Here is a 46,836-nt window from a genome sequence, read left to right on the forward strand (position 1 = left end):
GTTCTCGCACAATGGCATTGCTATCACCCGATGCGCCAGAACTGGTCGCGTCGGCTGCATCCATCATGACGACGGTTCCAGAATCGACTTCTGCAGCGAGCCGGACGCTTTCTTCGAGACCCGTCAGAGGCACCTGCATCTTTTCGTGATGCTTCCAGAACCGGTTTGCCAGATCCACCGCGTATTGCATGGCGGCGGCTTCATCGCCATCCATGACAACGATGCTATTTGTTCGAAGCTCCGGAACATCGGTGAACGGGTTTCCCCACATCACGCCCGCAGAAAGACCCGCTTCGCTGGCTTCGATCTGCTTCGCCAGTTGAATACATTCTCGAATCGCCCCGGTCTCAGTGATCATTTCATCGCCACGCACCAGCGCCGGGATCTTGACCCTTGCAGTCACGGGACGGATGTTTCCATCCAGCATCCTAGTCAACAGGAAGGCCGCGCGCTTTCCTGTTTCGACGAAGTCTATATGCGGATAGGTGTGGTACGTGACGACAGCATCACAGTGCTCGAGCATCCTATCGGTGAGGATACCATGCAGGTCCAGGGATACCACAATCGGAATCTGGTCACCGAGGATGCGGCGGGCTTCCTGTAGCAGGTAGCCTTCGGGATCATTTTCGCCCTCTGCCTGCATGGCACCGTGAAGCGAGAAATAAGCCCCATCCACTTCACCAGCATCCCGGATACTTTCGAGAAACTCATCGCTCAAGCGGTCAAATCCGTCTTTTGAAAGCACACCTCCAGATGTATTCGCACACGCTCCGTATGTGGGCACGAGGAGAAGCGCCTCTTCTCGGTCCAAAACGCTCAGGGCACCGCCGACTTCGTGACCAACGCCGCGATGGAAATCGAGCATATCAGGCCCACGCACGATTCGAAAATCGCCGTACTGGCTGGGCACGGGATTAAACGTCGAGACTTCCTGCTTGCACTCTGCAATGATCACTCTATCCATGATTTTCTCCATAGGCGGCGCAGAGCGAATCAGGGCTCGACCCACACCGGGCTGGACCAGGCCATTTGACCGTCTTTTCGCATAAGGCGGCCATAATAGTAGTCCATGCCGCCCGAGCCCGCGTCTTGCGTATCCCAGAGAATTTCGCATTCGCCGGGTTCAATCTTCTGGATGGTTTCGCCGTTCCGCACAATCTCAATAAGCGTAAAGGGGGACTCGCTGGCAGCTTCCAGGCGGATCTGACGGGGGCCGTCGTGCCTGACGGTGGATCCCATAAAAGCACCACAGACTTCGAAACGGAGGTACACGCGGACATTCATGGTACCAAAAACGCGGCGATTCCACATGGCTTCGAATGCGGCTTCACGGGTGAGTTCCTTCGCCCAGAAACCCATGATGCCCTGCCGTGCGGTGAGGTGGGATTGCGCCATGTTTTGCAGGCTGGAAAGGTCGTCTCCTGGCCTTCCATCGTGGATGTCTCCGCTACCAATGATGCCGAATCGGTAGCCCAAGTTCAGAGCATCGATGACGTGCTGGCCGTCTGTCTCACCATCCTGAACTCTGATGGGATAGGGGTTGCCCTGGTGTTCGGCCCTTTCGCTGCATGCCCACACAGAGTGAATTTCTACAAGGCGTTCCATTTCGGGATCGTGCCCCGCGTGCCATTTGACGCCCATCTGGGTATTGGCCGAATGGTGCGGGACGAGGAGGGCACCGTGCTCTCTGGCGGCTCGATAGAGACCTTCCAGATCCTGATAGGGCGAGTCCGTAGCGCGAAGAATAGGACCGTAGTCTCCCGGGTAGTAAACGTTTCTGTGGCCAACTTCGAAATTGGTCCATTCAAGCGCCACGAGTGTGGCAAACCGGCCCGGTTCATAGTGGTCGTTTGCCACACTGACGAAGTAGTCCCACTGTCGATCTGTCAGGGCTTCGGCGTGATCGGTCATTGAAAACAGGTCCAGAAATCCTTCGTCGCGGGCAAAACCATAGACTTCCTCGGGAGAACGAATAGCGTCGCTAAAAATGGTGTGGGCGTGGGTGTCTCCCCAGAAGAGGCGTTCTACCGGGGGATCCTGACAAACGCGAATGGGATTGCTGCGGGCCTGCTTTCCATTGGCCGTAACGGTAATATAGTGGAAGCCTTCCCGAGTATAGCGAATTCCCGGTATGGCGGCAATAGGCCGACGGCCCCCTTCGAATGTATATGTGGCCGGCCCCTCATAGCCGTCACCGCCAGAAAGCTCAATTGAACCCTCGAATTCGGGCAGGACATTGTCTTTGAAAGCCAGTCCCCTTGGAGACAGATTGTACCGGCTGCTCAGTTGTGGTTCGGTCTGGTTGAGAGGGAAGCATTCGGGAAGAATCTCCCGAACCTCTCCGAGCAGCTTGAGCTTCAGCTCAAACGGCTCGCCGATTCCGACCACAGATGGGGCTACGATAAAAAAACCTGATAAGTCCATTGAAACATCTCCTCTCTCAATACCAGTGAATCATGTGGCCTTGACCGGGAAACCAGATGATATCTACCGCAAAAGATATTCCCACACCGACGGCCCAACCGACAACCAGGCCCAGTGCAAAGGGCTGAAATCGCCTGTAGAGGACAACGCCTCCGATCTTCATAACCAGCGCCTTTACCAACCAGGCCAGAAAAATTGTGAAACCGATCCTCCTCATTGGCCATGAGGTGGAAAGCGGAAAGCCGATCGGAGAAAGGGGCCACCCTGGAAACCTGTAACGTAGAAAGGTCAACAGGGCAGAGACAGCCACTCCGATTCCAAAGAAAGACAGGCGATTCCAGTCCGTGGAAAAGGGCGTTCGGATTTTTGTGAGTGTGTCGATAAAGGGAACCTGACTTCCCAGGCCAAATACCCAGATATTGAAGTTGTAGGCGCCCTGGCTGTATCCCAGATAGAAGGTAACCACAATGGAAATCACGACTCCAGCAATGATCGCACCACCCAGTGCCGACATCAGTCCTCGTCGAACCTGGGGAATTCGATCCGCGAGTTTGCCCATTTGCGTGAACGAGGGCATGAACATAGCTGCGCCCCGGGTAACGAGCATATAGGTGAATACCATGGCCGTCATGCTTTCTGGAGGCATACCATATGACCCCAGAAGATATATGGTAGCCGACTGACCCGTCACCGGTACGACGACATAAAGAAGGCCCGTCTCCGCTACGATACGGGCAACACCAAGGTATCCGACGAGAGTACAGGAAATCAGGACGATGGCCATCTTATAACTCATCCCCGCATGGTGCAGAAAGCCGATCACATAGACGAGCCCGAAGACCAACCCGAAAATAGCTATGCGGTAGGACATCATTTCTTCTGAACGACCAGCCTGGGCGGAACGGAAGGCCTGGTAGAAGACTTGCTTGATGTGATTTCGCCCAACCCAGAGTCCCCAGAAGACGATAAAACACATCGCCCCCCAGCTTTGCCAACCCACTGCGGGATTTAGAGAGGACCAGGGATCACCACGGGTGCCTATGGTGTACCCAAACCGGTTGAAAACGCCGCTTTGTAAAATGAAAAGTAAAAAAAAGAACCAGGCGCTGAACAGGGCCTCGAGATTGACGAAGAAGGCGAAGGCAAAGGCGAAAAAGCTGATGTGGAAATCAATCGTCGGAAAACCGGTTGCAAAGGTAAACCACTGAGGCAAGAGTGGGAAAGCGGGAATACCGGGCATGAAGTAGCCTGGGATATTCCAGCAAACGATGCCACAAGAAACCGCGAATCCACCCCAGAAAATGCGGCCGTGCATATATTCCGGCAACCACCCCACAGCCCGCGACCTCATTGCCATATCGATCCCTACCCCGATGATGGGATAATCGAGGCGTTCGTAATCAGTCCATTGTTTTCTCAAGCATACGACAATACATGCCGAGACCAGGGCAATACCCCCGGCAAAACTCAGCCACCAGAGAAGAGGACCAATCCAGACCTGCCAGGGAATCCGCATACCACCGGGCAATCCCTCAAAGAGATACCGCATGGAATCGCCGGAGTTCGATGGTGCCATCCAATCGGGAATGTAGGGATGAAAATAGATACCCCATCCGTTTTCCGGCGTCGCCAGATAATACGGCGTCGCCAGAATGCCGAGAACATATCCGATGAATCCATTGGTGGGCACGACACTGCCGACCAGTCCCATACTCATTACTGTTGCCAATTCCGAAGGTGCAAGCGAAAACCGGGGGCCAAACACTCGTCCGGCCACAGCGGAAAAGACAGTCAACAATAGAAAAAGAATAAAGTTGACCATCGGAAAATGGCTCAGGTTCCATGTCGAGGAATGTATGATGTAGTCGGACCAGGTCACCCAGAAATTTGCCAGACCAGCAAAGCAAAGCCCAATGAGTACCGAGCGAAGGGTCAACCCCCTAACACGAGAAGAGTCGGGCACTTGATCTCGACGGTCGCGTGGAGTTTCTAATGTTTGGGACACGTGATCACACTTAATTTGAATTCACCATCTATCGAAATTCGATGTCTTCCACATCCGGCACGGCTACAGTGTCTTCGTGTATGGGCTGGACGGCCTGGCCCCATGCTGAAATGGTGCGATAATCCCGATCCAGAATAGCTGTTTCACTGATGATATCTGCGGGATCCCAATCTTCGTAGAGGCGTTTCAAGAGCTTCTCTCGCACATCCTGGTACCGCGTGTCCAGGCCTAAATCATTGAGTTCTCCGGGATCTTCTTCCAGATTAAAGAGCGCTGGAGGGGTGGGTTCGTTGTACTTGTAGAGCTTCCATGCTCCCTTGCGGATCATGCGAGAAGGCACTTCGTTGGCTTCCCAGAGATGTTCGCTGAAGGTTTCATCGACCCAGTTCGGATCGTTCTCTCCGCACATCTGGGGCCACAGCGAACGTCCATCGGTAGCAGGCATCGGAGGAGCGCCAGCCACCTCGGTCAGGGTTGGTCCAATATCCATGAGGTTGCAGATGCTATCGCTGATTCCACCCGCGGGGATAACCCCGGGCAAACGGGCAATGAGGGGTACGGAAACAGATGCTTCGTAGTAGTTGCTCTTGGACCACAGTCCGTGTTCTCCGGCCATTTCGCCGTGGTCAGAGCAGTAGATGACCAGCGTGTTTTCAGCCAGCCCCGTCTCGTCCAGCTTCTGGAGCATCTGGCCGACGATGCTGTCAAAATACTCGCACATAGCAAAATAGGCTGCCCGGGCCACGCGGATGCGTTCCTCGGGCAGCGGATGATCGAGGTCTCGCAGGCGTTTCAGCTTGCGGATAGCCGCAGGTGCTCTCTGTGCCTCTTCCGGCGTTGGCTGAGGAACATCTACCCGGTCGTAATAATATTCAAAGAGTTCCTTTGTAGCGGCGATATAGGGGCAGTGCGGAAGAACAAAGCCAGCCACAGCGGCAAAGGGACGATCCCTCTCATCATGGGCCTTCTCGTCCAAATAATCAAGGGCAGACGCAACGACCATGTCATCATACGCCTGATAGGTACACATCCCATAACCGGCATATTCTACGCTCACGCGGCTCTGCCCAGATACACCCAGAGGCATTTTGCGAAACAGGGGAGCGCCCTGCAAAGAAACACCAGGGTGATGTGCGCCCCATTCGCCAATGGGCCGTCGCTCAAATCCGTGCCGCTGATCCGATCCAACAAAGTGCATGCGTCCAATCAGGGCAGTTTCATAGCCGGCTGCACCCATGCCATGTGCCCAGGTGGGGATGGCAGAAGAGAGGATATGGCTATTTGTCCAGACGCGGTTCGCGGTGGGCGTTCTGGATGTCATAAAAGCCATCCGGCTGGGAACGCAAAGCGGTGCTGCGCAATAGGCGTTGTTGAACCGTATGCCTTCGGCAGCAAGCCGGTCCATATGCGGGGTTCGAACCACTTCATCGCCATAACATCCGATGTGAAATTTGCTGTGTTGATCGGACATGATCACCAGAATATTGGGTCTATCTGCCATATGAATCCCCTCCGTTATGCCACGACCTGCCGGAGCAGTGCCAGGCAATTCTCATTGATCAGACCGCCCGCCTCGGGATCGACCTGGCAGGCGTGGGTAACTTCGTATCCTCCCTCGGGGTAGGCATCCACGGTAGGGACATACCCAATGGAGCCATTGGTATAGCCCACGAAGAAAGTGTGATCGAAAGGCGATTGATTTTTCACAAGCGTGCCATTTTCGGTAAAAATCTCCGCCGGTGCAGTCACAAAAGCGAGATCGCCTATTCGCCATGCCTGTAATTCCGTCTCAACAGGATCGAGTGGAACACCCGTCTCGTAGCTTCTAATCGCTTCCCGCACCCGACTTTGCCTGAGTGCGGCCCAATGTCGCCGCCCATCGGAGAGATTTCTCGATTCCAACTCATGAGCGAATTCTCCATCGAGCTGTTTCGCGCTTTTTAACTCGCCGTACATGTAGCGAGGCAGGCTTATGGTTTTTGACGCGATATTCAAACCTTGCGCCTCGCCAACGCTGATGGTTTCCCACACGCGCACCACTTCGCAGCCCAGTCGAATGCCCAGACTGTCCGATGGTTTGTGGAGATCTTCTGGTCGCTGATCCGGAATCCGGAATCCGGCCGCTGGATTGATATCGCCCGCCGCCCCTTGTAGAAAGAGACAATACGCGCCGGTAAGACCTTCTACCACCTGGGTCATCTTTCCGGAAAACCCGGCGGAAATGGCGCGTTGCTGAGAAGTCTGTGCAACCGGATGCGTCGCAAAATTGACCAGACAGGCGATAGGGTTTCCCTCTGTATCTTCAATCCGCGCCACACCGACCTCGCGGTCAACGGGTCCATCGTAGTTGTTGCCGAGTATAATCCGCCCATCAGGGGTCTTCTCCCTGCGGTTGATACCAATATCGGAACTGCCCCAGCCGATACCCATTCGCGCTGGCCTCAAATTTTGCTGTGCTTCCTGTACCAGGCCCGATAGTTTGAATCCGAGATGAATTCGATAGGCATCGACCAACTCGGAGGCTTCAGCCGGTCCCGGACCCGGCGATGGGGATTGCTTACCTGCTCGATCGACATCAGGTCCGTAATGGGTGTGGCTGCATGCCAGGGTAATCCGATTGGCGGAGATTCCCGATGCAGCCTGGATGAGTTCGCGAAACTCGGCGACTGTTTCCGCCCTAAACTGGAGGAGATCCAAAGCGATTAATACGGCCTGTTCTTCCGCGCAGGAAACTGCCATAGCCGTGGCATATAACGGGTCATTTACGCGCGTCGATGATCCCCGCCCCGCAAATCCGACCATGGGTATGCCCACCGCAGGGGTGATGTCGGTGCGGGCAATGCCGATTTCTATTGCATTTGCCATAGTGCCTCTCTTTCAATACGAGTGGATCCCGTGTCCGTTGCCGGGGAAGTAGAAGATATCAACCAGGAAAGAGATGCCAACTCCGGCTGCCCAACCGACCAGGAGCCCGACTGCAAAGGGCTGGCACCGACGGTAGAGCACGGCACCCCCCAGTTTCATGATGACGGCCTTGATGAACCAGGCCAGAAAGATAGTAAACCCTACTCTGCGCATGGGCCAGGAAGTGGCCAGGGGAAATCCAATGGGTGAAAGGGGCCACCAGGGAAAGCGATAGCGCAAAGCCACCAGCGCGGCCGAGACCAGCACCCCGAATGAAAAAAAGGAGATGCGATACCAGTCTGTTGTGAATGGCGACTGCATCTTGACCAGCGTATCGATGAAAGGACGCTGGCTGCCGCCCCCGCCCAACACCCATACGTTGAAGTTGTATGCCCCATGCGTGTAGCCCAGATACAGGGTTACAATGGCGGCAACCAGAACTCCGACCACAATTGAGGCACCAAGCGCGTAGATCAGACGCCTTCGTATCTGGGGAATCTGATCTGCAAGCTTGCCCAGATGGGTCAGCGAAGGCATGAACATACCGGCACCCCTCGTGACGAGGATATAGGTGAATGGCATGGCTGTCATCGAGGATTCCGGCAGGCCACGCGATCCCAGAAAATATACGGTGGAGGACTGCCCCGTTACCGGTACGACCACGTAGAGCAACCCGGTTTCCACCAGGATGCGGGATACCCCCAGGTAGCCGATAAGCGTGGAAAGCAAGAGCGCGATGGCCATGGTATAGCTCATACCCGCACAGTACAGAAATCCAATGGCATAAACCAGTCCACTGATCAGGCCGGTAAGAGCCATCCGGTAAGACATCATTTCTTCAGCTCTGCCTTCACCCGGTACCCCCCAGATGGCCTTTGAAAAAACGTCGCGTAGATGGTGGCGAGCAACCCAGATCCCCCAGGCCACGATGAAGCAGAGAGACCCCCAGCTTTGCCAGCCAACTGCGGGGTTGTGGGAAGACCAAGGATCTCCCGAAGTGCCGATGGTGAACCCAAATCGGTTGAATACCGCGCTCTGGATTAGAAAAATCAGGAAGAAGAACCAGACGCTGAACAGGGCTTCAAGCCTGGCAAAAAATGCAAAAGCCAGTGCAAAAAAGCTGATGTGGAAGTCAATTGTGGGAAAACCAGCGGCCAGCGTAAACCACCTGGGAAGTAGAGGGAATTCGGGCAGGCCGGGTATGAAGTAACTGGGAATATTCCAACAAACGATTCCGCAGGCGACCGAAAAACCACCCCAGAACAGCTTGCCTTTCATGTATTCCGGCAGCCAGTTCCGGGGATTCGAGCGCAGCGCCATGTCGATGCCTACGCTGATGATGGGATAATCGAGCCGTTCGTTCTCCGTCCATTGCTTGCGCAAAATGACAACCGTGCAGGCCGAGATCAGCGTAATCGACGCTGCAAATGTAAGCCACCAGAAAAGCGGGCTTGCCCAGGTTTCCCAGGGGATGTGCACACCTTTGGGTAGGCCTTCGAAAAAGTAGCGCACAGCGTCGTTTTCATCTCGCGGCGCCATCCAGTCGGCAAGGTGGGGGTGAAAGTAGAGCGCCCAACCATTCTCGGGGGTGGCCAGGTAATACGGCATGGCCAAAATGCCGAGCACATATCCCATAAATCCGTTGGTCGGCACGACGCTGCCCACCAGCCCCATGGCCAGAACGGTGGCGAGTTCGGCAGATGAAAAAGACCAGCGCGGTCCAAATAATCTGTCTGAAACCGATGATAAGACTGTGAGGATGACAAACGGAATGAAATTCACCATGGGAAAGTGGCTCAGATTCCAGGCCGAGGAATGAATTATGAAATCCGACCACGTGACCCACAGGTTGACCAGACAGACCACACCCAACCCAATCAGAAACGAACGCAACGTGATCCCCCGCTCCTCTGCGGCGGAAGGCACTGGATGGCTAACGATGGGATCTTGCAGAGAGGACAAATCTCTCCTCGCAATCCTTTGAGCGACAGGCTTGTATCAGGCCTATCATTGGCCTGACCCAGGGGGCCTGCCGCCCAGTGATCTCGCAAACTGATCGGGTCTAAAAACTCCCACTCAGAGACACGCGCAGCGGAGCATCGAAGCCACCCTCAATCGCCGAATAGGCAAAATCGACAGAGACCTGCCTACCTCCCACATAGTTCACGCGAACACCGGCACCAAGTGAATAACTCTCGATGTCGTAATTGGTCTTGTATCCAGCTCGAAGCGCGAGCACCCTTGCGACCCAGAGTTCACCGCCAAAATGTAACCGCTCACCGAAATCAGTGGCATAGCTGAAATCGACTGCGGCTGTGAGGTAGGTGGGATCTTCTATCGTTCCGTAAACTTCCATAGCAGCGGCGATATTGAAGACCATTGGCATGGCGAAAGTGACCGCTTCCGGCGTTACGTCTTTGCCGAAATTCTGCAATGTCATCGCCAACCTGCTGGAGCCAAATCCCGTGTAGAACAGCGTGCCGAGTGAGACATCGTAACTGGAAATTTTCTTGTCGTGCAGCGTTTCCTGAATCCAGCGACCGTGAACGCCGAAGGAGAGCCTATCGGTCATTTTCTTCGCGTAAAGAAATCCGATGGCGACATCCCCAGCATTCACCATCTCTCCCGTTCCGAGCGGCTGGAGTATGGTGGTTTCCTTGCTCTTCTCAGGGTAGAAACCGATAAAGGTAACGCCCACCACGCCATAAGGCGTATTCGCCGCAACAGCGCTGGAAGCAACCGTGCTGTTTACCAACCATCGGTTGTAAGAGAACACGTACTCGATCCGTTTCATATGAGTCAAGCCGGCAGGATTCTTGAATGCCGCATTGATATCATTGGATATGGCCGTGTACGCATCCCCCATTCCCACCGATCGCGCCCCCTGGGAAATCTTCAGAAATGCAAATCCTGTAAGCCCAATTCGCGAAGCAGCGGTTGAGGAATAAATATCCTCATCCTTGATTTCCACATATCCCTGTCCCTGGGCGGGCGATTGCAGCAAAATCACAATCGCGAATACGCAGATTGATGCGTATATCCTGGTCATCATAGCAAAGCTCCTTGACTATTTGATGATTACAAATGAACCGAACCGCATCTCCCCCTGAGATGAGCCCACAAGAGACTCTACAGAGTAGAAGTAGATGCCTGACTGTACTTCCGGCCTCGCGAAGGATCGCGGCGCCTGATTCCATTCTGCCTCTCCCAGGGGCGAATCGTGATTGATCGTCCAGATCAGGTCTCCAGATGGAGAATAGATCTTGATCTGGGCCTTTCTGGGAATATTTGTAAATCGAATCTTTCTGGATCCCGGATACCTGTGTGTGCCATCATCCCGATAGGGATTGGGCACAACCAGGATTTCATCGCCGAAATTGTCTTTGGTATCAGTTGCGGGGATCTTCGGACTGGTGAAGACCTGCATCCGCTGCTCAGGCGAGGAATACCCGCTTTCCATGCCACTCTGGACATTCTGCCGCACCTTGTCGGGCAGGTCTGCAAGCGTCTTGGTACCGTCGTTATTAGTCCAGGATGAATGCCCGGAATCGACCGAGCGGACCGAGTACCAGTAGTTGAAGCCGGGAGCGGAAGTCTCATCCTCGAAGGAATAGATGCCGCCACTCAAATGCGCGGCATCTCCCACGGGAATCTCTTTCAGCAACTTGTAAGGCCCCGCTTCCTTGGTCCCCGAACGATAGACCCGGTAGGCTCTTAAGTCGGCCTGGCCATAGTCTGGATCCAACGCGCGATCGGCATCATCTGGCCATGTGAGGAGAACCTGCCCACGTTCGCTATTTCCCACTGAAAATCGCACATCCGGAGGCGGGTCGGGCAGATCGTAGCCGCTATCGTAGGCGAATTGAGCACGGCGCACATGATCCACGAGGGCCTCCCGGCCCAGAGAAACCTCGTCCTGATTGCCCGTTTGCGCCCATTCGATGACGCCCATACCCTTGGCGTCGGCAGCTGTTCCCCCGGCAAAAACCGCCACGATTTTCACTTTTTCACCAGGACCAATATCGTATGGTCCATACGTTTGACTGTGGGCGTAATCACCGATGTCGATGGGATTGGATTGGAATCCCTGGTCTTCGACGAGTTTGTTCCACAGTTGCTCATCACCATCATTACTGGGATCCGGGTATGTGTAGTTATTTCTGCTGAAGATTTCCCACCACTTTACCGACACCGGCTGATCCGCGACTTTTGGCGCAACGTAGTTTTCCGAATCGTTTGTAAAGGGTGGGGTATAATCCAGAGGGGCAAACCCAAAGTACTGGAAGTCTGTCAGTTCCCCATCGACTCGCGCCGTGCCTTTGAACAGTGAATGGTGACGCGCCGAAACGTAGGGTCCACCAACGTCATCCCACAAAGTAGAAGGCGCGTCCCCGTCGTAGTGGTAACTGAGCTTTAGATCCGCATATTCAGCTGGACCATCGTAGTTAGCTGCACCGGTGTATCTGTAGAAATCGTCCCTCAATTCGGGGAAATCGACCCACCACGCACCCGGGCTTGAAATAAAGCACCCCGCCTGAGAGATGGTCATGATGTTTACGAACGCAAAATAGACGTCGTTGAGTTGCACGGGCATACCGGGATCCGGCTGGCCGTCTCCGTTGGCGTCTCCATTGTTGTGGAAAGTATATTCGTAAATGATGAAGTCGTCAAAGTCGGGATAGCTCCAGGAAAAGGCTTTTTGCGACACACTGATACCCGTTTTGGAGGACCATGCCGTGATGAGAATTTCCTCACCTTGAGAATCGTCCCCGATATACCGCCCATAGTCGTGGTTGTGGATTTCCACAGGCTCACCCACAATTGGAGGTGCTCCGGGCCAGTAGTTGGACATCGGGCTGAACCCGGTAAAGTGGGAGGCGGTCATAAATCCCAGATCTTTTTCCGGGCTGTTGACAATGTCATAGACCTTTTCCCGAATATCCTCGGTTTCCTGACTCGGGCCAACTGCCGAGGTGCCGTGATCTCTTGTTAGAATCATTACACCCTCGCCCCGAGAGGTGTCGTATCGGCGGGTAAACCGCGGATACCAGTGATAGTTGACAAAGCTCCAGTATTGCTCAAACTCGGTGGGTTCCAGCGGAATGATGGAACCCGGATATTGCATACCGGCTATATCCCTCATCACCTGTCGGTGAACCCGACCTGTGAGTCCGTTTCTGTACGTATGCCAGACCTTCCCCCGCGTCATGTGTCGGAATTTCCTCTGGAAGGGACTCGACTGCGCCCACAATTCCGAAGTTAGCAAGAGGGTCGCCAGCAATGGAAAAAGCAGAAACAAGATGCTTCTTCTTTTTATAGTAATCATGTTGTCTTATCCTCTTAGAAGCTGAGTCTCAATCCCAAATGCACCTGCCTTGGGGAGCCCAGAAAGGCCCTGTCGTTCGGATCTCCGAAATCCCTGTAGAGCTGGTCTGTTGGTACGGGTCTTCTCAAACCCCATTGAATATAATCGAAGTTGTTTACCCGCCGATCTTTCTGATTGAACAGATTGTATGTTTCGACGAACAACGTGACATCGAAGCGGTCCCCCAGGCCGTAGAACGTCTTTTGGGCATTCAAATCAACCCAGGTGCGAAGTGGCTCATTTCGTTCCTCCACGCCACCTTCTGGAAGCGAGTATTCGAACCGGCTGCCGGTCTGCATGCGATAAATCATGTTGGCCTGAATATTCCCGAACAAACCCGCTTCGCCAACCATTGGACCCCAATCGCTCGGCGTTCGATAGAGAAACGCCACGCTCCCAAATGCCGTTCTGTCCCTGCCTCGTATGCCGCCAATATTCAACTCGGAAAGAATGGGAGTGATAGCCCAGATGCCAGGTTCCTTTTCAATAGCCGCCAGAAAATGTTCATTCGGTCCTGCCGCCCCCTTGCTGGGACCACCACCTGCCTGGATGTCGCGAAGGAGTTGATTCGCTTTGGATCCGATTTCTCGGAGCTCATCCTGGGTCAGTGGAATTGGAACCTCCTGCCCGTTTCGAATCTCATAGCCAAGCCAGTAATTTCCAGCGGCGACCCACGTTGAATCCGGGAAGAACCGGTCTCCTGCTCCCCCTGCACGCCCTCCCGATAGCCACTGCGCGTTAAAGGAAGTCTGAAACGCGAAGTTATTGCTGAATCGCTTCTGGAAACCCAGTTCAATTCCCTTGATATCCTCATATCTAATACTCAAGTTGACACGGATCTGCTCGGTTCTCCCCGTGCCGGGGTCCTGCCAGATCGTCGTCTCGCCGCCCGTTGTACCAGTAGATAACTGATTATCTACCGTTTTGTAGTAGGCGGTTAGCGACAGGGTATAGTCCGAAACCACGTTCCAGTCGGTCCCCACTTCAAAACTGGTGGTTTTCTCAGGCGGTGTCGCCATGTTTCCAACGCCGATCTGGTTTTCCTTTCCGAGATCATTGAACCTCTCCTCGGGATCGATCTGTCCGTTGTCGTTGATGTCGATGTCGGGAAAGCTCCCCACCCAGACCTGCCGATTCATCGTCCAGAGATTCGGAAATTTGTAAAATCTCCCATAGAAAAACCGGATGGTGCTTGCAGCGGTGATGGGATGTGAAACACCCAATCGAGGGCTGAACGCGATTTTGGCATCGGCGTCTGCCCGTGGTGCGTTTCGAAAATGTCGGAGTTTGTTGTACATAGGTGATGTTTCAAAAGATGGAACTGCGGAGCCTTTTTCTCCATTGTGGAATCCATCCAGACGAACGCCTGCATTGACGATCATGCCGCTGAATTCCATCTTATCTTGCAAATAGAGTCCCCACTGAAAAGGGTTGATTCCCCGCTGAAAGTTTCCATCTGAAGCCCCATCTTTTGAGTAAAAGGCAACGACGCGGCGAGATTCGTTTTCTCCAATCTCCCCAAATGCCCAGGCGTCGGAATAGGTGAAGTCAATCCCGGTCTTGACCAGATGTCCCCTCGTGATCTGGCTGGAAATATCGAACTTGACGTTGTAACGCGCGCGCGCTGAAATTTCGTAGGCACGCACGTCGCGCGACAGGTTGAAGTACCCGGCCGCATCCCTGCGCAGGGGCTGGGTCGCTGCGGGAATATCGCTGGTATCCTGTTTGGAAAAAGAGCGCGATATTTTGGCTTCATAGAATGTCTTTGGACTCAGGGTATGGGTCAAAGAGACGTAGATCAAACTCTCACTATCCGTGAACCGTCCCGCAGAACTTCCTTCCGGTAGAAAGATGTTTCTCCCACCGTCTCCCAGACCTCGGATAGCACCGGCCGTAGCGCTTCTGCCCAAACTGGTGCCGTTGTTCCACCCTTTGCTCCAATGGTAGAATCCGCCGAGCTTGACCTTTACATTGTCTGACATATTGTAATTTAGCTTGACTGTATTGCGGGTATTTTCAGGAGTGTGCGAGGAAGAGGAAGGAAACGAACGGGAGGACCGATCAAAGCGCGTGCTGACGAATAGCCCGGCGTCAGGCGTAAGTGGTCCAGATAGATTCGCCTCTATGAAATGGCCTGCTGCACCGGTATAATCGATCCGCTGGTGAATAGTTTGTCCCGTTTCGGGATCTGTCTCATTTTCCCAGGCGGCATCTCCCCACTTCAAGTTATCTCTAAACTGAGGGGCGTCGTAAACGTCGTTGCCCCAGTGTTTTTTGCCCGAAGGATCAAACTTGTACTCCAATCGTCCCGAATAGTTTTCCCCTGCCTCCCGCGTGACCAGATTGATAATACCGGCCTGGGCATTGCCATATTCTGCCTCCCATCCTCCGGTCAATATGGTGAGTTCCTGGACAGCCGATGTGTTTTGAAACTGGAAACGGTCAAATGCACCCACGCCATCGGTGGTCACAATGGGGATTCCATCTATGTAATAAGTCACATCCGCGGCACCAGTTCCGCGAATCATGTCGTTTCCCTCCGGCAAAACGCCGGGCTGTAAAGCGAGGAGTCCAGAGACGCTTCTGATGATGGGAAGCGACTCGATATCCTCTGATCCCATGATGTATTTGCTGGTGGTTTTATCCGGTTCCACGGGTGGACGCTCGGCAATCACAACCAATTCTGTGGCCTGTAGAGCTATTTCCTCCAGCGCGAAATCGACCGTCGTAGTCAGGTCAACGGCGACTTTTACATCGGTTTGAGATATCGTTCCATAGCCCACCAGAGATGCAGTCAGTGTGTGCACCCCAGGTGGTACGGTAAGAATAAAATAAATTCCATCGGCGTCTGTGGTAGCCCCCAAACGCATCCCTTTGACAACCACATTGGCTCCGGGAAGCGGTTGTCCCTGCGCATCTCTGACAGTACCGGAAATCTTTCCCGTAGTGGCAGCGAATGTCAAATCAGCGCCAAACAGAACCAGACTCAGCGTCATGCACCACAGGAGAATTCGTTTTGATTCTCGCATATTGTGTTCCCCCTAAAAGTAGGTCTTCACGCGAATGCCCAGGTCCAGCGCATGAAAGGGAAAAACCTGCTTCAATCCCCACGCCTCCATGGGGCGTAACTGACCTATGATAATGTGGTATCGACCACGCAAATCAAGGGCGAATCGATCGGATGTATAGAAAGCAACGCCCAGACCGAAATTGATACCGACAGTTGTTCGGACATCCCCGTCGGATTCCAGAACAATGCTGGTGTTCAACGAATTACCCGTTTGGCCTGGAAAGATCAGCCCAGTTTCAGTAGTACGATAGTGATACATACCGCTCCCGAATGTGAAATAAGGCCGAGCCTTTTGGTCGTTGAGTTGCTTGCCAAAAAAGAAGACGCCGTTGACCAGAAAGCTGTGAAAACGCATCTTGGATTGCGCGTTGGGACTTTTGTAAGACTGAAGATCTGTGGTACCGGTAGGCGCCCACATAAACTCGGCATCCTCCAGGCTCCCACCGTCAAACCGGGCGTGGTGGTATTCGTACTCCACCTCTATCCGCGCATGGCGATGATACACAATATTGACCCCGAATTGCGGGGCCTGTGTAAACCAGGTTCGGAGTCCCAGTACAGGCAGGTTCACGCTAATATTCCCCGCGATGCCCACTCGGGGAGTAAATTCCTGGGCGAATGAGATTCCCCCCAGGGCCAACACGAGAACTCCGCCAAACAAAATACTTCGAAATCGAATCATAAACGCCTCCTCTCGGATTTGGTGTAATCAGGATGAGTCCACATCTATCGCAACTATTGTAGCTATCTATTGTAGCTATGTTAAACGCGATATCACCTCCTTTGTCTATGTTTACTCAAAAGGTGTCTGCTTTCTAACGCGGTTGCCTGTAGCAAAAACTGGTAGAGGGTATCGTATTCGCCAGGACCGATGATACAGTAGGAGGCCCCAGCTCGCCTGACCTCTATTTCCTGCTGAATAGAATGTTTATAGGCAGCCAGGATGACGATTATATCTGGCACTGTGGATTTGATATTTCTGATTATATCCACTGCCTGCATATCCTGGAGACTGTCGTCTATCACGGCAATGTCCACAGGAGTACTCATAATCATATCCAGACAAGCCTGCCCGGAACGCACTTGAGTCTGTTCCACAGGTTCGCCAGACAGAAGATTTTTCACGTCCCAGACCAGCCGGGAATCTTCGGAGACAATCAAGATGCGTCTGTCCAACGTATATCCCTCGCGATAATCGGGACAGAAATTGAGGCAGTAGATTTGGCAGGGATTGAGTGTGATTTTAAGGTAGCTGAATCAATTCGTGAAAATTATTTTATTTCGTCTAATATGATATATAAGCAAAAAAAGTGCCAGACAACGAAAAAAAATGGAAATCAGATTGTCTGGCACAATTAGACTATTATTTTATATATATTTACGTGAATGGAATTGAATGGAGAATTCCTGCAGGACCCGGGAATTCCAGTTTGGCGGGAAGCATCTGGTACGTTCCCTCAGGATACAGTTGTTTCGAAAGGAAGCACTGAAGGATTAAAACCCGGATTCATGATGAAGGGTTGCGCTTTCCAACATTTTGTAAACCTTTTTCCGAGAGATACCGAGAAGTCGAGCAGCCTGGGTTTTGTTTCCATCGGCTTTTTGGAGTGCTTCCTGGAGTAAAGCCTGCTCTACATCGTAGAGTTTACCCCGTGTGTCTGTGTGTCCATCCGCCTGCCAGTGTATTCCCAGTTGGTCTGGCAGGTGGTGTTTTTGAATTGTGCCGAAGTTCGCCGCAGTAAGAGCACCCTGAATGACAAAGCGCAGTTCCAGTAGATTGCCCGGCCAGGGATAGGCCATCAGAGATGCAAGTGCATCGTCGTGAATTCGAGGAGCCGGACGTTGTTGCCGAGTGGCGAATAATTTGACAAAATAATCTGCGAATTCTGGAATTTTCTCTTTTTGTTCCCGCAAAGTCGGAATGTGAATGACAAACCCACTCAATCGGGTATAGAATCCGACAGACAGGCTTTTCTCTTTCATGGCCCGATGCAGATCTTGCGACGTATAGGCAATGACGCAAAGATTTTTTGGAAGATCCCTGGAAAACCCGGTCGGACGCATCCTGTCTCCTTCGAACAAGCTAAGCAGCAGCATCTGAATCCGGTACGGTATGGCCGTAACTTCGTTGAGATAGAGCGTGCCGCTTTCGGCCTGGTGTATATATCCTTCAAAATGTCCTTGTGTATCTTCAAAAATAGAATTTCCGAACAGCTCTTTTTCAAAAAGTTCGGGTGGAATCGTATCGCAGTTGACGATGACGAAAGGCCCTTTTGCATAGAAGCTCTGACGGTGGATTTCCCGTCCAACCATCAGGGATCCGGTCCCTTCTTCTCCCTGGATCAACACGCCTGTCGGACTTTTTGCTGCACTTTGAATTTTCCGTCTCAAGGAGGTTGACATCACTTTGGAAGGCAGATAAAATTCGTCCGGGTCCAGGGACATGCTAATTTGTCCTGTGGATCGCACAAGAGATTGGATATCCTCTTCGAGTTTCACCCCCAACCGGGTAATCCACTTCCCTTTGGAAAACAAATATGCATTTTCAATGACGTTTTCAAGCTGACGCACATTGCCGGGCCAGGAATAGTTGGTAAGCTGTTCTATTATGGTCGGGTGGACGCCCAGGATGTTGCGTTTAAGGCGTCGATTGAGCTTCTGGATGAAAGCGGCGACCAGTTCCGGGATGTCTTCTAAATGTTCCCGCAGGGGTGGGATATAGATGGTGACTGCCCCGAGCCGGTAATAGAGATCTTCCCGGAAGCTCCTATTCCAGAGCACCTGCTCCAGGTCGCGGTTGGTGGCTGCAATGACCTGGACGTCCAGGGGAATTTCTTCCGTGCTTCCGAGAGGTCGAATGCGCTTCTCTTGAAGAACGCGCAAAAGTTTGACCTGGGTCTCGAGCGGGATTTCGGTAATCTCATCCAGAAAGATGGTCCCTGTATCAGCAGATCTGAAAAGGCCCGCGGTTTCGTTTACGGCGCCGGTAAAAGCACCTTTTTTGTGTCCAAACAGTTCGCTTTCAAAGAGTTCTTTGGGAATAGCGCCGCAATTCACGGGCACAAAAGGATTCGGGGCGCGACCACTTTTGTGGTGGATGTACTGAGCGATCAGGTCTTTTCCGGTGCCGCTCTCTCCCGCAATTAGCACGCTTCCCGCCCCTTTAGCAGCCGCTTGCATCTGGCGATAGACTTCCTGAATTTGCGGGCTTTTACCTATTACAAAATTGTATTCGATTTCAGGATTAATCGCATTCATTAGTACCTTTCCTTATTTATTCTTCAAGATAACCTAATTTATTGCAAGGCACAAATATAATCCGAGGCATTTCCCAACTTATTTTTAAGTCTTTACGGCTTCCCACCGCTGGGGTTCCAGCCCGACAGCGCGCGCTTCCTCGCAGATCATTGACCAGGTCGTATCATCTACCTCGATCCCCTCCATCTTCCGCTGCGTCGCGCTGCGGAATTCCGGCTCTCCGGGCAGCAGGATTTCCTCAAATCCAGGGGCCACGCGGCTCGACTTCACATGCCGGATCAATGCTTCCACCTCGTCGTAGTAGGCCTCCTGGTCGGTAAAGTGCGCAATGTCGTACACCGTCAAAAGCACGCCGTTGCTGATCATCTGGCGCTCGCCGGCAGCGCATCCCTGCCCGCTGAGAGTGCCTCCCAAAAGCTCCACCACCAGACTCAACGCAAAGCCTTTGTGGGCAACCACGCCGCCCATAGGGAGAATTGCGCCCCGCGGATCGGCCGAAAAATCTCCCGGATCCACGGTCGGATTCCCCTCCGAATCGATCAGCCAACCCTCGGGGACCTGGTGCCCGCTGTTGATCGCCACCCGCACCTTCCCTTCTGCCACCACCGAAGTCGTCATATCTACCAGAATCGGCTCTGCCTTCCGTCGGGGGGCAGCAAATGCGATCGGATTGGTGCTCAGGCGTCCGTCGATTCCCCCAAAAGGGGCGATCTGATAACCCAGGTGCCCGGCATTCACAAAGATCAGACCAATCAATCCTTCCCGGGCGACCATGAGCGGATACGCACCAGCCCGGCCTATATGGCTGGTATTCCGCAGCGCGACGCAACCGACGCCGTGTATCCGGGCCTTCTCACTGGCCAGCTTTGCTGCAAAGGTCGCGCCCACCTGTCCCATCGCCCCCTTCGCATCCACAACAGCCAGGCAGGGATACTCCTCGACGACCACCGGAACCGCCCGGGGCTGGAACCGCCCTTCCCGGACCGCCCGGGCATACTCGTAGAACCGGATGGCGCCGTGAGAGTCGTGACCGAAGAGATTCGACTCGACAAGGTGGTCCACGACGGTCCGCGTGTCCTCGGGCGTACACCCGGCAGCTTCGAAAAGCTCGTAACCAATCCGGCGTAAAGCCTTCGCTTGAAATTTAGGCACGGCAAACCCTTTCATCTGTCGGTATAGTGCTTCAGTCGTATTCGCAGGTTTCTTCGATATCCTCGCCCCAATTAAGCCCGTTTCGGAACAGAGATCAAGGGACTGGTCGTTTACTGCGGAACAATATCCAATACATAATGACTGCAGAGGCGATGTAGGCAACTGTGCCTGCCCAGACATTGACCTCTTTTATGGTAAAGATGGCATTGGTAGATAGCGCGGAGCCTTCGTAATTGACGAGGACCGCGGCAAACATGTTATTCGCGGCGTGGATACCTATGGCGAGTTCTGCACCATTGTCCTTGAGCGTGACAAGAGCGAGAAATGCACCGACGACAAAGTAGGAAATCAACATGGGTGCTACGCCATACGCTGCGATCTCGGGATTCATCAAATGGAACAGGGCAAAAGGCAGAGCATTGAGAATAACGAGAGCAATCGGATGTCGCGCGAAGTGACCGAGCATTTGCAAGAAATAACTGCGCGTGAGAAGCTCTTCGGTAGTGGTCTGGAAGGGGGTAAGGAGCAAGACGAGAATAGCGAATTTGTAAAAGCGTTCGGGATCCAGGGTATATTCGTAGTTATCGGGAAACATCAGAGCATCAATAGCTGCGAAAACAATACCCAGACCCATCTGCAAACCAAAGCCCTGCAATATGCGGCCCCAGCGGATATGATCGCGCGGTGTAATAAGCGTGAGTAAGGAGCGTTTGTGTGCGTTACAAATACCAATCCACAGGCCGATCAGCACCGTGACAAAGAGCAAATTGAGGGCAATAAAATCCAGAAAAGGACTTGTGCCATCCATGGGAGAACCTTCGGGTTCAGGGCCATAAACAGCAAGCAGGACTGTACCACTGCCAAAAGTCCAGGTGGCAATAATGATCAGCAACGTTAAAATATACCTTGTCCAGCGCGTTTCGCCCCGATTGGCGAGATCGAGAAACGCCTTGCCCATTTTGTCGGGTTGTTCTGTTGTTTCGTTCATATATCACCAATCCGCAACACTGCCATCGTTTTCGTAAAAATATTCGCCGCCGAGTTCCTCTTCGTACACCCCAATATCTCGTTCAGCTTCTTTGGAAATAAGGTCAAAACCCAGACCGGGCCTGGTGGGCAAATCAATATGTCCATCCCTGACAACCCAGGGATCTTGTAACAAGTCCTCACCCAGGCCTGCATCGACTTGCTCTTGAATGAGAAAATTGGGCACAGCGGCATCGACCTGCATACATGCGGAAAAAGCGACCGGCCCAATAGCGCAATGCGGCATAATATGCATATAATACACTTCTGCCATGTTCGCAATGCGTCTGAGTTCGGAAATACCGCCTGCATGCGAGCCATCGGGCTGGATATAAGCGACGGCATTTTTTTCAAAAACAGTGCGAAACTCCCAGCGCGAAAGCAGGCGTTCACCCGTAGCAATGGGAAAAGGCACATGATCGGAAACGTGTTTGAGCGCATCGACATTTTCCTGTGGCACGGGTTCTTCGACGAACATGGGCCGCATGCCTTTGATCTCGTGGCAAATTTCCACGGCAAGCGCAGGCGTCATCTTACCGTGAAAATCAAAACAGAGTTCACAATCGTCACCGACCCACTCGCGCATAGTATAGGCACATTTGACAAAGCGGTTGATCACCTCAGGAGGTTCATGGGCGCGCCACTTGCCACCAGGTCCCGATTTAAAAGCTTTGTACCCACCCTTTTCTCGTAGCATTTCGAGACGCTCACGCGCAGCATCCAACCCGCGTTCTGAACTATCGCGAATCCCCCAATGGGCATAAACGCGAATGCGATCACGCACCGGTCCGCCGAGAAGCTGATAGGTCGGCACATTGAAGTATTTACCAGCAATATCCCAAAGTGCCTGGTCAATACCCGAAAGAGCGGTCATAAGCACATTGCCCCCGCGATAAAAAGCGGATCGATAAATATGTTGCCAGTGGTGCTCAATCCGCAGGGGATCTTTCCCAATCAGATAATCCGCGAGTTCTTCTACGGCAGCCCAGGTACTCCGGGGTTTGCCCTCAAGAGTGGTCTCTCCCCAGCCTACAATACCGGTATCGGTCGTAATTTTGATCAAGCGCATCCTTCGACGGGGAAAGAATTGTTCGATTTTGGCGATTTTCATGATATTTCTCCGGGACTGAAGAATCGAAAAGAAAAGAGGTCTGCCTCCATTAGTTCAAATTGCAAGCGAATGGGTTGGTTCGGAGCGACATCGATAGCATTGACATTTTCCCAGCGAACAGTGCGCGCGATTTCATCGCCAAAAATGTGGGGACAATTGTCGAGCGCAAATTTTGAAAGATGATCGCCCGCTTCGTCGAGCAATGCGACGCGAAGCGATCCGGCCACACTCGTAGAATAATTGATTTCCAACTGAGTACCAGTAAAAGTAAACGGTCTGGTCGTAAGAATACCCGTTTGGGTATCAGCGCGGACAGAAACAAACCCATCTTCGCGCAGAGTGAAACGTCGAATGTGTGCATTGGGCGTGCGATAATTTTGCACAGAATAAAGTGAGAGTTCGCCGGACGCTGTAGAAACGACACGCGGTCCGATAAAAATGGAGCGCTCGTGCCAGTTATTTTGATCCAGACCGGGACGCATAAACGCATCGGCATAAGGCTGGGTGAAATTCAAGCCATCTCTACTGGCGAGAAAGAGGACATCGGAAAGACCTTCGTGATCCCATTCGGGCAGAGCCTGGCGCGTTGGAATAAAGCGTTTGGGGAATGCAAAATAATAGGGTGCGCGTGCGTAAGGGTGAACGGCATTTGTATAAAGTTGATAATCAAAACGCGTTTTACCGTCAATGCGGATATATTGCCATGCGTCCCAATGTATGAAATCCAGCGAAGTCGTCATTCGAATGGCGCGCATACGCGGTTCATTACCATCGGGAAACCAGCCACGCGCGTACAGGACATAACACCCCTGGCACGCATCCCAAAAAGCACTGACCGGACTGTCAAAATTGGGATCTTCTTCAGAAGCGACGATGAGCGGCCCCTCTGCTGCATTTTGCCAGTGAATGCCATCGGGTGAGACGAGGCCGTAGATACGAGCGGGTTTGCCACCGCTCCAGCGCCCCGCTGCTTTGTACCGCTCGGATTCTGGCACACCGGGGCGCTCGTCCTTAAAAACCGCGATATTTTTCGTATTGGGATTGTCAACGCAGATATTGTTATCCGTCGAACCCTTAAAGTCGAACAAACCGAGGTTAGGCCGCTGCCAACAAATGCCGTCTTCGCTCTCGGCATAAGCCGTAAACGTATGGTTAAAACCACCCGTGTCTTGTTGCTCATCTTGAGATCGGTACCACATTCTGTATTTATCGCCATCTTTGATAACAACAGGACACCAACTCGTCTCACCTTCCCAGGGGCGATTGAAAGCGAGACACATTTCGCGCGGGATAGGCGTGTGCTGGTGAATAAGCACATTTTCAAAGCCATCGATGAGATGGTTATCGACAAAGAGTTGGCGATCGTTGGATGCGATAAGTGGCTCTGGTAAATTCATCGCTATGCTCCTCAATTCTCTACATTCACGGGGAATGATCCATAATAGCCGTTTCATTTTATCAAAGCAAGGGGAACCCATGGCCGCTTATCTTCGGATTAAGTTATTATTGATTGACAAATGTTTTATATTCTAAAGAACACAACCACCAATGCAAGGAGACAGAATGGACAGGGAAATCGTAGAAAAAAAAGTAGAAACACTCGAAAAAAGAGTGCGCTGGCAAATGCGGGCGATTATTGGATTGATCATTGTAGTTCTTTTCAACACATCGCCCGCTTTTACTTCAAAGTGGTTTCATCGGCTACTTCCACCAAAATTGACCTCTGTAAATGTGGCAAGTGATACGGGTTTTCGCAATATCGAGTCGCATCGGGAAGAAATTCTGGCGCAACGAATACAGGCACCAGAGCTTGGCCCAGGTAGAGATAAGACAGAATTTATCAATAATATTCTCTCGCACCAGAATGGGACGCCGAGATTGGGAAAACAAGCGCAAGCAAGAGTGCAGCAGATTTTATCCGACACATTGCGGGTACAAACACTACAGACAAGAACACTGCAGATTGTAAATGCAGCGGGAGGCGTCGTCGCCATAATCGGATCGGATAACGTTGGAAATGGTATTTTGCTCGTAGGAAACGCAGCAAGTGCGGCAGTTGCGGCTATATCCGTTGATCAAGCTGGCAATGGAGATATTAGTTTGATAGAAAATAATGCCTCTATTGCGGGAATGGGCGTAGATCAAGCTGGCAATGGTGTGGTAGCTGCATCAAATGCATCGGGTTCGAGCTTTACTCTTCTCAGTGCAGATGATTCTGGAAATGCGGGGCTGATCGTGAGCGGTAGCGCCGAATCGGGCGCAGGTGCAGTCATTCTGGGCTTAGATGAAACGGGTAATGGACTGGTGAGTACCGTCAGTAGCTCGGGTTCGCTCGCGCTTCTCGGTGCCGATAATTCTGGAAATGCTGGACTGGTCGTAGGCACTGCATCTGAATCGGGTACAGGCGTAGTCATTCTGGGTGTAGATGATGTTGGCAATGGCTCAGTCAGTGCCGTCAGTGCCTCGGGTTCAATAGTTGGTTTGGGAGTTGACGCGGCTGGCGATGCAGCCGTATTGGTGACAAACAAAGAGGGCGTTTTGACTTCCATATTGGGTGTCGATGAAAATGGGCACGGTATAATGGGCGTTCTCAACGCCTCTGGACGGCCCATTGCGGCTATGGCAGCCGATGAAGCGGGCAATGGTATATTGGGAATCGAAGACGGTAAATTTTACGCCCATGTAGATACTTTGGGCAACGGAGTCGCAGAGACCCGGGGACAAAACGAGATCCTTCGGTGGTCCTCTGAAATAGCACCAACTGGAGGCGGCGGTGGCACGCCAAGCGGTTTAATAGGTGATCTGGATCAGGATGGCGACGTAGATTTTAATGACTTTTTGATATTTACCACAAATTTTGGCAAGACAAGTGGGTAGCAAGACAGAGAGGTACTGCGAACCCACTTGACGCGCAGGTAGATTCGCGTATCTTGGTCGCTGATTCTAAATTCCCAACAAGCGGATCATAGACTTTGAACACAAAAACCGAAAACATCGGCCAGGACGCGCTCTCTGATCGAGACGTGTTCACAGAAGGTCCCAAATACAACAAACCGCCCGGGAAGGCGCGCATCAAATGGTACCGTTGTCGCGTCCCCCGCGAGACATTGCGCGAACTCAACAAGCGAAGTGATTTCCTCGGATTTGCCCAGACACTCGGTTTCCTGGGCGTGCTAACTGTTGCTGCGGGAGCGGCTATTTACTCATCGCGCCACTGGCCCTGGTATATCACTGCGCTACTGGTCTTCATCAACGGGCACTTCTGGCATTTTCTGGTCAACGGCTTTCACGAACTGGTACACGACTCAGTCTTCAAGACCCGATGGCTCAATCGCTTCTTCCTCCGCATTTTATCCTTCCTGGGCTGGCACAACCATCATCTATTCTGGGCAAGCCATACCGAACACCACAAATACACCCTGCATACCCCAGACGATCAGGAAGTCGTACTCCCTCAAAAAATCGACCTCAAAGGCCTGTGGAAGCGAGCCATTGTAAACCACAAGTATCCCTACACACAGCTCAAAGAGAAGTTTCGAAACTTTACCGGCTATATCAACAGGAAAAATTCCTGGATTGGAATGCTCTTTCCCGAAAGCGATCCAGAGCGGTGTCGCGCCTACACCAGATGGGAGCGCACCTTGCTCATCGGCCACCTCTCGATCGCGGGTATATCTCTGGCATATGGGTACTGGATTGTTCCGCTGGTCATCACATTTCCAAAAATGTTCGGATCGTGGTTGCAATCCCTCTGCAACTCCGCACAGCACGTTGGGCTGCAAGACGAAGTACCGGATTTTCGCCTCTGCTGCCGCACGATCTACCTCAATCCCCTGCTCCAATTTCTCTACTGGCATATGAACTACCACACCGAGCATCACATGTACGCTGCGGTTCCATGCTACAAACTCGGTCGGCTACACAGGCTGATCAAACACGAGATGCCCCACTGCACCCGGGGCTTGCGCGAAACGTGGAAACAAATTGCTGAGATTTTGGACAGACAGGCGCGTGATCCCAATTACCAGTACATTGCCGAACTGCCCACTGATGAAAATCGGCGCAATGTAGAACAACATACAGCGGACACTCACGATTAAAATGCGTGTTTTATATGCAAAACAAAGTAGATAATAATGTACAGTTTATATGAGCAAAACTTATTGCTTGACTCGCATGTGGATTCGTGTATATTAAGCCCTTCGTAGGCTCGACCTGATCTCAATTTTGTCTCATCTCACTTCACAGGATTCATAAATGGCGCAGCTTTTTCCGCGTGGCAGTAACGCGTATGCCAGAATCAGTATTGTCGTGGTTCTGGTTGTTGTTGGAACGGGCCTCACCATTCTGCTCAACACCAACCGATTGCACTACACATCCGATGTCCTGGTCGCAAAAAAACAGCCCGTACCCTTCAGTCACAAACACCACGTGACTGGCGTGGGCCTCGATTGTCGCTATTGTCACACCTCTGTTGAAGAATCTTCTTTCGCCAATATCCCCCCTGTTGAAACCTGCATGACCTGTCATTCTCAGATTTGGACGGAAAGCCCCCTTCTCGAACCCATCCGCGAAAGTTATCGCACGGGTAATCCCATAGAGTGGGTTCGCATCCACGACCTCCCCGATTTTGTCTATTTCAATCACAGCATTCACGTTCACAAAGGCATCGGATGTCAAACCTGTCACGGACAGGTTGATGAAATGCCGCTGATGTGGAAAGTGAACACCCTCAATATGGAATGGTGCCTGGAATGTCACCGGGCACCCGAGAAATATGTGCGTCCCCGCGAAGAAGTTTTCAATATGGCCTGGAAACCAATGGATGAACGCGGACATGCGATCTCTCAAGCCTTGCTGGGCGCACAACTGGTTCAAGACTACGATATTAACCCTTCCACGGATTGCTCGACATGTCATCGATGACACGCACAGCACATAAAGACGGTTTGGACCTCTCGGCGATTCGCGAACGCCTATCTAAGCGCGAGGGGCAGGATTATTGGCGCAGCCTGAATGAATTGGCTGATACGGAAGAATTTCGCGACTATTTGCACCGCGAATTTCCCGAAGGGGCTTCCGAATGGAGCGACAAAGTCGGTCGCCGCAAATTTCTACAGGTGATGGGTGCGTCTCTGGCATTTGCCGGTTTGACATCGTGTACGCGCCAGCCGCCAGAAAAAATCGTCCCCTATATACGTGCGCCCGAGCAGATCGTACCCGGTAAACCCCTATTTTTTGCTTCGGCTCTCTCTCAAGGCGGATTTGCCCGGGGTGTATTGGTCGAAAGCCATGCGGGGCGTCCAACCAAAATAGAGGGCAATCCCGCACATCCCGCAAACCCCCGATCGGGCAATGCGACTTTTGGCCCTACAGATGCAATTACACAGGCACAGATACTCGATCTCTACGACCCTGACCGCTCGCAAGTGCCCGTGGGAAATGGGCGGGCGAGTACATGGACGAGATTTTCCGCTGCCCTTGCCACCGAAGTGGCAAAACTCGATTTGGATCAGGGACAGGGATTGCGTCTATTAACGGAAACTGTGACCTCGCCAGTTTTGGTCAGCCAGATCCGCGCACTATTGGAAAAATATCCCAACGCAAGGTGGCACCAATTTGAGCCGGGCACGCGCGACAACGTGCGCGAAGGTGCCAGAATGGCCTTTGGCGAAATAGTCGAAACGCAGTATCATTTCGAAAAAGCCAAACGCATCTTGTCTTTAGACGCCGATTTTATGGATAGCGGTGCGGCAAGCGTTCGACACGCTCGTCACGTTGCCCTCGGTCGTCAGGTCATCGACGGTCAAAAGGCCGATATGAATCGGCTCTACGTCGTCGAATCCACCCCATCCAATACGGGATCTTTTGCCGATCACCGCCTGCCATTGAAAGCCAGTCAGGTCGAGGGATTTGCCCGAGCAGTGGCTACTGCATTGGGGATAAACACGACGGGTGGCAATAGCGCCGGACACGACACCTGGCTCAATGCACTGGTCAAAGACCTGGCGGCACATCGCGGCGCATCCCTGGTGATTGCCGGCGATCATCAACCGCCTGCTGTTCACGCACTCGCACACGCCATCAACGATGCGTTGGGCAATGCGGGTAATACCGTGACGTACACAGACCCAGTAGAAGCCGAGCCTACCAATCAATACGCTTCCCTCAAAGATTTAACTGTTGATATGTCAGAGGGCAGAGTTTCCCTGCTGGTGGTTCTGGGTGGCAATCCCGTCTATAATGCACCGGCAGACCTCAATTTTGCCGCCGCTTACCAGAAAGTGACAACGCGCATTCACCTGGGCCAATCTCAAGATGAAACCGCGCGATTGTCTCACTGGCATTTGCCCGAAGCACACGCACTGGAAGCCTGGAGCGATACACGCGCTTTTGACGGTACCGTGTCTATTGTCCAGCCATTGATTGAGCCGCTCTACGGTGGCAAATCCGCCGCGGGACTGGTGGCTATGATGCTCGGGGATGGACGCGCGGATTACGATCAGGTCAAAGAATATTGGCGTGAACAGTATAAAGACAGCGATTTTGAAACAGCCTGGCAAACCTATTTGCACGACGGAGTGATTCCCAATACGGCTCTGCCCGAGCGTTCTGTGAGCACGACCGAAAATTACGGCACGCCATCGCAGGCGAATGAGGGACTCGAAGTGAACTTCCGCCTGGATCCTACAATTGGCGACGGGCGATATGCCAACAATGGCTGGTTGCAAGAATTGCCCAAACCCCATACGCGCCTCACCTGGGATAATGCGGCTTTAATCGCACCGGCAACTGCCGAGGCGATGGGGCTTCAAAACGGCGATGTGGTCGCATTGAGCGCGAATAATCGCTCGGTGGAAGCACCTGTCTGGATAGCACCCGGGCATCCCGCGAATGCCGTTACCGTACATCTCGGCTTTGGACGCACCGCCGCCGGACGCGTGGGCAATGGCGTCGGCTTTAATGCTTATGCACTTCAGACATCTGATTCGCCATGGGTTGCATCGGGTGCATCAATGACAAAGACAGGACAGACCTATCCTCTGGCCTGCACGCAGGACCACCACAGCATGGAAGGTCGCTCGCTGGTGCGATCTGGCACAGTCGATGAATATGAAAAACACCCGCATTTTGTACACGAAATGGGGCATGACCCCGGTCCCGATGCAAACTTTTTTGACGGGATTCACGACAACGACGGCATAGCCTGGGGCATGGCAATTGACCTGAATTCGTGCAATGGTTGCAATGCCTGCACAGTCGCCTGTCAGTCGGAAAATAATATTCCGGTAGTGGGCAAAGATGAGGTGCTCAACGGACGCGAAATGCACTGGATCCGCATCGACCGCTATTACAAGGGCGATCTGGACAACCCCGAACTTTACAACCAGCCCGTACCCTGTATGCAGTGCGAGAATGCACCCTGTGAACTCGTATGCCCCGTTGGCGCAACCGTACACAGTGCCGAGGGCTTAAACGATATGGCCTATAACCGCTGTGTGGGCACGAGATATTGTTCTAATAACTGTCCCTATAAGGTGCGGCGCTTCAATTTCCTCCACTATGCCGATGAAGAAACACCGAGTTTCAAATTGCAGCGCAATCCCAATGTGACAGTGCGCGGTCGCGGCGTGATGGAAAAATGTACCTATTGCGTACAGCGCATTAGTGCAGCGCGAATCGAATCCAGGGTCGAGGACCGCGAATTGAAAGATGGCGATATTACGACCGCCTGTCAGGGTGCATGCCCTGCAGATGCCATTGTATTTGGCGATATCAAAGATCCCAATAGCCGCGTGGCCAAGCTCAAAGCCCAACAGAGAAATTACGGTATTTTGACAGAGTTAAATACCAAACCTCGCACCACGTATCTCGCGCGGTTGACCAATCCCAATCCGGAGATTTCACAGCATGGGTAGTCCTGCACCTATAAACGATCCGACGATGCCGGCGCCGGTACTCGGTCCGGGGCAGACCTATACAACGGTGACGCAAAGACTCAGTGCGCTCATCACCAATCGCACGCCTCTGGGATGGCTCGCAGCGTTGTTGATTGCAGGTGGTATTTTGCAGTTGTTGATGTTGTCTGCAACCTGGCTGCTGATCAAAGGGACTGGCATCTGGGGCTTAAATATTCCCGTTGGCTGGGGCTGGGCAATTATCAACTTTGTCTGGTGGATCGGTATTGGGCATGCGGGCACATTGATATCAGCTATTTTGTTACTCATGCGTCAGCAATGGCGCAATTCGATCAACCGATTTGCCGAAGCCATGACCATTTTTGCCGTCATGTGCGCCGGCATGTTTCCGCTGTTGCACACAGGGCGTCCCTGGGTGGCGGCTTACTGGCTGTTGCCCTATCCCAATACAATGGCTGTGTGGCCGCAGTTCCGCAGTCCGCTAATATGGGATGTATTTGCCGTTGGCACCTACTTTACAGTATCCCTGATCTTCTGGTATCTGGGCTTGATTCCCGATTTTGCCACCCTGCGCGACAAAGCCAAACACAAAATTTCACAGATCATCTACGGTGTATTGTCAATGGGATGGCGAGGATCCGCCAAGCACTGGTTCAACTATGAAATGGCCGCGCTTCTCTTAGCGGGTGTATCGACGCCGCTGGTGCTATCCGTACACTCCATCGTGAGTTTGGACTTTTCCGTTGGACTAATTCCCGGCTGGCATGCAACCATCTTCCCGCCCTATTTTGTGGCGGGTGCCGTATATGCGGGTTTCGCAATGGTGCTGACGCTGGGGCTACCCATTCGCTACTTTTACGGATTGCACGATTATATCACCGACCGCCATCTGAACAATATGGGCAAGGTGATGCTCGCCACCGGACTCATTGTGGCTTATGGCTATGCGATGGAGCAGTTTTTTGCCTGGTATAGTGCCAGCCCCTATGAAGGCTATATGATGCAAAATCGCACATTTGGCCCTTATTCCGGAACTTACTGGTCATTGATCTTGTGCAATGTGGCGATCCCCCAATTACTGTGGATTAAAAAGGTGCGCCTGAGTCCGCTATGGCTATTCACTATTTCGATGTTCATCAATGTGGGAATGTGGCTCGAGCGATTTATCATTGTGGTGACAAGTCTCCACCGTGACTTTATGCCTTCATCCTGGGACATGTATCACTCGACGCCGTGGGACTGGGCATTGTACGCAGGCACAATTGGATTTTTCCTCTTTATGATGATCCTGTTTATTCGGGTGATGCCCGTCATCAACATTTTTGAAATCCGCCAGTTGGTGGCAAACAAAAACCATGGAGAACATGCGGAAACGGCTTCTGCCGATGATTAAACGGGTGTGATTATGGCTGAAAATTTATACGGTCTTTTGGCCGAATTTGATGGTCCCGACGAATTGCTCAAAGCTGCGAAAGATTCATATGCAGAAGGGTATCGCAAGATGGATGCTTATTCTCCAATGCCGATACACGATTTGTCGGAATCAATGGGCTATGACAAACATCGCGTACCCATCATTGTATTGATCTGTGCGATTCTCGGTGCCTGTTCCGGCTTTGGGCTTCAGTACTGGGTATCTGTAATCGACTATCCGCTCAACGTAGGAGGAAGGCCCCTTTTGAGCTGGCCTTCTTTTATTCCCGTGACATTTGAACTCGGCGTGCTATTTTCCGCTTTCGGTGCATTGATCGGCATGCTCATCCTCAATGGTTTGCCGCGTCCCTATCACCCGGTTTTCAATGTCCCAAATTTTGAACGCGCCTCTGGTGATGGGTTCTTTTTGTGTATCGAAGCCGAAGATCCCAAATTTGACACTTCCGAAACCCGTGCATTTCTCGAGAGCCTGAAAGCAAAAAAGGTAGATGATGTCGAACCGTAAATTAGCTACTTGGGTAAAAATTGCCCATCCCGTGAGATGGTTTGTAGTGCTCGCACTCTTTGTGGCAATGGGATGTGAAGGCACGACAGATATCGAGCGTTTGCGGCAAGAAATGTACAACCAGTCGAGATTTGAACCGCTGGAAAAAAATACTTTTTTCGCGGATCAAAGGTCATCTCGACCATGGATAAAAGGCACAGTTGCACGCGGACATTTGCGTACAGACGCGCATTTATATACCGGGATAGTAGATGGTAAACCAGCGGAAACTTTTCCCTTTCCCATTACGCGCGATGTGATTCTCCGAGGCAGAGAACGCTACAATATCTATTGCTCCCCATGTCACGGATATGAAGGCGATGGACGTGGGATGGTGGTGCGGCGCGGCATGAAGCAACCTCCATCATACCATATTGAGCGGCTACAAAATGAGACACCGGGTTACTTTTTTGATGTCATGACCAATGGTTTTGGCGCAATGTATAGCTATGCATCGCGTATCAAACCGCGAGATCGATGGGCTATTATAGCCTATATTCAGGCGTTACAACTGAGCCAAAACGCCACGCTGGACGATGTCCCTGCTGATGCGCGTCAGCGGCTTGAAAATGAGTAGGATATTATGGCTACTGAAACCTTCAAACATTCGTTTGTAGATAAGGTGCAACAATGGGGCCTGTTGGTCGGTGCCTCATTCACGGTTCTGTGTGGTATTGTTGCTTTTGCCGATTCTCAACAATTTTTCCAATCGTATCTCGTTGGCTATATCTACTGGTTGGTCATTTCTCTGGGCTGTCTGGGGTTGTTGATGTTGCACCATCTGGTCAGCGGACGGTGGGGATTTGTCATTCGGCGATTACTGGAATCGGGCGCGCGCACACTGTGGCTTATGGCTGTCCTGTTTATTCCCATTGCCCTTCAAGGTATGTACCATTTGTACGAATGGACGCATGCAGATGTCGTAGCCAAAGACCCGATTTTGACCTTTAAAAAGCCGTATTTGAATGAGACCGGATTTTATATTCGCGCAGTCGTTTATTTTGCCCTGTGGTTGCTCTGGATGTTTTTGCTGACAAAATGGTCGCGCGAGCAAGATGAAACGGGCGAACCGGGTCTAAAAAGGCGGATGATTAACCTGAGTGGTCCCGGCATTCCCATGTTTATCTTGACCGTTACCTTTGCGGCAACAGATTGGGTCATGTCTTTGGAACCGCACTGGTTTTCGACGATCTACGGCTTAATTTTTGTGGTGGGAGGCGCGCTGGGTGCCATGGCGTTGTGCATATTGTGGGTAATCAAATTAAAGGATGTCGAGGTCTATCGGGAAGTTGATGCATTCAAATATTTGAGCGATCTGGGTACCCTGATGTTTGCATTTACATGTCTGTGGGCTTATGTGAGTTTTTCCCAATTTTTGATTACTTGGTCTGGCAACCTGGCTGAAGAAGCCCCCTGGTACATCCGTCGATCGCATGGCGGTTGGCAATATGTGGGCACTGCGTTGATTGTTTTTCACTTTTTTGTGCCATTCTTTTTATTATTGCAACGGGCGATCAAACGCCGCGCTGCGCTTATGACGGTTATCGCGATTTTTATGTTGATTATGCGCTATGTCGATCTTTATTATTTTATTACACCGGCTTTTGTACACGGTGGTGCCAGTGGACTTTATCGCTACGTAGCAGATGTGCTGACATTCGTTGGTATTGGCGGTTTGTGGTTGGGATTTTTTGCGATGCAGCTAAAAGGTGTGCCGCTAATACCATTGCACGATCCGCGCATGGCGGAAACCTTTGCCGGAGAAGGTCACTGATATGGCAGAAAAGCACAACGCCCGCGAAAAGGGCTACGAAGACTATCATCTCAATATTGGTCCAATTCTCGCTGCCACTGCGGGAATCATATTCATAGCCATTCTATCTTTTATCGCTATGTGGGCCATGTTTCTCGGTCTGGAACAAGCCGTGATTTATATGACAGATGATCCACCGCCGATGGCTGCACATCAAAAGCCCTATCAGGGACCGCTGATCCAGACTGTACCTTCTGAGGAACTGACGCAAGTGCGTGCCGAAACCAATCGCACGCTTACCGAATACGGTTGGGTAGATAGGGATGCCGGGGTTGTGCATCTTCCAATTGAGCGAGCAATAGACCTGGTTCTCGAACGAGGGTTCCCGGTGAGAGAGTAAAACATGCGCGTTTTATTCGCTTGTATTACGCTGATGTGCTTCGCCAGAGGCGCGTGGGCACAAGACCTCACGCCGAATCCCACAGTACTGGATTCCGTTGGGATTGACCAGAGGTTGGGCGCATCTGTACCAGTAAATTTGAAGTTCCGCGATGAATCGGGAACAGATGTTATGCTGGCGCGATATTTAGATGAGCATCCCGTTATTTTAGTGCCCGCATATTATGAATGCCCCATGTTGTGTACGCAGATTTTGAATGGTTTGTTGTCGGGATTGCGCCCTTTATCGCTCAATGCCGGACGGGATTTTTTGGTGGTGACATTTAGCATTGATCCCGACGAATATTCAGAATTGGCAGCGGCAAAAAAGGTGAATTACGTCGATGGATATGGTCGAGAAGGTGGAGAAACTGGATGGCATTTTCTCACTGGAGAACAGGCATCAATAGACGCATTGACCAGGGCCATTGGATATCGCTACATATACGATCCAGAAACAGACGAATACGTTCACGCCAGTGGGATTGCAATTTTGACGCCCAACGGAAAGATCGCCCGGTATCTATTTGGGGTCGAATTTGCACCGCGAGATTTGCGACTGGGGCTTTTGGAAGCCGCACAAGATCAGATCAGTTCCCCGATAGATGCGATTTTGCTATATTGTTTTCAATACAATCCATTGACGGGCAAATATACGCTGGCAATTTATCGCCTGGTTCGCATTGCCGGTGTGATTACTGTAATTTGTATTTTAACATTTATTTTTATTATGGTGCGCCGAGAGCGGTCGCCATTACGGGCAAATTAACGCCTCAATAAAAAAGTCCATCGGACCTCTAACTCCTGAGTTGGCACATGCAGACTGATTTTCCTCTCTTTCCAGATCAAGCTTCGAGTTTTGCCTTTCACGTTGACGCGCTTTATTTTGGCATTTTGGCACTGTGCGTATTTTTCGCGCTCTTAGTCGTCATTTTAGTCGTCATTTTTGCGATTAAGTACCAGCGCAAATCGGACGACGAAGTGCCGCGACAAATTGCGGGGCATCTCGGTCTGGAGATATTTTGGACCGCCATTCCGGCTGTGCTCGCGCTGGGTGTATTCGTGTGGGCAACCGTATTGTATTTCCATCTAATTACACCCCCGCCAAACGCCATGGAAATATATGTGGTAGGCAAACAGTGGATGTGGAAATTGCAACATCCAGAAGGCAAAAAGGAGATTAACGAATTACATGTACCTCTGGGTGAATCGGTGCGTCTGACCATGACAGCGGAAGATGTGTTGCACAGTTTTTATATCCCCGCCTTTCGCGTCAAAAAGGATGTGGTGCCCGGGCGATATACCAATTTGTGGTTTAAAGCAACGCAGGTCGGTTCGTATCATCTGTTTTGCGCCGAATTTTGCGGCACCGAGCATTCGCGTATGATTGGTACAGTACATGTCCTGGAGCCTCAAGATTACGAAGCCTGGTTGACGGGCGGGACTGCGAATGAGCCAATGGAAGTAGCCGGAGAAAGATTATTTGAACAATACGCCTGTCATACCTGTCACAAAATGGATGGGACGGGACGCGGACCATCCCTGGCGGGTCTTTTTGGCAAAACAGTGGCTCTGGAAGGCGGCGGTACTGCATTGGTTGACGAAGCCTATATTCGAGAATCAATTCTGAATCCTTCCGCCAAGATCATGGCCGGATACAAACCCATTATGCCAACTTTCAAAGGTCAGATCAGCGAAGAAGGGATCATTCAGTTAATCGCCTATATCAAATCACTGAAAGCCCCCGAACTCACGAGCATGGAGTGATGTGCCATGGCAATCACCGAGCAAGATGTTCAAGCGTCTGAAGATGCGCCGAGCGTCAATTATCTCAATAACGGTTATGGCTTGAAGTCCTGGTTGTTGACCAGGGACCACAAGCGCATTGCTGTTTTGTACATTATTTCGATTTCCATCTTTTTCGCCCTGGGTGGGTTGTTTGCCAGTCTGGTTCGCTTTGAACTGATGACGCCCGAAGGCGATTTGATGTCTTCGGATACGTATAACAAAGTTTTCTCAATGCACGGCATCATCATGGTCTTTTTCTTTTTGGTGCCATCTATTCCCGCAACCATTGGCAACTTTTTAGTCCCCATAATGGTTGGCGCAAAAGACCTGGCTTTTCCGCGCGTCAATCTCTTGAGTTGGTATGTTTATGTCGTCGCGGGAATTTTAGGAACGATTGCTGTGGTCGGAGGCGGCGTTGATACGGGTTGGACCTTTTATACGCCGTACAGCAGCACCTATTCAAATTCAAATGTGATTCTCGCCGCTATGGCCGCTTTTATGGCGGGTTTCTCGTCCATTCTGACAGGCCTCAACTTTGTCGTGACAATCCACACCATGCGCGCGCCGGGGATGACCTGGTTCCGCCTGCCGCTATTTGTCTGGTCTCATTATGCCACCAGTTTGATCATGCTGTTGGGCACACCCGTTATCGCAATTACGCTGGTGCTGCTCATGCTCGAACGCGGATTTGGATTTGGATTTTTCGATCCAAATCTCGGTGGCGATCCCGTCTTATTCCAGCACTTGTTCTGGTTCTATTCACATCCAGCCGTTTATATCATGATTTTGCCTTCAATGGGCGTGATGAGCGAAATGGTAGCCTCTGTTGCGCGCAAGCGCGTCTTTGGATATGAATTTGTCGCGTTCTCAAGTGTAGCCATCGCAATTTTGGGCTTCCTGGTGTGGGGTCACCACATGTTTGTGAGCAGCCAATCGACGTATGCCGGCATGGTGTTCTCCATCATCACATTTCTGGTAGCAGTGCCCTCTGCGATTAAAACATTCAACTGGACAGCGACCTTATACAAAGGGTCTATTGTATATGATACCTCAATGTTTTACGTTTATGGTTATCTCGGCTTATTTTTAGTTGGAGGTTTGACCGGACTATTTTTGTCGAGTATGGGCCTGGATATTCACCTGCACGACACGTATTTTGTGGTCGCGCACTTCCATTATATTATGGTTGGCGGTCAGGTAATGGGATATCTTGGTGGCATGCACTTCTGGTGGCCAAAAATTACGGGCAAGATGTTTCCCGACATTTGGGGACGCGTTTCAGCCCTGCTGGTATTTCTCGGTTTTAATCTGACATTTTTCCCGCAGTTCATTCTGGGGTATATGGGCATGCCCAGGCGTTATCACGTCTATCCCGACGAATTTCAGGTCTTGAATGTGGCATCGTCTATGGGGGCGTCAATTCTCGCCCTTGGATATCTGGTTCCCGGCGCGTATTTGACATGGTCAATCTTTAAGGGACCAAAAGCACCTGATAACCCCTGGGGAGCCAAAGGCCTGGAGTGGGAAACGACTTCTCCACCGCCCACATTTAATTTTGAAGAAACGCCTGTCGTGACAGAAGAAGCCTATGAGTACGGACCAATTGAGGAGCACTAATGGCCGATCACGCATTACATCACGATCACCCGCACGGACTGGCCCACCAGTTCGAGGATATGCCGCAGCAGAAGGAATCTGCCGTCATTGGCATGTGGAGCTTTCTGATTACAGAAATTCTGTTTTTTGGAGGCTTTTTTGCGACGTATCTGATTTACCGATCCTATTATCCCGAGGCATTTTTTGAAGGCAGTAGCCACCTGGATATTCCTCTGGGAGCATTTAATACCATAGTGTTGATTGTCAGCAGCCTGACAATGGCGATGGCCGTACACAAGTCCCACGAAGGCAATAAAAGAGGGATACTGGTCTATCTGACGCTGACCGGAATCTTAGGTCTTACCTTTTTGGTGGTCAAATACTTTGAATACTCCGCAAAAATCGAGTACGGTTTGGTCCCCGGTCTGGCCTGGCATCCGCACGGTGAAAACTCGCCCCAACTGGCTCTCTTCTATTCTCTGTATTTCGGAATGACCGGGATGCATGCCCTGCATATGATTATTGGCATTGGTCTGTTGATCTGGGTATTTGTTAAAACCGCACAGGGGACATACACGGCCGAATACAACGCCCCTATTGAAATATTTGGCCTGTATTGGCACTTTGTCGATATTGTCTGGATTTTCCTATTTCCACTGCTCTATCTTCTCGGCTTACAGGGAGGACACTGATGGCTGATGATCACCACGGCCCGACTGTACGCATTTATCTGGCGGTATTTGCCTCCTTGATGTTTTTAACCGCGCTAACGGTTTGGGTGGCTTATCAAGAATTGGGCATGTTTAATGACGTGGTAGCACTGGGTATCGCCTGCACAAAAGCCACGATTGTGATTCTGTTTTTCATGCACGTCAAATACGCCAGCCGACTGACCTGGTTGCTCGCAGGTGCAGGTATTTTGTTCTTGCTGATCCTATTTGCCTTCGCAATGGCAGATTACGTCAGTCGCGGCTGGTTGGGCATGCCAGCAAGCCACTATTTGCAATAACAATATCACGGACAAAAAGAGAGCGGAGAAATCTACGGGATTTCTCCGCTTTTTTTATGGCTCTACTTATTACAGCGGTGGTGTGTGCATGCGGTGGCCCTGCCCCATAAAAAAGAAAATATCCAGAACAAAAGAAACCAGAACGCCCAGCGTATAGCCCATGAGGACGCCAAAAATAAAGATACGAGAGCGATTAAAAAGCTCAATACCGCCGACTTTGAGCACAATTATTTTCATCAGCCAGGCGATAAATACCGAAAAAAAGGACGCGCGGGTGGGATACTGGAGGGAAACGGTGAATCCCACCGGGTGCAGAGGCCACCAGGGAAACCGCTGGTTCAGAAAAATCAGCAGCAGAGTCATCGCTGCTCCGAAGGTTCCGAAGCCCAGGTCCCACCATTGCCGTTCTGCATCTGGACGCCCTTTGATATCCGAAACAGTATAATTGAAAAAAGCCCGGTTGCCTCGCGTATAACTGTAATCTCCAAAATTCTCAGCTCCCGGCCCGTAATAACCCAGAATAAGGGTAGTGATCACAAAGGCGAAAATTGATAGAATTCCGCCAATGAGAATTGCCCCTCCCAATCGGCGTCTTTGAGGATCGGTGTGGTCGCCAGCCCTGGCGGCATTCACCGCACCTGGCATCGCAAATCCCTTTGCATTGCCGTAAAGCGTGCCCATCTGGTTCAGAGCCGCAATCGTCGTATCATCCATATTCCAGATGCCGATCAATCCTTTGACGGGTCCGGTGGGTCCCGAACCCCGTAAAGACACCAATCCGCTGAGCGCCACGATCTTGGCCATCCCCAAATAGAGAATCAGACTAAAAAACATAAATGCCGCGGCCACCCCCGGATTCATCCGGGTTCTACAAAGCCAAAAAAAAATGAAAAGGCTGGCAAGGACGAAACCGAAGGTTGCTGTGCGATAGGAGAGCAGTTCGCTCGAATCATCTACCTCGGGGCCTTTTCCAATTGCTTTGCGCCAGACATCGCGGATGTGACCGCGTGCGATCCAGAGACTCCACAGCACAAAAACCATCAGGCCGTAATTATTCTGAGAGATCACCCCCGAACCATAGCCTCGGGGGCCAAACCCGATACGGTTGGAAATGCCTGCCTGCAACATGCCCAAAATGTGGAAAAACCACATCGACAAGAGAATTTCCAGGGTAGTAAAATACGCGAAACAAATGACATAAAAATCGAACTGGAGAAAGAAAGGCATAAATCCCCGTCCGATGGGGAGCAGTGTTCTAATATTGAGAAATGCGAATGTGGGAAGGCCCGGAAAGAAGTGGCCTGCTGTATTCCAAAAAAGCATGATTGCTGGAATAGAAAACCCGATCCAGAAAAGGGGCAGACCAAAAAATTGGGGCAGATTCCGTCCGGATCCGGGATTCTCTACCAGCATCAGTGAAAGCTCGACAAAGGGAAATGCCAAACGCTCGCTTTCCGACCACTGTTTTCTCAAAATGACGGAGAGACAAAAACAGGCCAGCATGATCGCGATGAGCAGACTGAACCACCAGAAGAGCGGACCAACCCATATCTCCCAGGGCAAAGGCGTACCGGGAACCAGCCCGCGATAGAACATCCCAACGCTATCTCCGGCATTGCTGGGGAACAACCAGCGCTGCAGGTTGGGCAATGTGTAGGTGGGCCATTCATTTTCAGGAGAAGCGTAGTAATCCGGAGCCGAGATCACAGCTACAAATCGCTGAGCGAGCGTGGGTACTGTTGTGCCGAGAAATCCAATAGCGAGCACCGCAGCCATATCCCGCCGCGTCAAAGCGAAGTGGGGAAACCGCTTTCGAACGAGGGGATTGTAGAGATAGCCCAGGAGCAAAATCCCCATCAGCAAGGCAAAGGGCATCTGGCTGTGTGTGAACGAGGAAGAGTGGATCAAGTAGCGGGAGATAGGATCAAAGCCGTTGATGCAAAATGTGAGCACTACCCCCAGCCCAATAGCACCCGGGCGCACCGATGGATCTCGCTCTCTCGCCGACAAATGGTGTGCTTGTAAAGGATTGCTCATTGTTTGCACACAGGGTAAGAAGTCATAAAAAATGGCCCCCAGCGAAAACTGAGGGCCACAGTATTCGACGCGTTCAGCCTATTCCTGGTGAAGCGTAGGCGACCGCCTCGGCGCAGAAAATTGCTCTTCCGTAAGCGGGACGGCCTGCTTCTGATAGACCTGCACCCGATAGGAGCCATTGTCCGCTACAAACATCAGTCCATCTCCATTGACAGCCACCCCTCCCGGACATCGAAAGTACTTTTGTGGCTCGAGGTCTGCCATATCCCTCAGGCGATTTGGACCGGCATTTGTCATCATATATTCAATTGCGACCGTTGACAGGGTTGCATCCCCCAGGAATTTCTGCACGTATCTCGACTCGGAATTGAACAATTGCACCCGGTCATTTCCCGAGTCCGCAACATAAATATCGCCATGCTCATCTACGGCCACATCCGTCGGTCTATTTAGCTCGCCATTTCCGCTACCCGACTTTCCAAACGCGAAGATAAACGCCCCGTCACCAGTGAACTTCTGGATTCTATCATTCCGCCAATCCGCGATATAAACATCGCCCAGTTCATCCACGGTAAGCCCCCAGGGCATGTTAAACTCCCCCTCCCCATCGCCAAACCCGCCCCATTGTGAGATAAATTCACCGTCTTTGGTAAACTTCTGAACTCTGTGGTTCAGGCTGTCAGCAACATAGATATTCTCTTCGGCATCGAAGGCAATACCTGCCGGACCGTTCAGTTGTCCATCGCCATCGCCGTGTTCACCCCATTTCCCCAGATCTTTGCCATCTTTGTCAAAGGACAAAATACAATGCACGGCCTCGTCGGAAACATAGAGGTTCTCCTCGCTATCGGCAATAATTGAAACCGCCCACGTAAGCCCACGGCCAACGGTACCCAGGTCTTTGTCATCAATATGGTACTTCCTGATCGTCGATGCATCTCTGTTCCGGCACAATATGTAGAGACAGCCTTCCTTACCCAGAGCAATATCGATCGGAAAATTCGTCAACCGCCTCATGCCCAGAGTCTTGTAAAATGGAAATCCTGCCCGCAACAGGCCATAAGGTCTGCCCATGATTCACCTCCCTTTTTCAAAATACACAACGAATAGACGAATAGACGAACCCCACCCAACCACCCCTACCCACTACAAGCTTCGCTGATTCGTTGATTCGTTGATTCGTTGATTCGTGATCACACGGCCTCTTTGAAAGGCTGGATCTGTTCAAATGTCCCATCCACAATCGGAGTGGCATCCATTCCCATCCATTGCTCCAGGAGCGTTGCGTATATGCCGCGGAAGTCTATTGTATGCTCAAGGTCTTCGCCGTTGGCCCATCGGGAGGGCTCAAGAGACGGATATTCTGCATATAGCCCGCCATTCACACCATCACCGATGATAAATGCACCACCACCTGTACCGTGGTCAGTGCCACTGGCATTATCCCTCATACGTCGCCCAAACTCTGAGAAAACGAGCATGACAATTTCTTGCGAGGCATTGTGGTTTCGCAAATCCTGGAAAAAATCGCGGATTGCTTCCGACAACTCCGTCAGCAACTTGGGATGTGACGGCATCTCATTTGCATGGTGGTCGTAACCCCCGTGCTGCGTGTAAAAAATCCTTGTACCGAGACCGGCAAGGTGAACACGCGCGACATCCCTGAGTGCCTTCGCAATCGAATTGCTTCCGTACTCCACATTGGACTGATACATCGCGGGAGCCTTCTTCAACTCATCGGAGCCTCTGATGACATCCAGGCCCGTCTGTGAAAGATAATCCATCACCACCCCCGTGCCAATCGCGGGTTCGTACATAGTCTTGAATATTTCAATAGCCTGCATTCGCTTTGGGTCTTCCACAATACTGGTCATCAAGCCGTAATTGTCGAGATCGTCAACAGATGTCACGGGAACGCCAGAAACGGCCAGTGCTCGGGAAAGTCCCTTTCCGAAGTTAATGCCCGTCAGGACATTTTCCCCCTTCGGATCCAGATCCCGAACCACCCTGCCCAACCAGCCCTCTGTGCCAATATCTATGGGTTCGCAGGTATGCCAGACATCCATAGCCCTGAAATGCGACCGGCTCGAGTCGGGATACCCGATACCCTGCACAATCGCCACATCACCCTGCTCAAACATCTCCTTCAGGGGCACCGTATTGGGATGCCAGGCCAGCGTGTCATTCATCGGCAAAACTTCATCCTGGCGAAGCCCCACAATAGGTCGGCAATCGTGGTATATGCCGTTGGTATAAGGGATAATCGTATTCATGAAGTCATTGCCGCCCTTCAACTCAACAATGACGAGAATTGGGTCTTTGGAAGCCATTTTACTCCTCCTTTCCGTGTGCTACGCAAATTGATATTCTCTCGAAGCGACAATAAGTTGCAGCATCTGTATCACGCGATCTGTGCTCTCCCCAGATCCGTTGTCCGCAGATAGATCGAGATCGCCACCTGATTCCGCAAATTTGCTCAAAGATTCGCGGGTCGTATCACTCACGATCATAGGACCTGCGAGATCCAGACATTTTTCCACGAACTCATCGGGAGCGAGTGCCCGTCCCTCAGCTTTGAGCCGATCAATGATTCCACGTATGCCCGGCCTGGACGCATCGCTTACCTCGCGAACGGCGAAGTTCACGCGCTCGGTCAGCGTGCCGCCATCAATCCATTCCCTACCAGTATGCCAGCCTTCCACAGTCGGAGGATCCAGTAATTTCTGTCCCATTAACGTGGTCGCACCCGAATATCTACCCATACCCGGATCGGGACGTTGATAGGTACCGATCAGCTTCAGAATGCCCGTAACGAGTTCGGTAGGACTTTTCACCTTTTTCCCTCGCGCTTCCTTGAAGAAGTCAGAATTGAAAAGCGTTCTCAAGATGTGGCGCATATCGCCCTTCGACTCCATAAAAGCATTTGACAGAATTTCAATCGCTTCGGGATCCTGTGGCGGGGTCACATGCCAGGATGGGACCTGTGGCTCGTCTGCGACAAAAAAGTTGTAGAGATGCCTGGATATGAACTTGGCGCAGGCAGGTTGTTCGACGATAATGTCGATAATATCATCGCCATTGAAATTGCCCGTATGCCCCAAAAACGTCTTTTCCCCATCATCGTGGTCTTCTTCGAGGAAAACGAACTTCGCATCGTAATAACCTTGCGGATACAGGGGCGGCGGCTGCGCGAATGTCCATCCCGTAAAGGCGAGGGCACAATTCTTAATATCGTCTTCTGTGTAATTGCCAACGCCCATTGAGAAGAGTTCCAACAGCTCCCTGCCGTAATTCTCATTAGGCTCGCCCTTGCGATTTTCGTTGTTATCCAGCCAGAAGATCATGGCTGGATCTTTGGACAACTCAATCAGAATTTCCCGCATATTCGAAAGACCCACGCGACGAAAAGTGTCTATCTGGCGGGCAGAAGCGAGAATATGCTGGTTTTTTCCTAACCCGGTGGCAAATACGTGATGCCAGAAAAGAGCCATTTTTTCTTCGAGCGGGCGCTTGCTGCGGATCATTCGATACATCCATTTTTCTACATATCCCGCTTCAAAGCTGCCAAAATAACGGTTCAAAATATCCTCATCAACCGGATCGCAGCGCTCCGGCTCAACCAGGTCTTCCACGACGTTTTCGTAGCCCCTTTCGGCATAGTCCTCCAGTTCTGTTCTCGTGGCCCCAAACCCGGCGCGACGCATCAGGTGGGCCATCAACGCAATATCGGTGTTCGACATTATTTCCCCCTTTGCTGAAATACCTCATTGGTTGCGCTTGCACTGTCTCTATTATCAGAATAACAAAATTCTGTTTTTCAAGAACTTACCTTGAATATTCTTTATAAAAATAAATTTTATAATCCTTACTAATAGTATAACTTCATCTTGTTCAAGAGACAACTCAAAATTGTCGGGGTCTGGATGCGAGCGCAGAGAAGACCACTGGATTTTTTCGCTATTTTTGTGTATTGATAAGAAATGAAACGCACTACCATGTGCAACAACACCTTCAAGGAGGAAACATGCGCCGAAATAAACTGAGAGAATTGCTCGATGCCGATAAACCCACTTTGGGAACCCACGTACACAGCCCGTGGCCATCGGTATTTGAAATGGTGGGATATTCGGGACAGTTTGATTATATCGAATACGTATCGGAATACGCTCCCTATGATTTACACACCATGGACAATATCGGTCGGGCTATCGATCTATTCGACGATATGTCGGCAATGATCAAGGTCGAGGAAGACCCACGTGGACACATAGCAAACCGCGCCATAGGTGCGGGTATTCAAAATGTTTTATTTGCCGACGTGCGCACAGTAGAGGATGTGGCAGCTTGTGTGGCAGCCGTGCGCCCCGACACGCCAGAAGATGGTGGACATCACGGAGTAAATATGCGCCGGTACGTGCGGTTTGGTGTGGATACAGGAGGATCTGAATTTATTCAGTCGTGTCGCGATTCCGTTGTCGCGATCATGATCGAAAAGAAAGAAGCAGTCGAAAATTTGGAAGCCCTGCTTTCCTTACCGGGCTTAGATATGATACAATTCGGGCCAGGGGATTATTCTCTGAACACGGGCTATGCCAGAGAAAAAGTACAGGAAGCCGAAAAATACGTGATCGAAACATCGCTTAAAATGGGCATTGCGCCCCGGGCGGAACTCGGAGACGCCAGAGGCGCGAAGCGATATTTAGACATGGGCGTGAAACACTTTTGCGTGGGAACCGATGTGAGCATCTTAATGCAATGGTTCCGCGAAGAGGGCAAAGCGATGAGAGATGTGCTGGAAAATGCGTAGGGTCCTGAGTGGGCATTTACTCCGCATCAACCAATTTCCCGTCTTTAAATATCAGTTTCAAGTCGTCGTAAGTGAGAACGGTCTTGGAGCCGAGGTCAACACGCGTTTTGGGTTTGCCTTTCAGGGCGATCACTTCTTCAATAGACATATCCAGCTTGAGTGAAACAGTTTTCTCTGCACCTTCTAATTCTGCTTCGCTTGCTGCAAAGGCGATTTTGAAAAGACGTTCAACTTCGGGAATCGTGTACTTATCTCTATTGACCTTGAGGCGAACGGCATGGCGAGCACCTGACAGTCTGTCGAGTTCAATATAGACCTCTTTCTCCCTCGCCTCGGCTTTTCGGATTTTAACTTTCGCACCTCGTTGGATCACCCGCACACTCCACCCGGCAAGCTCATCTCTTATAATGATATTCCGGGCTTCTTCGGCAAAATCCTCTGCAGACTGAGACTGAGACTGGCGAAAACCACCTATTGTCGCGCGGTATGAAACTTCCCCATTCTCAAAAACATTTGCCGCATCAATACCTCGAATCCCGTCATTCACCTCTACAAAAGCGATTTTGATCCAGAACGTCTTGCCTTTAAGCGCTGCAACATGACCTTTTACATCTCCCGGCTGCGCTTGCACAGTTTGAGCTGAAACAATAATCATCGACAAGAATACCAGAAAAAAACGCATCACATCTCTCCAATCTGAGTAGTTCATATCACAACCAACCTGCTATGGTCCACAGCGGACTGAGACGTTGGAAAGGGGCATTTAACAGACGCTTGCGATCTGTGATGGGATGACCGCCGTACTGACGAACAAATTCGGCTTCAAATCGTCGCTCGAGATCCGTTTCTTCCTTCAGCGGAAGATCAACCCAGGCACTACCCCTATTCGCGCTTTCGCGAATCGCAATCCAGATCTCCAGATCCCTGCGGGCATTTGCGGGACTGTATTGCGGTTCTGATCCCTCTGTCACAGCCCTGTGAAGGCTATTGAGAATCGCGGCTTTTGCCACATCGTCCGTATGGGAAACCTTCTGGCGCTTGAATGGATTCTCCCAGACAACCGGTGGATCGGTATCCACGCGAACGGCCGAGAGAACCTGCTCTCCGTCAATCTCCTCAAACGTCTCCCGAATCGGATAAGATGCGCGTTCACCGCCTCCATCAAGCGCCAACTCATGCCCCGAAAGCTGTCCTCC

37 protein-coding genes are annotated in these 46,836 nt (G+C 51.5%); 15 read left to right on the forward strand and 22 right to left on the reverse strand.

Features of this window, described 5'->3' with window-relative positions; genetic code table 11:
• The 16 genes from OXH16_08705 to OXH16_08780 all read right to left on the reverse strand — a co-directional run.
• Window positions 1-964: M81 family metallopeptidase (locus OXH16_08705; protein MCY3681466.1), on the reverse strand; the 964-nt coding region annotated here is incomplete at its 3' end.
• Between the two features lie 29 nt (window positions 965-993).
• The gene (locus tag OXH16_08710; protein MCY3681467.1) at window positions 994-2,424 is read right to left on the reverse strand and encodes a CehA/McbA family metallohydrolase; all 1,431 of its coding nucleotides are present in this window, start codon (window positions 2,422-2,424) and stop codon (window positions 994-996) included.
• A 16-nt stretch (window positions 2,425-2,440) separates the two neighbouring features.
• Window positions 2,441-4,429 (reverse strand): hypothetical protein, encoded by a 1,989-nt coding sequence (locus OXH16_08715; GenBank protein MCY3681468.1) that lies wholly within the window; start codon window positions 4,427-4,429, stop codon window positions 2,441-2,443.
• Window positions 4,430-4,457: 28 nt separating this feature from the next.
• A complete protein-coding gene (locus tag OXH16_08720) occupies window positions 4,458-5,930 on the reverse strand; it encodes a sulfatase-like hydrolase/transferase (GenBank protein MCY3681469.1) in 1,473 nt (490 codons plus the stop codon).
• A gap of 14 nt (window positions 5,931-5,944) precedes the next feature.
• Entirely contained in the window at window positions 5,945-7,294 is a 1,350-nt protein-coding gene (locus OXH16_08725; protein MCY3681470.1) for a hypothetical protein, read from the reverse strand.
• A 12-nt stretch (window positions 7,295-7,306) separates the two neighbouring features.
• Entirely contained in the window at window positions 7,307-9,295 is a 1,989-nt protein-coding gene (locus OXH16_08730; GenBank protein MCY3681471.1) for a hypothetical protein, read from the reverse strand.
• Window positions 9,296-9,395: 100 nt separating this feature from the next.
• Window positions 9,396-10,385: a PorV/PorQ family protein gene (locus OXH16_08735; GenBank protein ID MCY3681472.1), complete on the reverse strand. Its 990-nt coding sequence runs from the start codon at window positions 10,383-10,385 to the stop codon at window positions 9,396-9,398.
• Between the two features lie 15 nt (window positions 10,386-10,400).
• On the reverse strand, window positions 10,401-12,659 hold the full coding sequence (locus OXH16_08740) for a hypothetical protein (protein MCY3681473.1): 2,259 nt from the start codon (window positions 12,657-12,659) through the stop codon (window positions 10,401-10,403).
• Window positions 12,660-12,673: 14 nt separating this feature from the next.
• Complete coding sequence (locus tag OXH16_08745; protein ID MCY3681474.1) at window positions 12,674-15,727, reverse strand: TonB-dependent receptor; 3,054 nt, start codon at window positions 15,725-15,727, stop codon at window positions 12,674-12,676.
• A gap of 12 nt (window positions 15,728-15,739) precedes the next feature.
• Window positions 15,740-16,450 (reverse strand): hypothetical protein, encoded by a 711-nt coding sequence (locus OXH16_08750; protein MCY3681475.1) that lies wholly within the window; start codon window positions 16,448-16,450, stop codon window positions 15,740-15,742.
• Window positions 16,451-16,542: 92 nt separating this feature from the next.
• Window positions 16,543-16,944, reverse strand: coding sequence for a response regulator (locus OXH16_08755; GenBank protein MCY3681476.1), 402 nt, complete (start codon window positions 16,942-16,944; stop codon window positions 16,543-16,545).
• Window positions 16,945-17,262: 318 nt separating this feature from the next.
• Window positions 17,263-19,026 carry a sigma 54-interacting transcriptional regulator gene (locus OXH16_08760; GenBank protein MCY3681477.1) on the reverse strand — a complete coding sequence of 588 codons (1,764 nt, stop codon included), beginning with the start codon at window positions 19,024-19,026 and terminating at the stop codon, window positions 17,263-17,265.
• An 84-nt stretch (window positions 19,027-19,110) separates the two neighbouring features.
• Window positions 19,111-20,193 carry an Ldh family oxidoreductase gene (locus OXH16_08765; GenBank protein MCY3681478.1) on the reverse strand — a complete coding sequence of 361 codons (1,083 nt, stop codon included), beginning with the start codon at window positions 20,191-20,193 and terminating at the stop codon, window positions 19,111-19,113.
• Between the two features lie 79 nt (window positions 20,194-20,272).
• Window positions 20,273-21,166, reverse strand: a complete 894-nt coding sequence (locus OXH16_08770) for a CPBP family intramembrane metalloprotease (protein ID MCY3681479.1) — start codon at window positions 21,164-21,166, stop codon at window positions 20,273-20,275.
• A 3-nt stretch (window positions 21,167-21,169) separates the two neighbouring features.
• Entirely contained in the window at window positions 21,170-22,315 is a 1,146-nt protein-coding gene (gene dgoD, locus OXH16_08775) for a galactonate dehydratase (GenBank protein MCY3681480.1), read from the reverse strand.
• On the reverse strand, window positions 22,312-23,712 hold the full coding sequence (locus tag OXH16_08780) for a hypothetical protein (protein MCY3681481.1): 1,401 nt from the start codon (window positions 23,710-23,712) through the stop codon (window positions 22,312-22,314). The genes dgoD and OXH16_08780 overlap by 4 nt, the downstream gene beginning before the upstream one ends.
• Before the next feature lie 166 nt (window positions 23,713-23,878).
• Between OXH16_08780 and OXH16_08785 the strand changes: the two genes are divergently transcribed.
• The 14 genes from OXH16_08785 to OXH16_08850 all read left to right on the forward strand — a co-directional run bounded on the left by OXH16_08785 (window position 23,879) and on the right by OXH16_08850 (window position 38,796).
• On the forward strand, window positions 23,879-25,192 hold the full coding sequence (locus tag OXH16_08785; protein ID MCY3681482.1) for a hypothetical protein: 1,314 nt from the start codon (window positions 23,879-23,881) through the stop codon (window positions 25,190-25,192).
• A 95-nt stretch (window positions 25,193-25,287) separates the two neighbouring features.
• Window positions 25,288-26,415, forward strand: a complete 1,128-nt coding sequence (locus OXH16_08790) for a fatty acid desaturase (protein ID MCY3681483.1) — start codon at window positions 25,288-25,290, stop codon at window positions 26,413-26,415.
• Between the two features lie 157 nt (window positions 26,416-26,572).
• Window positions 26,573-27,241, forward strand: a complete 669-nt coding sequence (locus OXH16_08795) for a cytochrome c3 family protein (protein MCY3681484.1) — start codon at window positions 26,573-26,575, stop codon at window positions 27,239-27,241.
• Window positions 27,238-30,234 carry a TAT-variant-translocated molybdopterin oxidoreductase gene (locus tag OXH16_08800; protein MCY3681485.1) on the forward strand — a complete coding sequence of 999 codons (2,997 nt, stop codon included), beginning with the start codon at window positions 27,238-27,240 and terminating at the stop codon, window positions 30,232-30,234. The genes OXH16_08795 and OXH16_08800 overlap by 4 nt, the downstream gene beginning before the upstream one ends.
• On the forward strand, window positions 30,227-31,627 hold the full coding sequence (gene nrfD / locus OXH16_08805) for a polysulfide reductase NrfD (GenBank protein ID MCY3681486.1): 1,401 nt from the start codon (window positions 30,227-30,229) through the stop codon (window positions 31,625-31,627). The genes OXH16_08800 and nrfD overlap by 8 nt, the downstream gene beginning before the upstream one ends.
• A 12-nt stretch (window positions 31,628-31,639) precedes the next feature.
• Window positions 31,640-32,173 carry a DUF3341 domain-containing protein gene (locus OXH16_08810; GenBank protein MCY3681487.1) on the forward strand — a complete coding sequence of 178 codons (534 nt, stop codon included), beginning with the start codon at window positions 31,640-31,642 and terminating at the stop codon, window positions 32,171-32,173.
• Entirely contained in the window at window positions 32,157-32,789 is a 633-nt protein-coding gene (locus OXH16_08815) for a cytochrome c (protein MCY3681488.1), read from the forward strand. Before OXH16_08810 ends, OXH16_08815 begins: the two co-directional genes overlap by 17 nt.
• Before the next feature lie 6 nt (window positions 32,790-32,795).
• A complete protein-coding gene (locus OXH16_08820) occupies window positions 32,796-33,986 on the forward strand; it encodes a hypothetical protein (GenBank protein ID MCY3681489.1) in 1,191 nt (396 codons plus the stop codon).
• A 1-nt stretch (window position 33,987) separates the two neighbouring features.
• Window positions 33,988-34,365, forward strand: a complete 378-nt coding sequence (locus OXH16_08825) for a hypothetical protein (GenBank protein ID MCY3681490.1) — start codon at window positions 33,988-33,990, stop codon at window positions 34,363-34,365.
• 3 nt (window positions 34,366-34,368) lie between these two features.
• A complete protein-coding gene (locus tag OXH16_08830; GenBank protein MCY3681491.1) occupies window positions 34,369-35,172 on the forward strand; it encodes an SCO family protein in 804 nt (267 codons plus the stop codon).
• Window positions 35,173-35,219: 47 nt separating this feature from the next.
• On the forward strand, window positions 35,220-36,170 hold the full coding sequence (coxB, locus tag OXH16_08835; GenBank protein MCY3681492.1) for a cytochrome c oxidase subunit II: 951 nt from the start codon (window positions 35,220-35,222) through the stop codon (window positions 36,168-36,170).
• A gap of 6 nt (window positions 36,171-36,176) precedes the next feature.
• Complete coding sequence (locus tag OXH16_08840; GenBank protein ID MCY3681493.1) at window positions 36,177-37,808, forward strand: cbb3-type cytochrome c oxidase subunit I; 1,632 nt, start codon at window positions 36,177-36,179, stop codon at window positions 37,806-37,808.
• Entirely contained in the window at window positions 37,808-38,479 is a 672-nt protein-coding gene (locus OXH16_08845) for a cytochrome c oxidase subunit 3 family protein (GenBank protein MCY3681494.1), read from the forward strand. Before OXH16_08840 ends, OXH16_08845 begins: the two co-directional genes overlap by 1 nt.
• Window positions 38,479-38,796 carry a cytochrome C oxidase subunit IV family protein gene (locus OXH16_08850; GenBank protein ID MCY3681495.1) on the forward strand — a complete coding sequence of 106 codons (318 nt, stop codon included), beginning with the start codon at window positions 38,479-38,481 and terminating at the stop codon, window positions 38,794-38,796. The genes OXH16_08845 and OXH16_08850 overlap by 1 nt, the downstream gene beginning before the upstream one ends.
• Before the next feature lie 69 nt (window positions 38,797-38,865).
• Here the strand turns inward: OXH16_08850 and OXH16_08855 are convergent, their stop codons facing one another.
• The 4 genes from OXH16_08855 to OXH16_08870 form a co-directional block, all read right to left on the reverse strand.
• Window positions 38,866-40,833 (reverse strand): hypothetical protein, encoded by a 1,968-nt coding sequence (locus tag OXH16_08855; GenBank protein ID MCY3681496.1) that lies wholly within the window; start codon window positions 40,831-40,833, stop codon window positions 38,866-38,868.
• 78 nt (window positions 40,834-40,911) lie between these two features.
• On the reverse strand, window positions 40,912-41,907 hold the full coding sequence (locus OXH16_08860) for an NHL repeat-containing protein (GenBank protein ID MCY3681497.1): 996 nt from the start codon (window positions 41,905-41,907) through the stop codon (window positions 40,912-40,914).
• A 119-nt stretch (window positions 41,908-42,026) separates the two neighbouring features.
• Entirely contained in the window at window positions 42,027-43,163 is a 1,137-nt protein-coding gene (locus OXH16_08865) for a DUF1501 domain-containing protein (protein ID MCY3681498.1), read from the reverse strand.
• Window positions 43,164-43,184: 21 nt separating this feature from the next.
• Window positions 43,185-44,573 carry a DUF1800 domain-containing protein gene (locus OXH16_08870; GenBank protein ID MCY3681499.1) on the reverse strand — a complete coding sequence of 463 codons (1,389 nt, stop codon included), beginning with the start codon at window positions 44,571-44,573 and terminating at the stop codon, window positions 43,185-43,187.
• Window positions 44,574-44,857: 284 nt separating this feature from the next.
• On the opposite strand from OXH16_08870, the gene OXH16_08875 reads away from it, so the two are divergent.
• Entirely contained in the window at window positions 44,858-45,640 is a 783-nt protein-coding gene (locus OXH16_08875) for an aldolase/citrate lyase family protein (GenBank protein ID MCY3681500.1), read from the forward strand.
• A 16-nt stretch (window positions 45,641-45,656) separates the two neighbouring features.
• Here OXH16_08875 and OXH16_08880 read toward each other — a convergent pair whose 3' ends face one another.
• Both OXH16_08880 and OXH16_08885 read right to left on the reverse strand, forming a co-directional pair.
• Window positions 45,657-46,322, reverse strand: a complete 666-nt coding sequence (locus OXH16_08880) for a hypothetical protein (protein MCY3681501.1) — start codon at window positions 46,320-46,322, stop codon at window positions 45,657-45,659.
• A gap of 28 nt (window positions 46,323-46,350) precedes the next feature.
• Window positions 46,351-46,836 (reverse strand): hypothetical protein (locus tag OXH16_08885; protein ID MCY3681502.1); only part of this gene is annotated, 486 nt, incomplete at its 5' end.

This window comes from Gemmatimonadota bacterium, assembly GCA_026705765.1.
Classification (GTDB): Bacteria; Latescibacterota; UBA2968; order UBA2968; family UBA2968; genus VXRD01.

Bases quoted from the DNA above. Each gene is read 5' to 3' on its own strand.
- OXH16_08710 (MCY3681467.1), bottom strand. From the start codon at position 2,424: ATGGACTTATCAGGTTTTTTTATCGTAGCCCCATCTGTGGTCGGAATC.
- OXH16_08720 (MCY3681469.1), bottom strand. From the start codon at position 5,930: ATGGCAGATAGACCCAATATTCTGGTGATCATGTCCGATCAACACAGC.
- OXH16_08725 (MCY3681470.1), bottom strand. From the start codon at position 7,294: ATGGCAAATGCAATAGAAATCGGCATTGCCCGCACCGACATCACCCCT.
- OXH16_08735 (MCY3681472.1), bottom strand. From the start codon at position 10,385: ATGATGACCAGGATATACGCATCAATCTGCGTATTCGCGATTGTGATT.
- OXH16_08740 (MCY3681473.1), bottom strand. From the start codon at position 12,659: ATGATTACTATAAAAAGAAGAAGCATCTTGTTTCTGCTTTTTCCATTG.
- OXH16_08745 (MCY3681474.1), bottom strand. From the start codon at position 15,727: ATGCGAGAATCAAAACGAATTCTCCTGTGGTGCATGACGCTGAGTCTG.
- OXH16_08750 (MCY3681475.1), bottom strand. From the start codon at position 16,450: ATGATTCGATTTCGAAGTATTTTGTTTGGCGGAGTTCTCGTGTTGGCC.
- OXH16_08760 (MCY3681477.1), bottom strand. From the start codon at position 19,026: ATGAATGCGATTAATCCTGAAATCGAATACAATTTTGTAATAGGTAAA.
- OXH16_08765 (MCY3681478.1), bottom strand. From the start codon at position 20,193: ATGAAAGGGTTTGCCGTGCCTAAATTTCAAGCGAAGGCTTTACGCCGG.
- OXH16_08770 (MCY3681479.1), bottom strand. From the start codon at position 21,166: ATGAACGAAACAACAGAACAACCCGACAAAATGGGCAAGGCGTTTCTC.
- dgoD (MCY3681480.1), bottom strand. From the start codon at position 22,315: ATGAAAATCGCCAAAATCGAACAATTCTTTCCCCGTCGAAGGATGCGC.
- OXH16_08780 (MCY3681481.1), bottom strand. From the start codon at position 23,712: ATGAATTTACCAGAGCCACTTATCGCATCCAACGATCGCCAACTCTTT.
- OXH16_08785 (MCY3681482.1), top strand. From the start codon at position 23,879: ATGGACAGGGAAATCGTAGAAAAAAAAGTAGAAACACTCGAAAAAAGA.
- OXH16_08795 (MCY3681484.1), top strand. From the start codon at position 26,573: ATGGCGCAGCTTTTTCCGCGTGGCAGTAACGCGTATGCCAGAATCAGT.
- OXH16_08800 (MCY3681485.1), top strand. From the start codon at position 27,238: ATGACACGCACAGCACATAAAGACGGTTTGGACCTCTCGGCGATTCGC.
- nrfD (MCY3681486.1), top strand. From the start codon at position 30,227: ATGGGTAGTCCTGCACCTATAAACGATCCGACGATGCCGGCGCCGGTA.
- OXH16_08810 (MCY3681487.1), top strand. From the start codon at position 31,640: ATGGCTGAAAATTTATACGGTCTTTTGGCCGAATTTGATGGTCCCGAC.
- OXH16_08815 (MCY3681488.1), top strand. From the start codon at position 32,157: ATGATGTCGAACCGTAAATTAGCTACTTGGGTAAAAATTGCCCATCCC.
- OXH16_08820 (MCY3681489.1), top strand. From the start codon at position 32,796: ATGGCTACTGAAACCTTCAAACATTCGTTTGTAGATAAGGTGCAACAA.
- OXH16_08825 (MCY3681490.1), top strand. From the start codon at position 33,988: ATGGCAGAAAAGCACAACGCCCGCGAAAAGGGCTACGAAGACTATCAT.
- OXH16_08830 (MCY3681491.1), top strand. From the start codon at position 34,369: ATGCGCGTTTTATTCGCTTGTATTACGCTGATGTGCTTCGCCAGAGGC.
- coxB (MCY3681492.1), top strand. From the start codon at position 35,220: ATGCAGACTGATTTTCCTCTCTTTCCAGATCAAGCTTCGAGTTTTGCC.
- OXH16_08840 (MCY3681493.1), top strand. From the start codon at position 36,177: ATGGCAATCACCGAGCAAGATGTTCAAGCGTCTGAAGATGCGCCGAGC.
- OXH16_08845 (MCY3681494.1), top strand. From the start codon at position 37,808: ATGGCCGATCACGCATTACATCACGATCACCCGCACGGACTGGCCCAC.
- OXH16_08850 (MCY3681495.1), top strand. From the start codon at position 38,479: ATGGCTGATGATCACCACGGCCCGACTGTACGCATTTATCTGGCGGTA.
- OXH16_08855 (MCY3681496.1), bottom strand. From the start codon at position 40,833: ATGAGCAATCCTTTACAAGCACACCATTTGTCGGCGAGAGAGCGAGAT.
- OXH16_08860 (MCY3681497.1), bottom strand. From the start codon at position 41,907: ATGGGCAGACCTTATGGCCTGTTGCGGGCAGGATTTCCATTTTACAAG.
- OXH16_08865 (MCY3681498.1), bottom strand. From the start codon at position 43,163: ATGGCTTCCAAAGACCCAATTCTCGTCATTGTTGAGTTGAAGGGCGGC.
- OXH16_08870 (MCY3681499.1), bottom strand. From the start codon at position 44,573: ATGTCGAACACCGATATTGCGTTGATGGCCCACCTGATGCGTCGCGCC.
- OXH16_08875 (MCY3681500.1), top strand. From the start codon at position 44,858: ATGCGCCGAAATAAACTGAGAGAATTGCTCGATGCCGATAAACCCACT.
- OXH16_08880 (MCY3681501.1), bottom strand. From the start codon at position 46,322: ATGCGTTTTTTTCTGGTATTCTTGTCGATGATTATTGTTTCAGCTCAA.